47 protein-coding genes, 1 pseudogene and 1 riboswitch (2 of these 49 cut by a window edge) are annotated in these 57,671 nt (G+C 73.6%); of the genes and pseudogenes, 33 read left to right on the top strand and 15 right to left on the bottom strand.

All coding sequences use genetic code 11. From position 1 onward, the window contains the following. The 8 genes from AB0E98_RS08030 to AB0E98_RS07995 form a co-directional block, all read left to right on the top strand. Positions 1–173: the 3' portion of a winged helix-turn-helix transcriptional regulator gene (locus tag AB0E98_RS08030; RefSeq protein ID WP_361699777.1), read on the top strand. The gene continues 556 nt to the left of window position 1, outside the view; only the last 173 of its 729 coding nucleotides appear in the window; its start codon lies off the left edge, out of view; the stop codon is at positions 171–173. A gap of 50 nt (positions 174–223) precedes the next feature. Beyond that, the gene (locus tag AB0E98_RS08025) at positions 224–988 is read left to right on the top strand and encodes an SDR family NAD(P)-dependent oxidoreductase (RefSeq protein WP_361699775.1); all 765 of its coding nucleotides are present in this window, start codon (positions 224–226) and stop codon (positions 986–988) included. Positions 989–1,174: 186 nt separating this feature from the next. Then, the gene (locus AB0E98_RS08020; protein WP_361699773.1) at positions 1,175–2,161 is read left to right on the top strand and encodes a DUF1702 family protein; all 987 of its coding nucleotides are present in this window, start codon (positions 1,175–1,177) and stop codon (positions 2,159–2,161) included. A 97-nt stretch (positions 2,162–2,258) separates the two neighbouring features. Next, complete coding sequence (locus AB0E98_RS08015) at positions 2,259–4,172, top strand: CRTAC1 family protein (protein ID WP_361699771.1); 1,914 nt, start codon at positions 2,259–2,261, stop codon at positions 4,170–4,172. Between the two features lie 40 nt (positions 4,173–4,212). Continuing rightward, positions 4,213–5,199: an enediyne biosynthesis protein UnbU gene (locus tag AB0E98_RS08010; RefSeq protein ID WP_361699769.1), complete on the top strand. Its 987-nt coding sequence runs from the start codon at positions 4,213–4,215 to the stop codon at positions 5,197–5,199. Next, positions 5,196–11,456, top strand: coding sequence for an SDR family NAD(P)-dependent oxidoreductase (locus AB0E98_RS08005; protein ID WP_361699767.1), 6,261 nt, complete (start codon positions 5,196–5,198; stop codon positions 11,454–11,456). The genes AB0E98_RS08010 and AB0E98_RS08005 overlap by 4 nt, the downstream gene beginning before the upstream one ends. Beyond that, the gene (locus AB0E98_RS08000; protein ID WP_361699765.1) at positions 11,453–11,893 is read left to right on the top strand and encodes an acyl-CoA thioesterase; all 441 of its coding nucleotides are present in this window, start codon (positions 11,453–11,455) and stop codon (positions 11,891–11,893) included. Before AB0E98_RS08005 ends, AB0E98_RS08000 begins: the two co-directional genes overlap by 4 nt. Positions 11,894–11,909: 16 nt before the next feature. Then, complete coding sequence (locus tag AB0E98_RS07995; RefSeq protein ID WP_361699763.1) at positions 11,910–12,839, top strand: hypothetical protein; 930 nt, start codon at positions 11,910–11,912, stop codon at positions 12,837–12,839. Positions 12,840–12,978: 139 nt separating this feature from the next. Here the strand turns inward: AB0E98_RS07995 and AB0E98_RS07990 are convergent, their stop codons facing one another. Further along, positions 12,979–13,446: an NUDIX domain-containing protein gene (locus AB0E98_RS07990; protein WP_361699761.1), complete on the bottom strand. Its 468-nt coding sequence runs from the start codon at positions 13,444–13,446 to the stop codon at positions 12,979–12,981. A gap of 32 nt (positions 13,447–13,478) precedes the next feature. Between AB0E98_RS07990 and AB0E98_RS07985 the strand changes: the two are divergent. Then, positions 13,479–13,604 (top strand): annotated as a pseudogene (locus AB0E98_RS07985) (GntR family transcriptional regulator); the annotation flags it as partial. A 165-nt stretch (positions 13,605–13,769) separates the two neighbouring features. On the opposite strand, the gene AB0E98_RS07980 reads toward AB0E98_RS07985, so the two are convergent. The 6 genes from AB0E98_RS07980 to AB0E98_RS07955 all read right to left on the bottom strand — a co-directional run bounded on the left by AB0E98_RS07980 (position 13,770) and on the right by AB0E98_RS07955 (position 21,830). Further along, positions 13,770–14,774 (bottom strand): methyltransferase, encoded by a 1,005-nt coding sequence (locus AB0E98_RS07980; protein ID WP_361699759.1) that lies wholly within the window; start codon positions 14,772–14,774, stop codon positions 13,770–13,772. Positions 14,775–14,779: 5 nt separating this feature from the next. Next, entirely contained in the window at positions 14,780–16,906 is a 2,127-nt protein-coding gene (locus AB0E98_RS07975; protein ID WP_361699758.1) for a methyltransferase domain-containing protein, read from the bottom strand. 54 nt (positions 16,907–16,960) lie between these two features. Continuing rightward, the gene (locus tag AB0E98_RS07970) at positions 16,961–17,632 is read right to left on the bottom strand and encodes a DUF6073 family protein (RefSeq protein WP_361699756.1); all 672 of its coding nucleotides are present in this window, start codon (positions 17,630–17,632) and stop codon (positions 16,961–16,963) included. An 89-nt stretch (positions 17,633–17,721) separates the two neighbouring features. Further along, the gene (locus AB0E98_RS07965; protein ID WP_361699754.1) at positions 17,722–19,047 is read right to left on the bottom strand and encodes a HEAT repeat domain-containing protein; all 1,326 of its coding nucleotides are present in this window, start codon (positions 19,045–19,047) and stop codon (positions 17,722–17,724) included. A 92-nt stretch (positions 19,048–19,139) separates the two neighbouring features. Then, the gene (locus tag AB0E98_RS07960; RefSeq protein ID WP_361699752.1) at positions 19,140–20,486 is read right to left on the bottom strand and encodes a KR domain-containing protein; all 1,347 of its coding nucleotides are present in this window, start codon (positions 20,484–20,486) and stop codon (positions 19,140–19,142) included. A gap of 78 nt (positions 20,487–20,564) precedes the next feature. Further along, positions 20,565–21,830 carry an AarF/UbiB family protein gene (locus AB0E98_RS07955; RefSeq protein ID WP_361699750.1) on the bottom strand — a complete coding sequence of 422 codons (1,266 nt, stop codon included), beginning with the start codon at positions 21,828–21,830 and terminating at the stop codon, positions 20,565–20,567. A gap of 165 nt (positions 21,831–21,995) precedes the next feature. Here AB0E98_RS07955 and AB0E98_RS07950 point away from each other — a divergent pair, with 165 nt between their 5' ends. The 4 genes from AB0E98_RS07950 to AB0E98_RS07935 all read left to right on the top strand — a co-directional run bounded on the left by AB0E98_RS07950 (position 21,996) and on the right by AB0E98_RS07935 (position 26,117). Further along, positions 21,996–22,826 carry an SRPBCC domain-containing protein gene (locus AB0E98_RS07950; protein WP_361699748.1) on the top strand — a complete coding sequence of 277 codons (831 nt, stop codon included), beginning with the start codon at positions 21,996–21,998 and terminating at the stop codon, positions 22,824–22,826. Between the two features lie 2 nt (positions 22,827–22,828). Next, a complete protein-coding gene (locus tag AB0E98_RS07945; protein WP_361699746.1) occupies positions 22,829–23,707 on the top strand; it encodes an AraC family transcriptional regulator in 879 nt (292 codons plus the stop codon). Between the two features lie 157 nt (positions 23,708–23,864). Next, positions 23,865–25,901, top strand: coding sequence for an FG-GAP-like repeat-containing protein (locus AB0E98_RS07940; RefSeq protein WP_361699745.1), 2,037 nt, complete (start codon positions 23,865–23,867; stop codon positions 25,899–25,901). Positions 25,902–25,943: 42 nt separating this feature from the next. Then, a complete protein-coding gene (locus tag AB0E98_RS07935; protein ID WP_361699743.1) occupies positions 25,944–26,117 on the top strand; it encodes a hypothetical protein in 174 nt (57 codons plus the stop codon). On the opposite strand, the gene AB0E98_RS07930 is transcribed toward AB0E98_RS07935, so the two are convergent. After that, on the bottom strand, positions 26,114–26,356 hold the full coding sequence (locus AB0E98_RS07930) for a hypothetical protein (protein ID WP_361699741.1): 243 nt from the start codon (positions 26,354–26,356) through the stop codon (positions 26,114–26,116). The two genes, AB0E98_RS07935 and AB0E98_RS07930, sit on opposite strands and share 4 nt — an antisense overlap. A gap of 171 nt (positions 26,357–26,527) precedes the next feature. Between AB0E98_RS07930 and AB0E98_RS07925 the strand changes: the two genes are divergently transcribed. Continuing rightward, positions 26,528–27,601: a hypothetical protein gene (locus AB0E98_RS07925; RefSeq protein ID WP_361699739.1), complete on the top strand. Its 1,074-nt coding sequence runs from the start codon at positions 26,528–26,530 to the stop codon at positions 27,599–27,601. Between the two features lie 83 nt (positions 27,602–27,684). Here AB0E98_RS07925 and AB0E98_RS07920 read toward each other — a convergent pair whose 3' ends face one another. From AB0E98_RS07920 to gcvT, 4 genes are all read right to left on the bottom strand, one after another. Then, positions 27,685–29,067, bottom strand: a complete 1,383-nt coding sequence (locus tag AB0E98_RS07920; RefSeq protein WP_361699737.1) for an L-serine ammonia-lyase — start codon at positions 29,065–29,067, stop codon at positions 27,685–27,687. Between the two features lie 233 nt (positions 29,068–29,300). Next, positions 29,301–30,563 (bottom strand): serine hydroxymethyltransferase, encoded by a 1,263-nt coding sequence (gene glyA / locus AB0E98_RS07915; RefSeq protein WP_361699735.1) that lies wholly within the window; start codon positions 30,561–30,563, stop codon positions 29,301–29,303. Positions 30,564–30,596: 33 nt separating this feature from the next. Beyond that, positions 30,597–30,977: a glycine cleavage system protein GcvH gene (gene gcvH / locus AB0E98_RS07910; protein ID WP_361699733.1), complete on the bottom strand. Its 381-nt coding sequence runs from the start codon at positions 30,975–30,977 to the stop codon at positions 30,597–30,599. 78 nt (positions 30,978–31,055) lie between these two features. Then, the gene (gene gcvT / locus AB0E98_RS07905) at positions 31,056–32,171 is read right to left on the bottom strand and encodes a glycine cleavage system aminomethyltransferase GcvT (protein ID WP_361699731.1); all 1,116 of its coding nucleotides are present in this window, start codon (positions 32,169–32,171) and stop codon (positions 31,056–31,058) included. Positions 32,172–32,339: 168 nt separating this feature from the next. Beyond that, a riboswitch (glycine riboswitch) is annotated at positions 32,340–32,437 on the bottom strand. 177 nt (positions 32,438–32,614) lie between these two features. On the opposite strand from gcvT, the gene AB0E98_RS07900 reads away from it, so the two are divergent. The 11 genes from AB0E98_RS07900 (at position 32,615) to AB0E98_RS07850 (ending at position 45,074) form a co-directional block, all read left to right on the top strand. After that, a complete protein-coding gene (locus AB0E98_RS07900) occupies positions 32,615–33,220 on the top strand; it encodes an AAA family ATPase (protein ID WP_361699729.1) in 606 nt (201 codons plus the stop codon). 322 nt (positions 33,221–33,542) lie between these two features. Continuing rightward, entirely contained in the window at positions 33,543–34,277 is a 735-nt protein-coding gene (locus tag AB0E98_RS07895; RefSeq protein WP_361699727.1) for an enhanced serine sensitivity protein SseB, read from the top strand. A 72-nt stretch (positions 34,278–34,349) separates the two neighbouring features. Then, on the top strand, positions 34,350–35,150 hold the full coding sequence (locus AB0E98_RS07890; protein ID WP_361699725.1) for an enhanced serine sensitivity protein SseB C-terminal domain-containing protein: 801 nt from the start codon (positions 34,350–34,352) through the stop codon (positions 35,148–35,150). Positions 35,151–35,607: 457 nt separating this feature from the next. Continuing rightward, positions 35,608–36,606: an ABC transporter permease gene (locus AB0E98_RS07885; RefSeq protein WP_361699723.1), complete on the top strand. Its 999-nt coding sequence runs from the start codon at positions 35,608–35,610 to the stop codon at positions 36,604–36,606. 120 nt (positions 36,607–36,726) lie between these two features. After that, positions 36,727–38,505, top strand: a complete 1,779-nt coding sequence (locus AB0E98_RS07880) for an ABC transporter substrate-binding protein (RefSeq protein WP_361699721.1) — start codon at positions 36,727–36,729, stop codon at positions 38,503–38,505. A gap of 139 nt (positions 38,506–38,644) precedes the next feature. Further along, positions 38,645–39,643, top strand: coding sequence for an ABC transporter permease (locus tag AB0E98_RS07875; protein ID WP_361699719.1), 999 nt, complete (start codon positions 38,645–38,647; stop codon positions 39,641–39,643). Positions 39,644–39,654: 11 nt separating this feature from the next. Further along, positions 39,655–40,755: an ABC transporter ATP-binding protein gene (locus tag AB0E98_RS07870; protein WP_361700520.1), complete on the top strand. Its 1,101-nt coding sequence runs from the start codon at positions 39,655–39,657 to the stop codon at positions 40,753–40,755. A gap of 11 nt (positions 40,756–40,766) precedes the next feature. Next, positions 40,767–41,846, top strand: a complete 1,080-nt coding sequence (locus tag AB0E98_RS07865) for a dipeptide ABC transporter ATP-binding protein (RefSeq protein WP_361699717.1) — start codon at positions 40,767–40,769, stop codon at positions 41,844–41,846. Positions 41,847–41,984: 138 nt separating this feature from the next. After that, positions 41,985–43,442 (top strand): M1 family metallopeptidase, encoded by a 1,458-nt coding sequence (locus AB0E98_RS07860; RefSeq protein ID WP_361699715.1) that lies wholly within the window; start codon positions 41,985–41,987, stop codon positions 43,440–43,442. Between the two features lie 71 nt (positions 43,443–43,513). Beyond that, positions 43,514–44,182, top strand: coding sequence for a trimeric intracellular cation channel family protein (locus AB0E98_RS07855; RefSeq protein ID WP_361699713.1), 669 nt, complete (start codon positions 43,514–43,516; stop codon positions 44,180–44,182). 52 nt (positions 44,183–44,234) lie between these two features. Further along, positions 44,235–45,074: a thioesterase family protein gene (locus tag AB0E98_RS07850; RefSeq protein WP_361699711.1), complete on the top strand. Its 840-nt coding sequence runs from the start codon at positions 44,235–44,237 to the stop codon at positions 45,072–45,074. Positions 45,075–45,092: 18 nt separating this feature from the next. On the opposite strand, the gene AB0E98_RS07845 is transcribed toward AB0E98_RS07850, so the two are convergent. Next, positions 45,093–45,665, bottom strand: a complete 573-nt coding sequence (locus AB0E98_RS07845) for a TIGR03086 family metal-binding protein (protein WP_361699709.1) — start codon at positions 45,663–45,665, stop codon at positions 45,093–45,095. A 107-nt stretch (positions 45,666–45,772) separates the two neighbouring features. Between AB0E98_RS07845 and AB0E98_RS07840 the strand changes: the two genes are divergently transcribed. The 3 genes from AB0E98_RS07840 (at position 45,773) to mnmA (ending at position 49,236) form a co-directional block, all read left to right on the top strand. Then, positions 45,773–46,735 carry a YafY family protein gene (locus tag AB0E98_RS07840; RefSeq protein WP_361699707.1) on the top strand — a complete coding sequence of 321 codons (963 nt, stop codon included), beginning with the start codon at positions 45,773–45,775 and terminating at the stop codon, positions 46,733–46,735. A gap of 71 nt (positions 46,736–46,806) precedes the next feature. Next, entirely contained in the window at positions 46,807–47,976 is a 1,170-nt protein-coding gene (locus tag AB0E98_RS07835) for a cysteine desulfurase family protein (protein WP_361699705.1), read from the top strand. Between the two features lie 108 nt (positions 47,977–48,084). Continuing rightward, positions 48,085–49,236 (top strand): tRNA 2-thiouridine(34) synthase MnmA, encoded by a 1,152-nt coding sequence (gene mnmA / locus AB0E98_RS07830; protein ID WP_361699703.1) that lies wholly within the window; start codon positions 48,085–48,087, stop codon positions 49,234–49,236. A 31-nt stretch (positions 49,237–49,267) separates the two neighbouring features. On the opposite strand, the gene AB0E98_RS07825 is transcribed toward mnmA, so the two are convergent. After that, positions 49,268–49,867, bottom strand: a complete 600-nt coding sequence (locus tag AB0E98_RS07825) for a hypothetical protein (RefSeq protein ID WP_361699701.1) — start codon at positions 49,865–49,867, stop codon at positions 49,268–49,270. Between the two features lie 163 nt (positions 49,868–50,030). Continuing rightward, positions 50,031–50,468: a hypothetical protein gene (locus tag AB0E98_RS07820; protein ID WP_361699699.1), complete on the bottom strand. Its 438-nt coding sequence runs from the start codon at positions 50,466–50,468 to the stop codon at positions 50,031–50,033. Positions 50,469–50,747: 279 nt separating this feature from the next. Between AB0E98_RS07820 and AB0E98_RS07815 the strand changes: the two genes are divergently transcribed. The 5 genes from AB0E98_RS07815 to gatC all read left to right on the top strand — a co-directional run. Further along, positions 50,748–51,446: an SDR family oxidoreductase gene (locus AB0E98_RS07815; protein WP_361699697.1), complete on the top strand. Its 699-nt coding sequence runs from the start codon at positions 50,748–50,750 to the stop codon at positions 51,444–51,446. A 44-nt stretch (positions 51,447–51,490) separates the two neighbouring features. Then, positions 51,491–52,513 carry a methionine synthase gene (locus AB0E98_RS07810; protein ID WP_361699695.1) on the top strand — a complete coding sequence of 341 codons (1,023 nt, stop codon included), beginning with the start codon at positions 51,491–51,493 and terminating at the stop codon, positions 52,511–52,513. A gap of 8 nt (positions 52,514–52,521) precedes the next feature. Then, positions 52,522–54,777, top strand: coding sequence for an NAD-dependent DNA ligase LigA (gene ligA / locus AB0E98_RS07805; RefSeq protein WP_361699693.1), 2,256 nt, complete (start codon positions 52,522–52,524; stop codon positions 54,775–54,777). A 173-nt stretch (positions 54,778–54,950) separates the two neighbouring features. Further along, a complete protein-coding gene (locus tag AB0E98_RS07800) occupies positions 54,951–57,071 on the top strand; it encodes a bifunctional diguanylate cyclase/phosphodiesterase (RefSeq protein WP_361699691.1) in 2,121 nt (706 codons plus the stop codon). Between the two features lie 387 nt (positions 57,072–57,458). Next, on the top strand, positions 57,459–57,671 hold the 5' portion of the coding sequence (gene gatC / locus AB0E98_RS07795; protein ID WP_361699689.1) for an Asp-tRNA(Asn)/Glu-tRNA(Gln) amidotransferase subunit GatC. It continues 84 nt past the right edge of the window; only the first 213 of its 297 coding nucleotides appear in the window; it begins with the start codon at positions 57,459–57,461; its stop codon lies beyond the right edge, outside the window.

The raw sequence follows: 57,671 nt of genomic DNA, 5'->3' as shown, positions 1-57,671 counted from the left end.
ACACGCCGTTCGAGGCGCTGATCTCCGGCCGGCTGCGGATCGAGGGCGATCCGGCGGCCGCCCGGCGCTGCGTGGAGTTCATGGGGCTGCTGGACGCCGGCCGGCGTCCCGCCGCGACCACCCCGGCCGCTCCCACGGGGGAGCCGGTGGCGGCCGCCGTCCCGCCCGGCTGACGGACAGGGCGGCCGCCCGGCCGGTCGTCCCCGAGGAAGGGACCACCGTCGTGAGCGACGCACTGGCGGGCACCACCGCCCTGGTGACCGGCGCCTCCAGCGGCATCGGCGAGGCCACCGCCCTGGCCCTCGCCGCCGAGGGCGCCGGAGTGACACTCGTCGCCCGGCGCGGCGACCGCCTCCTGAAGGTCGCCGAGGCCGTCGAGGCGCTGGGTGGCCGGGCGTTCGTCGCCGAGGCCGACCTCGCCACGGAGGCCGGCGCGACGACGGCCGTCGAGGCGGCCCTCGCCGCCCACGGACGGCTGGACGTCGTCGTCAACGCCGCCGGGGTGCTGCTGCTCGGCCCCGTCGACGGAGCCCCCACCGAGGAGTGGCACCGCATGATCGGCGTCAACCTGCTGGGCACCGCCCTCGTCACCCGCGCCGCCCTGCCGCACCTGCTGCGCGCCGCCGCCGACGGGCCCCGGCGCGTCGCCGACGTCGTCAACGTCAGCTCCCTCGGCGGCCGCGTCGCCACCCCGAACACGGCCCTCTACAACGCCGCCAAATTCGGGGTGAACGGCTTCAGCGAGGCCCTGCGCCAGGAGGTCGCCCGCCGCCACGTCCGGGTCTGCGTCGTCGAGCCCGGCTTCGTCGCCACCGAACTCCCCACCCACTCCCGGCCCGAGGCGCTCGCCGCCCTCGCCGACGGCTTCGACCCCGGCACCCCGCTGCGCCCCGAGGACGTCGCCGGGACGATCGTCCACGTCGTCACCCGGCCCCGCCACATGGCGATCGGCGAGGTGCTGCTGCGCCCTGCCGAACAGCTTCAGTGATCGGCGGCCGGGGCGGGCGGGGCCGGGCGGGCTTTTCGGCCGAATCCCCGGAGCCTCGAACCGGATGTGTTGACCGTCACTTCCACAACTGATAGCTATACGCACTGTGTTCGAGTCCGGTCGCCGACCCGCGCCGGAGAACTCCCCGGCGGCGCACCACCCTTGAGGACAGGACGGGGGTCGCACATGCCCGGAAAGCCTTCAGCTCCGCCCCGCTCGCGCACCCGTGCCCGGCCCGGCCCCGCGGCCCCCCGCTGGGCCCGCCGGCTGCGGCTGCGCGAGGAGACCGCCGATTTCGCGGTCCGCGGCTTCCCCTGCGACAGACCCGAGAGCCGCCGCGTCCTGGAAGACCACGGACGTTCCTTCCTCACCGGCTTCAACGCGGCCCTGACGGCGGCCCCCGCCGCCGTCCAGGAGCGGCTGACGGCCCTCGACCCCGTCGAGCGCGGCTTCGCCTACGAGGGCGCGGGCATGGCCTGCGCCCTGCTCGACACCGTCGCCCTCACCCGGGGACGCCGCGTCCGCGCCCTGCTCAGAGGGCCCGGCCGGGACTACATCCACCTCGTCCACGTGGGCGCGGGCTGGGCCCTGGCCAAGGCGCCGCTGCCCGGGGCGCGCAGACTGCTCGGCCTCGACCCGCTGCTGGGCTGGCTGGCGCTGGACGGCCTCGGCTTCTCGCACGGCTACTTCGGCGGGCGCGCCGCGGTGGCCCGGCTCGCCCGCAAGAGCCCGCCCCGGCCCGGCGGCACCGTACGCCACCAGGGCCTCGGCCGGAGCCTGTGGTTCGTCGAGGCGGCCGACCCCGACCGCATCGCCGAGACCGTCGCCGCCTTCCCGGAGGACCGCCGCTCCCACCTGTGGAGCGGCGTGGGCCTGGCCGCCTGCTACGCCGGGGGAGCCACCGACCCCGAGCTGGACCGGCTGCGCGAGCGCTCCGGGCCGTACTGGCAGCACCTGGCCCAGGGCGCCGCCTTCGCCGCCGAGGCCCGCCGCCGGGGCGGCCACATCCCCGAGCACACCCACCGGGGAGTCCTCCGGCTCGTGGGCGTCGACGCGGTGACGGCCGCGGGCTGGACGCTCGACGCGGAACGGCGACTGCGCGGCGACGGCAGTCTCGGCGACTTCCTCGCCTGGCGGGCCCTGATCAGCGGGAGCGCGCTCGCCTCCCGGTGACACCCGGACCGCCCCGATGCCCGGACCGCCCCACGCCCGGACCGCCCCACGCCGCCCGAAGCGCCCCACGCCCGGCCCGGCCGACAACGGAGGGAACATGCCCCGCATCGAGTGGCGAGCGCTCGCCGCGCCCGTCGTCGCCGTGGTGATCGCGTCCTGTCTGGGCGTGGCGGCCGCCCGGCCCGGCACGTCCGGGGCCGAACGGCACCGGCTGGCCGAGCGCTTCCGCTTCTCCACCGAATACCTCAACGGCGACCCCGCCGGAGCCCGGACCGAGCGACAGGTGCAGCCCGCGCTGCGCCGGATCTCCGCGTGGATCTCGGCCGTCGGCGCGAGCGCCGCCGTCGGCGACATCGCCGGTACCGGCCGCGACGGCGACGTCTGCCTCGTCGACCCCCGCGACGACTCCGTGACCGTCCGCCCCCTGCCGGGCTCCGCCGGACGGTACGCCCCCTTCACCCTGACCCCGGACGGGCTGCCCTGGAACCCGCGCACCATGGCCCCCATGGGCTGTGTCACCGGAGACTTCGCCCAGAACGGGCTCACCGGCGTCCTCGTCTACTACTGGGGCCGCTCCCCGGTCCTGTTCCTGCGGAAGACCGGCACCGACGGCAACCCCGTGGCGCCGTCCGCCGCCGCCTTCCGCGCCACCGAACTCGTATCGCCCATGAGCGTGTGGAACACCACCACCGTCAACTTCACCGACGTCGACGGCGACGGCCACCCCGACGTGATCGTCGGCAACTACTTCCCGGACGGCGCCAAGGTCCTCGACACCGAGGCCGCCGACGACCCCCGGATGGCCATGCAGGACGGCATGTCCAACGCCCGCAACGCGGGCAGCACCCACGTCCTGCTGTGGCGCTCGGGCCGCGGCGGGCCGGACCCGGAGGCCCGCTTCCAGGACGAGCCCGACGCCCTGCCCCCGGGCGTCCGCCACGGCTGGGCCCTGGCGCTCGGCGCCCAGGACCTCGACGGCGACGGGCTGCCCGAGCTCTACATCGCCAACGACTTCGGCCCCGACCGGCTGCTGGTCAACCACTCCCGGCCGGGCCGGCCGTCCTTCGCCCTCGCCGAGGGCCGCCGGACCTTCACCACCCCCAAGTCCAAGGTCCTCGGCCACGACTCCTTCAAGGGCATGGGCGTCGCCTTCGCCGACCTCACCGGGCGCGGCGAACCCGACATCCTCGTCAGCAACATCACGCTCCCCTACGCCCTGGAGGAGAGCAACTTCGTCTTCACCCGCGACGGCCCGGTCTCCGACCTCGCCAAGGGCATCGCCCCGTACCACGACCGCAGCGAGGACCTGGGCCTCTCCCGCTCCGGCTGGTCCTGGGACGTCAAGACCGGCGACTTCGACCACAGCGGCACCCCCCAGATCCTCCAGGCCGTCGGCTTCGTCAAGGGCGGCACCAGCAAATGGCCCGAGCTCCAGGAACTCGCCATGGCCAACGACAGCCTGCTGCACTCCCCGCTGAGCTGGCCGCGCGTCAAACCCGGCGACGACCTCTCCGGCGACGCCGGCAACCGCTTCTGGGTGCGCGCCGCCGACGGCCGCTACACCGACCTGGCCAAGGCGACGGGGCTGGAGGAGAAGGTGCCCAGCCGCTCCTTCGCCCTCACCGACGCCGACGGCGACGGACGCCTCGACATCGTCGTGGCCAACCAGTGGGGCCGGTCCGTCTACCACCGCAACACCGGCCCCACCGCCGGGCCCTACCTGGCGCTGCGCCCGGTCGTGCCCGCCGCGGTGCCGGGCGGCACGGCCACCACCCCGGCGATCGGCGCCCACGTCACCGTCCGCACCGCCGACGGCCGGACCCTGACCCAGCAGCTCCAGCCGGCCAACGGGCACACCGGCGTCAACAGCTCCGAGCTGCTCTTCGGGCTGGGGGCCGGAGCCGACGCCGCACGACCGGTCGCCGTCGAGATCACCTGGCGCGACGCCGCGGGGCAGCACCGGACCACCCGGTCCCTGGCGCCCGGCGCCCACACCGTCGTCCTCTCTTGAAGACCCTCTCTTGAAGATCCTCTCCCGAAGAGGTGCCCCCGTGACGACCACCGCCCCCGCCTCCTCGACCACCCCCGCCACCGAGCCCCCCGGCCTCACCCCGGCGAAGCGCCGCAGCAAGGCCCTGCGCCGCTTCGCGCTCTCCATCACCGTCCTCAACATCGTCGGCCTGACCTGGCTGGGCTTCGAGCAGGCGTACGCGACCCCGTTCGTCGCCGTCGGCACCGCCTACGCCACCGAACTGCTGCTGGAGACCGTCGACGCGGCCGTACGCCGCCGACGGCCGCGCTATCTGGGCCCGTTCGGCCAGGTCCTGGACTTCATGCTGCCCGCGCACATCACAGGCCTCGCCTGCTCCATGCTGCTCTACGCCAACGACCGGCTCTGGCCCATCGCGTTCGCCGCCGCCGTCGGCATCGGCTCCAAGTACGTGGTGCGCGCCCGGGTGCGCGGCAAGTCGCAGCACGTCCTCAACCCGTCCAACAGCGGGATCGTCGCCACCCTGCTGATCTACGACTGGGTGGGCATCGCCCCGCCGTACGAGTTCACCGAGTACCCGCCCGGCGTGCTCCGCTGGATCATCCCGGTCGCCGTGCTGGGGGCCGGGACGATGCTCAACGCCAAGCTCACCCTGAAGACGCCGCTGCTGCTGGGCTGGGCCGGCGGCTTCGTCCTCCAGGCGCTCGTGCGCTCCGCGTTCACCGACGCCTGGCTCGTCGGCGCGCTCACGCCGATGACCGGGGTGGCCTTCATCCTCTACACCAACTACATGATCAGCGACCCGGGGACGACGCCGTTCGCGCCCCGCCGCCAGTTCGCCTTCGGGCTGGGGATCGCCGCCGCGTACGGGACGCTGATGGCCCTGCACATCACCTTCGGCCTCTTCTTCGCGCTGGCCGTGGTGTGCGTGGCGCGGTGGCTGGCGCTGGTGACGCTGCCGCTGACCCGGCCGCTGACGACACCCCTGCTGGAACGTTTCTCCGGTCTTCGTCCCGCTGGTCCTGCTGCTGTGCGGGAGGCTCCGTGAAGTGCCCCGTCGCCATCGTGGGGATGGCCTGCCGCTACCCCGACGCCGACGGCCCCGACGAGCTCTGGCGGACCGTGCTCGCGGGGCGCCGGGCGTTCCGCCGGATCCCGCCCGAGCGGCTGCGGACCGCCGACTACGCGCCCGGCGTCGCGGCGGACGGCACGGCGGACGGCGACGGCATCGACACCGAACGGGCGGCCGTGCTGGAGGGCTGGACCTTCGACCGGGAGGCCTTCCGGGTGCCCGGCGGCGCCTTCCGCGCCGCCGACCTCACCCACTGGCTCGCCCTCGACGTCGCCGCGGCCGCGCTGCGCGACGCGGGCCCGGCGGTCGGGGAAGGGATCGACCGGGACCGTGTGGGCGTCGTCATCGGCAACTCCCTCACCGGCGAGTTCTCCCGCACCGGGCTGCTGCGGCTGCGCTGGCCGTACGTCCGCCGCACGGTCGATACGGTCCTCGGCCGGCGCGGCCTGGCGGACGCCGAACGCCGGGAGCTGCTGCGCGAACTGGAGGAGCTCTACAAGAGCCCCTTCCCCGTCCCCGGCGACGAGTCCCTGGCTGGCGGCCTCGCCAACACCATCAGCGGCCGGATCTGCAACCACTTCGGCTTCCACGGCGCCGGCTACACCGTCGACGCCGCGTGCGCCTCGTCGCTGGTCTCCGTCGTCACCGCCTGCACGGCGCTCGCGGCTGGCGACCTCGACCTCGCCCTCGCCGGCGGCGTCGACCTCAGCCTCGACCCCTTCGAACTCGTCGGCTTCTCCCGTCTCGGCGCGCTCGCCCGGGGCTCGATGCGCGTCTACGACCGCAACCCGACCGGCTTCCTGCCCGGCGAGGGCTGCGGTGTCCTCGTCCTCGCCCGCGCCGGGGACGCCCGGCGCCTGGGCCTGCGCGCCTACGCCCTGATCGAGGGCTGGGGCCTGTCCTCGGACGGCCGGGGCGGCCTGACCCGCCCCGAACGCGCCGGCCAGGCCCTGGCCCTGCGCCGGGCCTACGAACGCGCCGGCTTCGCCCCGGCGACGGCCGGCCTGATCGAGGGCCACGGCACGGGGACGGCCGTCGGCGACGAGGTGGAACTCGCGGTGCTGGGGGCGGCCCTGGCCGCGGACGATGCCTCACGGGTGGCCCTCGGCAGCGTCAAGGCCAACATCGGCCACACGAAGGCGGCGGCGGGCGTGGCCGGGCTGATCAAGGCCGCCCTCGCCGTCCACCACGGCGTACTGCCGCCCACCACCGGCTGCGAGGACCCCCACCCGCTGCTCACGGCCCCGCTGCGGACCCTCGGCGAACCGGAGGACTGGCCGGACCGCGCGCTGCCCCGCCGGGCCTCCGTCAACTCCGTGGGCTTCGGGGGCGTCAACGCCCATGTCGTCCTGGAGGCCGCCGACTCGGCGCGGCACCCGTACGCGTACCCCCGGCCGCATGTGCCCGCACCGGGGTGGGAGGTCTTCCCGGTGGGCGGGGACGACGCCGGGGAGGTGGCCGGGCGGCTGCTGCGGCTGGCGGAGACGGCGGGTTCTCTGTCGGACGCGGAACTGACGGACGCGGCGGCGGCGTTGGCGGGGGCGTTGCCGGGAGACGCCGAACGGACCCGCGTGCGGGTGGCCGTCGTCGCCTCTTCCCCTGACGAGCTGGCCGACCGACTGAGGTCGGCGGCGCGCTCGCTCGGCGGGCGGCCGGGGGAGGGCTTCCACGGGGACGCGGCCGCAGGGGTGTTCACGGGCGTGGGCCCCACGGCCCGGCTCGGCCTGCTCTTCCCGGGGCAGGGCACGGCGGGCGGGCCCGTGGACACCGGGCCGCTGGGACGGATCGTCACGGTGGAGGACCTGTTCGCGGAGGTACCGCGGTCCGCCCTCGGGGCGACCGACACGTCCGTCGTCCAGCCCACCGTGGTCGCGGCCTCGCTGGCCGGGCTGCGCTATCTGGACCGCCTGGGCGTCCGCGCCCGGGCCGCGCTCGGCCACAGCCTCGGCGAACTCACCGCCCTGACCTGGGCCGGAGCCCTGCCACCGACCGCCGCCGTCCGGCTGGCCCGCGCCCGGGGCGACCTCATGGCCCGGTACGCCGAGGGCGGCGGCGGAATGCTCGCGGTGGCGGCGCCGGTGGAGACGGCGAAAGCCCTGCTGGCCGGCACGGACGCGGTGATCGCGGCGGTCAACGGCCCCGGCCGGCTGACCGTCGCGGGGCCCGCGCCCTCCCTGGCACGGGTACGGGCGGAGGCACGACGCCGGGGCGTCGCTGTCGTCCCCCTCGCGGTCTCGCACGCCTTCCACTCGGCGGCGATGCGGCCGGCGCTGCCGGAACTGGCGAAGTGCTTCGCGGAGGCGGGTTTCGACCGGCCCTCGGGCACGGTGGTCTCGTCGGTGACGGCCGTGGTGTCGTCGCCGGACACGGACCTGGCCGCGCTGCTGACGGAGCAGGTGACGGCGCCGGTTCGTTTCGGCGACGGCGTGCGGGAGTTGGCGCGCCACGTGGACGTACTCCTGGAGCTGGGCACGGGCGTCGTGTTGTCCGGGCTGGCCCGTGACAACACGACGGCGCCCGTCCTGTCGCTCGACGTCACGGGCGGGGCGGGGGCGCTGGCCGCGACGACGGCGGCGCTGTACGCCGCGTGCGGGGCGGATGTCCGTCCTTGGACGGCGGGCCGCTTCCACCGGGCGCTTGATCTGGCCCGGCCGCGGGTCTTTCTGACGAACCCGTGCGAGGTTCTCCCCGATCCCGCACCTTCCCGGCTCAGCCGATATGCGGCTCCGCCGCGTGGGGGGCTCCGCCCCCGGGCCCCCGGGGTGCGCGAGCCTGCGGCCGCGCCGGGACCAGCCGACGCGCCGCCGGGACGGCCGGGACGCGAAGCGGTGTGGCCCGCGCCCGGTGAGGCCGGGGCTCCGCTCCCGGGCGCCGGTGCGGCGGAGTCCTCGGGCGCGCCCGGCCCGGCAGGGCCGGCCTGGGGCCATGGCGCGTCCGAGGCGGCAGCCGCCGACGGAGGTGCCCCGGCCTCGTCGGCACGGGGCGACGCGGCCGGGCCCGCGCCCGGTGAGGCCGGGCCCCCGCTCCCGCGTGCCGGTGCGGCGGCGCCCTCGGGCGCGCCCGGCTCCGCCGGGTCGGCCCGGGCTCGCGGGGGTGCGGCTCCGGGCGGGTCCGGCACGGACGGTGCGTCGGGGGCGGCGTTCTCCGGCGCGGGTGCGTCGCCCTGGCCGGGCGCGGCCGACGGCGGCGACGTGGTCCCGGGCACACCCGGAGCGGCTGTGGGCATGCCGCCTTCCGGCAGCGGGTTCCTCCCCCCGGAGCCGGGAACGCCCGCGGATTCCGCTGCCGTTCCCCTCGGGGGTCCGGGGGCGGATCCCCCGGCCGTAGGAGGGGGTGGCCCCCTCGCCACCATCCGCACTCTGATCTCCACCGCCCTGGAACTCCCCCCGAACACCATCCGCGACGACGACCTCCTCCTCTCCGACCTCCACGTGAACTCCCTCCGCCTCGCCCAGATCGCCGCCGACGCCGCCCGCGCGCTCGGGAGGGAGGCGCCCGTCGACACCGGGGCGCTCGTCACGGCCAGCGTGGCCGGGCTCGCCGCGCACATCGCCGCGCTGCCGGCGTCGCGGGGCGAGGACGACGCGCCCGTCGCAGGCGTCGCCCCCTGGGTGCGAGCCTTCACCCACCGCCTCGTCCCCCGGGCCGGGGCCCCCGTGTCCGGTCAAGCGACCACCCACACCTGGACGCGCCACCTCCCCGACGACCACCCCCTCGCCGACGCCATCCGCGCCGCCTTCCCCGCCAGGGACGACGCGGACGCCTCCCCCGCCACCGTCGTCGTCCTCCCACCCGATCCCACGCCCGAGGAGTGCGTGGCCGCCCTCCACGCCGCCGCGGCGGCCGACGGCCCCGTACTCGTCCTCCACCACCGCGCCGTCGGCGACGTCGTCGCCCGCTCGGTCGTCGCCGAACGCCCCGGCAAGCCCCTCCTCGTCGTGGACGCGCCACCCCACCCCGACGGCATACAGCAGGCCGCCGCCGAGGCCGCGGACCGCGGCATCGCCGGCTACACCGAGATCGTCCTCGACGACACCGGACGCCCCCACGCGCCCGTCACCGAACTCCGGCCCCTGCCGGCGCCCGACGCCGCCGCGATTCCCCTCGGGCCCGGCGACGTCTGCCTGGTGACCGGCGGGGCCAAGGGCATCGGCGCCGAGTCGGCGCTGGCCCTCGCCCGGGCCACCGGAGCGCGCCTCGTCCTGCTGGGACGCAGCGCACCCGGCGACGACGCCGAAGTCGCCACATGGCTACGGCGGTTCGCCGACGAAAAAGTGACCGCGCTGTACTTCACGGCCGACGTCACCGCCCCCGCCGCCGTACGCCGCCGCGTCGCCGAGGCCGAGGCGCGCCTCGGTCCCGTCACGGCCGTCCTGCACTGCGCCGGGCGCAACGAACCCGGGCGGCTGGAGACCGTCACCCCCGAGCGGCTGCGCGCCGCCTGCGCGCCCAAGCGGGCCGGGCTGGACGCGGTCCTCGCCGCCGTGGACACCCGGCGGCTGCGGCTGCTCGTGGCCTTCGGCTCGGTGATCGCCCGGATCGGGCTGCCGGGTGAGGCCGACTACGCCCTGGCCAACGACCTGATGCGGCGCCGCGTCGAGGAGCTCGGCGAGGCCCTGCCGGACTGCCGCTGTCTGACCGTCGAGTGGTCGCAGTGGGAGGGCGCGGGCATGGCCCAGCGGCTCGGGGCCGTCGAGACGCTGCGCCGCCAGGGCGTCGCCCCGATCCCCGTGGCCGACGGCACGAGGATCCTGCTGTCGCTGCTCGGCACCCGGGACCTGCCGCCGTCGGTGCTGGTCGCCGGGCGGCTGCCCCGCGCCGGGACCCTGCGGTACGCCGACGAGTCGCTGCCGCTGCTGCGGTTCCTGGAACGGCCACTGGTGCACCAGCCGGGCGTGGAGGTGGTCGCCGACGCCCGCGTGGGCCTGGGCGGCGACCCGTACCTGGCCGACCACGCCCTCGACGGCGTGCCCCTGCTGCCGGCCGTGGTGGGGCTGGAGGCCATGGCCCAGGCGGCGGCCGCCGTCACCGGGCACGACACCGTCCTCACCGTCTCCGAGGCCGCCTTCGAACGGCCGGTCACCGTCCCGCCGGACGGCTCCCGCACCGTCCGCGTCGCGGCGCTCCGCCACGACGACGGCACGGTGGTCGCGGTGGTGCGCAGCGACGAGACGGGCTTCTCGGCCGACCACTTCCGCGCGGTGTACCGCATGGGCGACGCGGCGGCCGGCCCGCCAATGGCCCCCGGCCGCACGGACCCCACGCGCTCGCCCCACTACGGCGAACTGTTCTTCCACGGCCCGCGCTTCCGCCGCCTGGTGCGCTACCGGCGGCTCAGCGGCCGCCGCTGCGTGGCCGAGGTGGCGGCGGGCGGCGCGGGGGAGTGGTTCAGCGGTTTCCACAGCCCCCGGCTGCTGCTGGGGGACGCGGCGCTGCGCGACGCGTACGTGCATGTGCTCCAGGGCTGTGTGCCGCACCGGCGCGTGCTGCCGGTGGGCGTGGACGCCGTCCGGTTCCACGGCCCGGCACCCGTGGAAGGCGCCGTGGTGGTGCACGCGCACGAGACGGCGCACGACGCCGACGGCTACCGCTACGACCTGCGCGTGGAGGACGCCGCCGGGACGGTCCTGGAGACATGGCACGGCCTGCGGCTCAAGGACGTCGGGCCGCTGCCCCGGCCCGCCGACGCGCCCTGGCCCGCCGAACTCCTCGGCCCGTACCTCACCCGCAGCCTGGACCGCCTGCTGCCGGAGGCCCACGTGGACCTCGCGGCAGGGGACGGCCCGCTCACCGTCGCGGACGGCTTCCGCCACGCCGCCCACCTGGGCGACCGGGCCTTGGTCGCCGTCGCCGGCCGGCCCGTGGCCGTGGACTGGGCGCCCGTGCCCGACGCGCTCCCCGAGCGCTGGCGGGCCCTGCTGGGCCCCCGCGTGGCCGCCGTGGCCGAGGAGGCGGACCGGGCGACGGACGGGGAGCCGGGTCACGGCTACGCCCGCCTGCTGACGTGCCGTCAGGCGCTGCTCGCGCTCGGCGCCCGCCCGGACGCCCCCCTGCGCGTGGAGCGCGTCGCCGCCGACGGCTGGGTGCTGCTGCGCGCCGGCGACCTGGCCGTCGCCACCGTCGTCGTCCGCGTCGCCGGTCTGCCGTCCCCGGTCGCGGTGGCGGTCGGCAGCGCGCCGCCCGTCCGCGTACCGCCGTCCGTACGGATACGCGTCGCCGGGGGCCGCGCATGACGCCCGCGCGGCGCACCTACGTCCACCGCCACCACGTGCCGTTCGAGGAGACCAACCTCGCCGGCAACGTCTACTTCGCCCACTACGTGCGCTGGCAGGGCCACTGCCGCGAGCGCTTCCTGGCCGAGCACGCGCCGGGCACGGTCGCGGCCTTCGCCCACGGCCTTACGCTCGTCACGGTCTCCTGCGACATGGAGTACCTGCGCGAATGCCGGGCGCTGGACGAGATCGACGTCCACATGTCGCTGCGCCACCTCGCCGGCAACCGCATCGAGATGGCCTTCGACTACGTACGCGTCGGCACCCCGCCGGAACTGGTGGCCCGCGGCCACCAGACCGTCGCCTGCATGCGCCGCACCGGTGACGGCGGCGGCGTCATGGAGCCCGAGCCGGTGCCGGGGGAACTGCTCATCGCCCTCCAGCCCTTCAGCACCTGACCGAGAGGGACACGCCATGGCACGGACCCACGCGGCTGCCACGGCGGCCGCGGACCGGCGCACCGCCGCCTGCGCGGTCGCGGGCGTCGCGGCGGGCGTGCTGCTCGCCGTCGTCTGGTCGGCGCGACTCGTCGACGGGCTGGGGGCGGACGCGGCCGACGGCCTCCTGGGCCGGGACTCCTTGAAGGACGACATCCCCGGCAGCGGGGCCGGCGTCGTCTTCGCCTTCGTCGTGGGCCTGGCGGGCACGTTCACCGCCTGCAACGTGGCCGCGTTCGGCGCCCTCGCCCCCATGGCCGGCACCGGCGACACCCGGGGCGGCCGCCTCGTCGCCGCACTGCGGCCGCTGGCCCGGGTCACCGCCTCGGCGGTCGCCGTCGCGGCGGCGTACGGCGGGATCTGCGCCGCGATCGGCCCGGACGTGCCGCAGCTGTCGCAGGCCACCGGCGGTGGTGGCATCCCGCCGCGCGCCCTCCAGGCCCTGATCGCCTTCACGCTCATCGGCCTGACCATGGCCTGGCTCGGGTTCGCCGCCCTCGGGATGGCCCCGGACCCCCTCGCCCGCCGCGCCCGCGACCCCGAACGCCTGCGGCTCCTGCTGATCGGCGCCCTCATCGGCGGCTTCGTCATCGGCCGCCCCTACCCGCTCTTCCGCAAGGCGTTCGCCTACGCCGCCGACACCCACAACGCCCTCTACGGTGCCCTGCTGTTCGCCCTGATCGCGCTCGGCAACATGGCGGTCGTGGCCGTCCTCTTCCTCTTCCTCGCCCTGGCCGGCCGCGGTCGTGTCCCCCACTGGCTGAACGCCACCCCCACCCGCGCCGCCCGTTTCACGGGCACGGCCCTGCTGCTGTTCGGCACCTTCACCGTCGTCTACTGGGGCGTCCGCCTGCCGGCCCGCTACGACTTCTGGTGGTTCCCGACGATGCCCTGGAACGGCGGCTGAGGCAGCTGACAGGACAGCAGACTGATCCCCGCCCCGGTCTCGGTCGAGGTCGCGCTCGACGGTGACGGCCGGGGCGCGGTCCCGGAGGGTGCCCCGCAAGTCATCGGCCCAGGCCGACCGTGCCGGCTCTCGGACCTGTTCAGGCGGCGTGCAGCAGGCTGTGCCCGTCGTGGACGCGCACGTGGGGTGCGTCGTCGCTGAGCGCGTCGAGCAGGCGGATCGCGTAGGCCTCCGTCATCGTGGCGGTCACCTGCTCGGGAGTCAGCCACGACACGGCGGCGGACTCGTCGGAAGTACGCTCGGAGCCGCCGATCGGCCGGCAGCGGAAGACCAGGGCGACGATGCCGCGGGCCATGTTCTTGTAGACGCCCGTGAGTCGCTCCACGTCGACCTCTACGCCGGTCTCCTCCAGCACCTCCCGGCAGGCGCCGGCCTCCGGGGACTCCTGGATCTCCAGGACTCCACCAGGAAGCTCCCAGTTTCCGTTGTCGGCCCGCTGGATGGCGAGGACGCGGCCGTCGTCGCGCACCACTGCTCCTGCCACCGAGACGGAGTGGAGGGAGCTGGACCTGGAAGACTGGGCCGCTGTACTCATGCGGTTGAGCATAGGAGGACGGTCGGGCACATAAGGCCTCGCGCCCTGTCCGCAGGAAGTCCTCGGACCGTTTTCGTCGCACCCACCGCAGAGGCGGGAAGGCCGCCTACCTGGCCGAGGCCGAGGCCGAGCAGACGGGACAGAAGTCGAACGTCCAGGTGCTTTGCGTCTAATGCGTTGCGGACAGCTCCCCGAGAGGTCGGCGCTGTACGCGCCGACGACTTCCGGCACAGGCCGCGCCCGGTCCGCCGGACCGGTCCGCCGCAGTGAACTCCTCCGCAAGCTGCGCGAGGCCAACCGCCGGAGCCGCAGAGGCAGGCCGTAGTCGGCCCGGGTCAGCGGAGGAACTCCAGCAAGCTCAGCCCGCCCCCCGCCTCCGCTGTGCTCCCCAGCCGCAGCCCCGCCCGTTCCCCGAGCTCCCGGAAGTCGTCGAGGTCGCGCTCGCGGCCGCCGTAGACCAGGAGCATGAGGAGGTCCAGTTCCAGCAGCGGGCCCGCGGCGCCGTCGCGGAGGTGCTCGGCGATCAGGACGCGGCCGCCGGGGGGCAGGGCCTCCGCGCACCTCCGCAGCACCGCCGCCGCGTGCTCGTCCGGCCAGTCGTGGACCACGTTCACCAGCAGGATCACATCGGCGCCGGCCGGGAGCGCGTCGAAGAAGCTTCCCGATGTGAAGGCGCAGCGGCGTCCCTCGTCGGTGTCGCCCCAGCCGGCGCGGGCCGCCGTCACGGCCGGGGCGCGGTCGAGGAGGGTGCCCCGCAAGTGGGGGTGGGCGCGCAGGACTTCAACGAGGACGGTGCCCGTGCCACCGCCCGCGTCGAGGACGTGGCGGGCCGCCGACCAGTTGTACCCGGCGGCCACCGCCGGGGCGAGCGCTGCGGCGCGGGCCGCCATCGCCGTGTCGAACGAGGCCGTCAGCGCGGGATCCGCCGCCAGGTCCTCCCAGACGGGCCGCCCGTAGACCCGCTCGTACACGGGCCGGCCGGTGCGCAGCGCCTCCAGGATGTGGACGCAGGCGCGGTCGCCGCGCCCGATGGCGCCGTCGAGGTCCAGCCAGGGGCCCATGCTCATGGGGCGGCCGCCGGACTCCAGTAGCCGGGAGAGGGCGGTGGGGCCGAAGACGCCTGCCTTGGGCTCGGTGAAGACGCCGCGGGCCGTGAGCAGCCGAAGGACCCGGCACAGGGCGTCCGGTACGACGCCGGTGCGCCGGGCCAGCTCGGCGACCCCGAGCTCGCCGTCGGCGAGCAGGTCGGGGACGCCGAGGGTCGCCACGGCACGCAGGGCCCATGGGGTCATCGTGTCCTTCAGGGCCAGCAGACGGGCGAAGTCCTTGTCCATGGCCATGACGACTACGGCCGCAGCGCGTACAGGGCGTTGAACGGGCTGGCCGTCGGGATCCGCTCGACGCGCCCGAAGCCCGCCGCCTCCGCGAGCCCGTGGACCTCCGCCGGTGGCAGGCCCAGGGTGCCCAGCCCGGGGGCGCCGTCGGCCAGGGCGGTGGGCAGGCAGTAGAGGACGCTGGTGGCGTAGAGGACGGTGGCCTGGGGGCCGGTGTTGTCGGCGGGGTCGTCCGCCGACAGCGACTCCAGGACGAGCAGGACGCCGTGCTCCGGATCGAGCGCCGACCTTACCGTCCGCAGCAGTTCCTCGGGCGCTGCGGCGTCGTGCAGCACGTCGAACATGGTGACCAGCGTCAGCGGGCCGGTGCCCGCGAGTGCCCCGGCCGCGTCGGCCGTCTCGATCGTCACCCGGTCGGCCACGCCCGCCGCCCGGGCGGCCTCGCTCGCCCGGCGTGCGTTCGGTTCGTGGAGGTCGTATCCGGTGAATCCGCAGTTCTCGAAGCGACGGGCCAGGCGGACCAGCGCCAGGCCGCCGCCGCAGCCGATGTCCACCACCCGCCCGCCCTTCTCCAGCGCGGGCGCCAGCCCGGGGACGGCCGGGATCCACCGCTCGGTGAGCTCGGTGTCCAGCCAGGTCGCGCTCATCCGCTCCATGGCGGCGAAGAGCCGCTCGGAGTAGGCGCCCCGGTCGACGCCCTTGCCCGTGCGGAAGTCCTCGGCGACGTCCTCCACGGCGGCGGCCAGCGGCGGCAGCAGCTCGAAGCCGGGGGCGAGATGGACGGGCGAGTCCTCGAAGGCCAGGACGGCGGCGTGCGCCGGCGGCAGGGCGAAGCGGTCGTCGGCGCGGTCGTGGTCGAGGTAGCCGGCGCCGGACAGGCCGCGCAGCCACTCCAGCAGATGGCGCTCCGACAGGCCGGTGCGCCCGGCGAGTTCGGCCGCCGTGGCCGGCCCGCCCGTACCCAGCGCGGTGAACAGCCCCAGCCGTACGCCCAGCGCGACCAGCACCCCGGACATGGCCGCGCCGAGGTCGCCGACGACCCGGCCCAGGAAGTCCTGCACGGCCAGCGGGTCCAGGCCCGCCGGTACGTTCTCCGGTTGGCCGGCTTGGCCGGCGCCCATCGACCAGCCGTGCGGGCCCGCCGGCGGGCCCTGCGGGAGGAACAGCGCGCGGGCGCGGTCCGCCGCCGCCGTCCAGTAGCCGGTGAGGAGCCTGCGCTCGGTCACCGGGTCGGCGATGTCGAGGTTCTCCCAGCCGAAGTGGCACACCTGGAGCAGCGAGGACGTCAGGCCCGCCGGCTCGATCCACAGCCGGCCGCCGAGCGCCGCCGTCCACGCGGGCCGGCGCAGCTCGAACTCCAGATAGGGGAGGTAGGAGGGGAACTCCTGGGCTGCGTCCACCGCCCGGGTCACCCGCATCCGGACGGTGCCGCTGGCGTCCCCCATGATCAGGCCGAGTTCGCCGCCGGGTTCGAGGACTCCGGTGGAGCGCTGGAGCCAGTGCTGGACGCCCGCCGGGGAGGTGAGCTCCTGCCAGGCCCGGTAGGCGGGCACGGGCAGGGGGACCTGGACGTACGGGCCGACCCGGCGCCACGGCCAGCGCCAGGTGGTGCCGGTCCGCAGGTGGGCCGCGAGCTGGTCGAGGATGCCGGGCCAGCCCATGCCGTTCCAGGACCGCCAGTCGGAGGGCGGGTTGTCGGCCTCCTCGACGACGGTGACCGTCGTGCCACCACCCGTCGTGCCTGTCGCGACCCCCGCGCCCGGCGCGACCGTCCAGGTCACCGCCGTGGCCGGGCCCACGCCCACCCAGCGCCACAGCAGGCGCAGCGAGCCCGCCCGCCGCGCCCGTGGCGGGACGGCGCTCAGGGTGCGGCACCAGAAGAACTCGCCGTCCTCGAAGTCCAGCGTCGACTCCCGCCCGGCGACCGCCCACGGCCCCCGGCAGACCGCCAGCCAGCGCGCCACCCGGTCCGGGTCGGTGAGCGCGGCCCACACCGCCTCCGGCGGCTCGGGCAGGTCGACGGTGCTGACCAGCCGTTCCCACCGGTCCTGGGCGACGGGACGGGCGCTGCCGCCCAGCGGCGGGAAGGCGGCGGACTCGCGGGCGAGGCCGCGCGGGCGGGGGTCGTCGGGCGTCATGGGCACCTACCTTTCGAAAACGGTGGTGGTCGTGCGCCTACTTGCCGAACTCGGCTACTTGCCGAACTCCTTGTACTCGGGCCCGAAGCGCTCCCAGGGCAGATAGCCGCCCATGGTGAAGCGCAGGCTGGTGACGTACGCGACGGGCGAGTCGTCCATGCGCTCGACGTCGTGCAGCGGCAGCATCCGGTAGATCTGCCCCTTGCCGGGCGAGCCGGCGGGCGGGATCTGGCGGACGTCGTCGATCGTGAGGATGATCGGCTCCTTGTTGGCCAGCCGAAGGCCCAGTTTGGGCATGTCGAAGATGGCGCCCACGGCCATGCGGCACGCCTTGGCGGCCGGTCCCTCACCCGCGTACGGGTCGAAGGGGGTGCGGATCTGGCCGGTCGAGAGGCAGTCCGGGTTGAGGACGACCGTGATGTGGCCGAGCTCCTCGCAGGAGCCCTCCATCTTCATCTCGATGAGGTTGGTGTACACCTCGGCCTTCGACCACTCCTCGGACGTCGGCTGCGAGCGCACCACGCGGACGAAGCCGTCGAAGGGCACCGTGTACTCGCCGACGCCGGGGACGGCGAAGGTGTCGACCGAGGTGATGCCGAGGTTGTCGATGCCGGGAACCGGCGGGGTCCAGGGTTTCACGCTGGTACCGGAGTACAGATTGCGCACACCGTCCGTGGTGACCGGGCGGCCATAGACCACGGACGGCCGCTGCGTCGGAGCGGACATCTCTCCCCTTTCAGGGCGGTGGATTGCGGGGCGGCGGCTGACGGCGCGCGGCGGCGCTGTCAGGCGCGCGGCGGCGGCGTCAGGCGGCGTCAGGGCAGGGGCTGCCGTACGGTCCAGTCGCAGCAGGTCAGACCGGGCTCGTCGGGGACGCCGTCCTGGTCGGAGTCGATCTCGCCGTCGGCGGTCGAGTACACGTCGCGGGAGTTGAGGTCGATGACGCCGTCGTCGTCCCAGTCGTTGAGCTTGCCCTTGAACGTGCCGAGGATGAAGGCGTTGGTCATCGGGCCGACCTCGGGGTCGTGGAGCGTGGACAGCACGCCGTTGCCCGGGGTGAGCACCTCCTCCAGCGGCCTGCCCGCGATCCGGCCGAGGTTGACGTGCCCCCAGCCCTGGAAGCGGCCGCGGACGTAGCGGATCGCGTACTCGTCGTGGACCCGGAAGCGGGGCTCCAGGTGCCAGGTGCCGTAGCGGGCGAAGCCGATGTTCGCCTGGCGCACGCCCTGGGACGGGTCGTCGGCGCGGCCGGACTTGAAGAACGGCCGGGGCACCAGCGACTCGAAGAAGAAGTTGCCGCGGTCGCGGCGGCTGCGGTCGGTGAAGCCGCGGAAGAGGTAGTTGTCGACGTGCGGGGACCCGTCGGTGTGGAGGCCGGCGATGGTCTTGGCGATGACGAGCTGCTTCTCGCGGGTGGCGACGTTGGGGCAGGCGTGGGCCTGGCCGTAGACCCTCGCCAGGCCCTGGGGCGCCAGGGAGATCTTGCCCCAGTGCTGGTTGGAGTCGTCCAGCCGGACGTACAGGTCGCAGTGGATCAGCAGGAAGATCGTCTCGTCGAAGGTGCGGCCCGGTGTGTGGCGGCCCTCGCGGCCGTCGAAGGCCGGGTCGCCGGTCTGGAGTTCGCTGATGAACAGCCTCGACCACTCGGCGATCTCGGGGTCGGGGTCCTTCAGGAACGTCTGGAGCGTCGCCACGGCCCGCGCGCCGCCCAGCTTCTCCACGGCCCACAGCGCGTCCCAGCGCACCTGACGGTCGGTGTCGTCGCGGACGGCCTGGGCCAGCAGGTCGATGGCGTCCGCGTGGTCGCGGTCCGCGTACTCGAACAGGGCCTGCTCGCGCATCGCCGGGTCGGGGTGGTTCAGCGACTGCTCGCGCAGCTCGTCGTTGCTGCGGTTGTCCAGCCGGATCGCCACGCGGTCCAGCGCGTAGCCGAAGTCGCTCGCCCAGGCGGCCGGGTCGCCGGCGACGAAGCGCGGGTCGACGTTGCTGAGCGTCGTGCGGTAGGCGAAGTTGAGTGCGTCGCGCTGCTCGGTGCCGAGGTCCTCCAGGAGGACCGGGTCCCCGGGGCCCGCCCCGGCCCAGGGGCCGGGGTCGCCCTCGGCCAGTGCGGCCGGGGACTTGTTGCACAAGTCGATAGCCATGTGTGAGCTTCCTTCCGACAGGGCCGGTCGGGACCGGCAGAGGGAGAACTCGCTATCGGTAAGTTATGCGACCCCGGGTCGCTTGCCTTCTCTCAAGTTGGGCTGTTGCCCCGCTCGTTCGGCTCCCCGGGCTCCCCCGGCGGGAAGGTGCGGTCGTCGCCCGGCCCGGTGAGGACGACGGAGCCGGCCGCCCGCGCCCCCGCCGGCCGGCGCAGCAGCCGCAGCAGCGCGGCCATGCCGGGCGCCAGCGGCACGGGCGCCATGCCCATCCGGCGGGCCTGCGCCACGGCGCCCATCTCGTGCGCCTGGCCCGCCCCGCTCCACAGCGACCACTCGGCCACCACCGTCGCGCAGCGGGGCAGGGCCGCCGCCCGGCGCAGCGCCTCCCGCCGCAGCAGCTCGTTGGCCAGCCCGTAGCCCCCCAGCTGCCGGTGCGCCACCCGCGCGGTCACCGAGCCGAAGACGACCAGGTGCCGCAGCGCGCCGGGGTCGAGGGCGTCGAGCACGGTGCCGAGCCCCTCGGCCTTGGGGGCCGCGAGCGCGTCCAGGTCCCGGGCCCGGGCGAGGGCGACCGGCCCGCCGGAGATGACACCCGCGCAGTGCAGCACGGCCCGTACGGGCAGGGGCACCCGGCCCAGGGCCCGGGCGACCGCCCGGTGGTCGGTGACGTCGACGGTCAGTACGTCGGCGCCGGGCGGCGCGGCGCACAGCCGGCGCAGCAGCGCGGCCGGGCGGCGCGGCAGCTCCCCGGGGGCGGTGGTGTCGAGGAGCACGGGTCGGTAGCCCCGGACCGCCGACAGCACGGCGGCCGCCCGCAGGCCCAGGCCGCCCAGACCGCCGGTGACCAGCGCGGCGCCGCCGGGCAGGGCCGGGCCGTCCGGCGGCACCGGGAGCTCGGGCAGCCCGGCGGCGCGCCAGCCGGTACGGGTGGCGGTGCCGTTCCCGGCCACCCGGAGCTCGGCACCGGGGGCGGCGTCACGCACGAGGCGGGCGACATGGGTGAGGAATCCGGGACCGGCGTCCCGTACGGGCAGTTCGAGGGCGGCGACCCGTAGCCCCGGCGACTCCGGCCCGGGTGACTCCAGCGCCGCCGAGCGCAGCAGGCTCCCGCCCCCGGCGCCCCGGTGCAGCAGCACCAGCCGCCGCCCGCCGCCCGCGCCGGCGCGGGCGATCCCCTCCAGCAGCAGGGCGCTGTCCCCGGACCGGTGCGCGGTCCCGAGGACGACGGCGACGGCGGGCTCGGCGTCCCGGCGGGACGCGTGCCGCAGGGCGACGGCGAGCGGGTCGCGGGGATCCCCGGTCACGTCCCAGCGGAAGGCGGCGGCCGGCGCGGGCCCGCCGCCGCCCACGTGGACACCGCCGCCCACGTGGACGGGAACCGGCCGGAACGCCCGTACGGCCCGGGCGTCCTCCGTGGTCGGCGCACCTGAGCTGTCCATGGTCGGTCCTCCTCGTCCGCGCGCGGGCCGGCCGGGGAGCGTGCCCGCCCGGTGCGCCCGGTCCGGCGCCGCCCGGCGTCAGTACGTGTTGAGCGCGGTCAGCAGGGTCGGGATGGCCTCGCCCTGGAAGTCGACGTCCACGTCGAACTCGTTGATCATTCCCTCTAGCACCAGCAGCGACATCAGCGGGAAGACGAAGGCCGGGTCCGCCGCGATCCCGGAGCGCCGCTGGAGGTCGAACAGCCGGGTGGCGAAGGGCGCCAGCCGGAACTGCCCGGCCGTCCGCCCGGTCGTCTCCGCCACCAGCTCCTCGATCCCGGACCGGAAGCCGGACAGATCGCACCCCGGCGGGATGCGCTCGGCGCTGCGCAGCACCACGTCGGCGCACTCCGGGCCCCGCCCCAGGGACATGTTCATGAAGAACTCCGCGAACAGCCGGCGCACGGCGGGCTCCAGCTGCACGACGAAGCCCGCGTCCAGCAGGACCACCACGCCGTCGGGGTTGAGATACAGGTTCCCCGGGTGCATGTCGCAGTGGACGAGCCCGTCGATGAACAGCATCCGGTACACGCCCTGGAGGACGTTCCGGACGATCCGCCGGCGCTGCTCGCGGTCGAGCCGGCCGGCCTGGAAGCGGTCGAGCGGCTCGATCAGGTCCATCACCAGCGCTCCCGGCCCGGACGCCTCCGGGATGGGCGCGGGCAGCCGGAAGTACGGCAGCCGGGAGAGGTTGGCGCGCAGCGCCGCCAGCGAACGCGCCTCCCGCTCCAGGTCCAGCTGGCCGAGGACCGCGCCCCCGACCTCCTCCACGATCCGCCGCGCGGGCACCCTGCGCAGCGGCGGTAGCCGCTCCATCAGGTGGGCCCCGGCGCGCAGCAGCGCGAAGTCCGTGTGCATCCGGTGCTGGATGCCGGGTCTGCGGACCTTCACGGCCACACCGCGCCCGTCGGCCAGCTCGGCGCGGTAGACGCAGGCGATGCTGCCGCTGGCGGCGGGCGTCCAGTCGAAGGAGGCGAACGGCCAGGTCCGGGGGGTGCCGTACGCCCGGCCGAGGGCCTCCGCCGTCTGCGCCCGGGTCATCGGCGGCACCCGGTCGTGCAGCCGGCCCAGCGACCGGCAGATCCTGGGCGGCAGCAGGTCGTGACGGGTGCTGAGCAGCTGCCCGCCCTTGACGAACGTGGGCCCGAGCCCCGACAGCAGCCGCGCCGCCCTCCCGCCGATCACCTCCGGCAGCGCGCCCGGCCCCGCGCGCACGGCGTCGAGGGCGCCCCCGGCGGCGTGCCGGGTGGTGACGGCGGCGACGGTCGCGAGCCGGCCGGCGAGCGCGGCATGGCTGACCTCCATGGCCTCCTGGCCTCCTCCCGGCGTTCGAGCGATCGGCTGAACTTGCCTGGAAACGCGTCGAGTTGGAGCGTTGACACCGGACAGAGGCTACATAATATGGGAGCGATCCCTCCGGCGGTAGCACGGTATCGGGCGGTAGCACGGTATCGGCGAGAGGAGGAAGAGGTGTCGGACGCGGTACGGGTCACCGCCCGCCTCCCCGCACCACCGGCGCGGGTGTGGCCGGCGCTGACCGAACCGGCCCGGGTGGCACGGTGGTTCGGCGATCTCGCGGGCCCGCTGACCGTGGGCGAGGACAATCGCCTCGACTTCGACGACGGCGACTTCTTCACCCTGCGGCCCACCGCCCTCGTCCCCGGCCGCACGGTCGAGTTCGTCTGGCGCTTCCTGGGCGTGGGCAAGCGGCAGCGCGTCGTCTGGACCCTGGAGGCGGCCGGGCCCGGCGCCGCCCTGCTCACCGTCGCCGACCACGACGACACCCGCACCCCCGCCGAGGCGGGCCGGCTCCACGAGGGCTGGACGGACTTCCTCGCCCGCCTCGCCCGCCATCTGCGCACCGGCCGCGGCGCACGCTACGCCCTGCGCGACGACATCGACGGCGCGGTCGACCTCCCGGCCGGCCCGTACCGGCCCCTGGCCTACCCCACGCTGCTGGACTGGCTCCCCGTCGCCGAGGACGGCTTCCGTCCGGCATGGTTCTTCGTCGTCGACGACGAAGGACCGCGCAGATTCGCGCTGCGGGAATGGGAGCTGCGCGAGGACGAGGAGCTGACGTTCACCGTCGCGATCCCGGAGACCGCCGGGACCCCGGCGGCCAGGGTGAGCCTCGACCGCGCCGGAGCGGGCCTGCGGCTGTCCTTCGCCCACCGCGGCTGGACGGCCCTCGGCCTCCCGGACGGCCGGGCCCAGGAACTGCGCCGCCGCTTCACCGCCACCTGGGTCGCCTCCCTGGCGGCCGCCCGCGACCGGGCCCGCGCCGCCGCCGGGCCGGGCTGACCGTGCGCGCCGCCGCCGCGCCCCCGGCGTCCGCCCCGGCCGTCCGCCCGTCGCCCTCGGCGGGGCAACTCGCCTCCGTCGAGCGGGCGATCCGCAGGATGCGCGACCACCTGGGCGAGACCCAGTGCCTGACCGACCACGCCGAGGCCGGCCTGTTCAGCCCGTTCCACTTCCACCGCGTCTTCCGCGGCGTCACGTCCGTCACCCCGGCGCGCTTCCTGGCCGCGCTGCGGATGGCGGAGGCACAACGGATGATGATCCGGGGCAGCCCCAGGGTGACGGACGTGTGCACGGCCGTCGGCTATGCCAGCCTCGGCACGTTCACCACCCAGTTCACCCGCCTCGTCGGGATGTCCCCGAGCCGCTTCAAGGCGCTCGTCGACCGGCACGGCGACCGGGGCATCGGCGAGGTCGTGGACGCGAGCGGGCTGACCGGACCCGACGGCCCCACCGGCCCCGGCCAAGCGGCGGAGATCACCGGCCGGGCCACCGGCACGGCCCCCGCCGACGCCGTGCTCTTCACCGGCCTCTTCCCGCACGGCGTCCCCCAGGACCTCCCCGTGGCCTGCGCGGTGACCGCCGCCACGGCCACGGTCCGGCTGCGCCCGCCCGCCGACGCGGACCACCACGTTCTGGCCGTCTGCTTCGACCGCGCCACGCGCGTGGCCGACGCGCTCGACGACCCGGCGGGCGCCCGTCGCTCGGTCGCGACGACCCGGGCCCCCACCCACGGCTCGTTCCGCCTCCGCCTGCGCACCCCCGCCCTGAGCGACCCGCCCATCGTCCTGGCCCTCCCGCTGCTCCTCGCCCGTGACGCCACGGGCCCGGTCACGGCCCCGGTCGCCGCCGTGGTCGCGGCGGTCGCGACCGACCCCGGCTGAACTCCCCGTGACGGCACGGCGATCACCCGTCGACCAGAGGGAGTCGTGGGCTCCGGGCCCTTCCCCGGGCTCCGCCGTGGCTCCATGATGTGTGCGCCCGGCGGCTCATCCGCCGTGGCAGCTCGTCCGCCACGTCGCCCGGAGGGAGACGGCATCCATGGCACGGCACCTTCGCACCCGTCTGATTCGCACCCGTTTAAGACGATCCCTGGTGACGGCCGTGGTCACGGCCCTCTGCGCGGCGGTCGTCCCCCTGCTCGCCGCCTCCCCGGGCGCCGCCGCCGGCGCCGCGTCCTCCTGGACCAGGACCTGGGCCACGGCCATGGGCACCGCCGGCCCCGCCTCCCGCACCGGCGTGGCCGGGCGGCAGACGCTCCGCATGGTCGTCCACACCAGCATCGCCGGGTCCGCCGCCCGGATCCAGCTCGTGAACACCTTCAGCCGTGAGCCCGTGACCATCGGGCACGCCACCCTCGCCCGCCAGGACCGGGGAGCCGGCACGGCCGCCGCCCCCGTGACCCTCACCTTCGGCGGGGGCCGGCAGAGCACCGTCATCGGGCCGGGCGGGAGCGTCCTCAGCGACCCCGCCGCCTTCCGCGTCAAGGCCGACGAGAACCTCCTGGTCAGCGTGTACCTGCCGCAGGCCGTCCGCACCGCACCTTTCCACGCCTACACCCTGACGACCTCCTACGCCTCCGCCCCCGGCGACGCGGTGGACCACGCCGCCGACACCGGGGGCGGCGGCTTTCCCACCAGGTTCCCCTTCTGGGCGTTCCTCGGCGGCGTCGACGTCCGCGCGCCGCACAGCGGCGGGACCGTGGTCCTCCTCGGGGACTCGCAGACCGACGGCGGGCACACCACCCCCGACACCGACCGGCGCCTGCCCGACGACTACGCGCGCGCCCTCCAGGCCCGGCCCCGGCCCATGGGCGTCGTCAACGCCGGGATCTCCGCCAACCACCTGCTCCGCGGCACCGAGCCCGCCGAGTCGGGACAGAGCGCGCTGCTCCGCTTCGACCGCGACGTCCTGGCCCAGCCGAACGTGCGGTCCGTCGTCCTCTTCGAAGGCGTCAACGACATCATCTTCGCCGACGCGGGCGGCGCGGAACTCATCGCCGGGATACGGCGGCTCGCCACCCGCGCCCACGCCGCCGGGCTGACCTTCGCCGCCGCCACCATCCCGCCCTTCCGGGGCTACGAGAACGCTTGGACCCCTGCCAGGGAACGGGCCCGGCAGCAGGTCAACGCCTACCTCCGCACCACCCGCGACATCGACTCCGCCGTGGACTTCGACGAGGCGTCGCGCGATCCCCTGGACACCACCCGGCTCTTCGCCGCGTACTACAACCGGGGCGGCGACCGCCTCCACTTCGGCGACAACGGCAGCCAGGCCCTCTCCGACGCCCTGCTCCCCGCGCCCGTGCCCCCGCGCGTCACCCTCGACTTCACCCAGACCACGGCCGCGGACGTCACGGGCGACGGCATCCCCGACGTCATCGCCGCCGACCGGAGGAACGACCTGTACCTCTGGCCGGGCAACACCGACGTCGACGACGCCCGGCACGGCGACGGCACCTTCGCCGCCCGGCCCCGGCGGCTCACCGGGGGATGGGAGTTCACCCAGACCGTCGCGGCCGACTTCACGGGCGACGGGAGGACCGACCTGATCGCCAAGGACGCCTCGGACACCCTTCACCTCTGGACCGGCAACGGGGACGGCACGTTCAGCCGCCCCCGGACCCTCACCGGCGGCTGGCACTTCACCCAGACCACGGCCGGTGACGTCACCGGCGACGGCATCCCCGACCTCGTCGCCGTCGACAGCGGCGGGACGCTCCGCGTCTGGCCCGGCGAGGGGAACGGCACGTTCGGCCGCCCCCGGAAACTCATGGACGGCTGGCACGCCACCCGGACCCGCGCCGGCGACTTCACGGGGGACGGCAGGACCGACCTCGTCGCCGTCGACGGGAACGGCGCCCTCCTGCTCCGGGCCGGCAAGGGCGACGGCACCTTCGGCCGCCCCCGCAGGATCGCCGACGCCCGCCGGCTCTCGGAGATCACCCCGATCCCCTTCCGCGCCGGCGGCCTCGCCCACCTCATGGCCCGCGACGACCGGACGGGCATCCTCAAGGAGTGGCTCAACACCGGGAACGCCGCGCTCAGCCGCCCGCTCCGGCTCACCGGCACCTGGTGACGGCCAGGGCCCGTGCGTGTTCATGCGTTCGTTACGCCCAACGTGAAGACGCACTACCAGGGCAACCCGCTGTCCGGCCCGACGCCGGGGCACGTCTACCAGACCGAGCTGCGGGTCCACTGGAACGGCGACGCGGACGTGACCCTACGGCCCGGAGCTGAGGTACTGATCGCCGCCGCGGTCGCCGCGGACCGGGCCGTCGACAAGGGGCCCTAGTCGTCCTGGCCCGTGGCGTGCCGCATGTTCTCGTCGGACTGCCGGATCCGCTCCGGGGTCCAGTGCTCCTCGACCTCCGCCGGGTTCCCGGTGGAGTCGTGCACCACGGCCGTCGCGGGCCGGGACGGCGGCCCGGGGGCCGTCTCCCGGTCGCCGGGCCACAGGGCCGCCGTGACGGCCAGACCGAGCGCCACCGCGCCCACCGCCACGAGCGCCGCCTTCGCCTTCCGGGACACCATCGGGATCACCAGCTTCCTGTGCGGTGCGTTCCTGTCGCCACGGTAGCGACGGGTACCGGCCGTACGCCCGGTTCCGGCCAATGCCGTCCGAACCAGTTCTTCCCCTCCTCCCGCCTGCTCTACTCGCACGCGTCTTCGTGCTTCGAGCACTCGACGTAAAGGGGGAACGGGGTGAAGACGCGATTCGTGGCGGCCGTCGCCGGAGCGCTGGCGCTCGGACTGGGCGTCCCGGCGGGCGCCGCACAGGCGGACGAGACCGCGAAGCCGATGGACGCGAACACGGCGGCCACAGCGGTACAGCACAGTGCGACGGGGGACCCCTCGCAGGCTCCTTCGCGGGTGGCCGCCCACTGGACACCCGAACGGATCAGAGAGGCCCGGCCGGTGACCGGGCCGGCACCGGGCGGACGCCCGGCGGCACCGCAGTCGCATCGGCTCCCGGCCCGTACGGGCCAGGGATCGGCGCCCGTGGCGGGCGTCGCCGGGCAAGCCGGGGAGGCGGCGAAGGCGGCGGACGCGGCGAGAACGCTCGCCGACGTCTCCCGGTCCGAGGTGTGGACCGCCCACGGCAGCATGCCGGCCACCACCGTCGGCAAGCTCTACTTCGACACGCCCAAGGGCGGGAGCCAGTGCACGGCCTCCGTCGTCAACTCGCCCAACAAGAGCCTGATCTGGACGGCCGGGCACTGCGCCAGCGACGGCAACGGCCACTGGTACAGCAACTTCCGGTTCGTCCCGGACTACCACAACGACCGGGAGCCGCTCGGCTCGTGGACGTGGAAGTCCGTGACCACCCCGAAGGGCTACCTCAACGGCGGGAACAAGGACTACGACCTCGCCGTGATCACCCTCTGGCCGCAGAACGGCCGCAAGGTGGCCGACGTGACCGGTTCCCAGGGGTACAAGTTCAACTCCGGTTACACCTGGCACGCCCATGAGTTCGGCTACCCGTTCGACACCCACCCGGGCCGCTCCGGCATCACCGGCAAGGACCTGCGCTACTGCACGGGCACGACCTGGCGGCCGGGCATCTGGCCGTTCCAGCCCGGCCAGGAGGCCATCCACTGCGACCAGGGCCACGGCGCCAGCGGCGGCCCCTGGCTGGACGACCTCCAGCTCTCGCGCGGCTGGGGCTATCTGATCGGCAACGTCAGCTACCACGGCAGCGACAGCTCCGACGAGGAGCGCAGCCCGTACCTGGGCGACGCGGCCGTGAAGGCCTACGACGCGGAGAAGAACCGCTAGCGACGCACGTCGCCCCCGGTCCGGCGGACAGCCGGACCGGGGGCGACGGGTACACCCGAAAACGTACGAGCGTCAGGCGGTGATCAGCACTCGATGACGTTGACGGCGAGGCCGCCGCGCGCCGTCTCCTTGTACTTGACCTTCATGTCGGCGCCCGTCTCCTTCATGGTCTTGATGACCTTGTCGAGGGAGACGTGGTGGCGGCCGTCGCCGCGCAGCGCCATCCGGGCGGCGGTGACGGCCTTGGCCGCGGCCATGCCGTTGCGCTCGATGCAGGGGATCTGGACCAGACCGCCGACCGGGTCGCAGGTCAGGCCCAGGTTGTGCTCCATGCCGATCTCGGCGGCGTTCTCGACCTGCTCCGCGGTGCCGCCCAGGACCTCGGCGAGGCCACCGGAGGCCATGGAGCAGGCGGAGCCGACCTCGCCCTGGCAGCCGACCTCGGCGCCGGAGATCGAGGCGTTCTCCTTGAAGAGCATGCCGATGGCGCCGGCGGCGAGGAGGAAGCGGACGACGCCCTCCTCGTCCGCGCCCGGCACGAAGTTCATGTAGTAGTGGAGGACGGCCGGGATGATGCCCGCGGCGCCGTTGGTCGGGGCGGTGACGACCCGGCCGCCGGCCGCGTTCTCCTCGTTGACGGCCATGGCGTAGACCGTGATCCACTCCATGGCGCGGGCCTGGGCGTCGCCCTCGGCGCGCAGCTGGCGGGCGGTGCTGGCGGCGCGGCGGCGGACCTTGAGGCCGCCGGGGAGGATGCCCTCGCGGGACATGCCGCGCGTCACGCACGCCTGCATCACGCGCCAGATCTCCAGGAGGCCCTCGCGGATCTCCTCCTCCGTGCGCCAGGCCTTCTCGTTCTCCATCATCATCGCGGAGATCGACAGGCCGGACTCGCGGGACATCCGCAGCAGCTCGTCACCGGTGCGGAAGGGGTACTTCAGGACGGTGTCGTCGAGGACGATCCGGTCCGCGCCGACGGCGTCCTCGTCGACGACGAAGCCGCCGCCGACCGAGTAGTAGGTCTTCTCCAGCAGCGGGGCGCCGGCCTCGTCGTAGGCGAAGAGGGTCATGCCGTTGGCGTGGTACGGCAGGGCGCGGCGGCGGTGGAGGATCAGCTGGCTCGACTCGTCGAAGTCGATCTCGTGGGCCGAGCCGATCTCGGCGCCGAGGAGCTTGAGCCGCTTGGTGGTGCGGATGCGCTCCACCTCGTCGTCGGCGATCTCGACGTCGACGCTGCGGGGGGAGTGGCCCTCCAGGCCGAGCAGGACGGCCTTGGGGGTGCCATGGCCGTGGCCGGTGGCGCCGAGGGAGCCGTAGAGCTCCGCCCGTACCGAGGTGGTCTGGGCGAGCAGACCGTCCTTCTTCAGGCGCCCCACGAACATCCGGGCGGCGCGCATCGGGCCGACCGTGTGGGAGCTGGACGGGCCTATGCCGATCGAGAAGAGATCGAATACGGAGATGGCCACGGTGGCAGCTCCTCTATGAGTCGGGGGTGGTACGGGGTGGAACAGGGTGGTGCGACAGGAAGCGGAATACCGCATTCACCTATCAGTGTGCGGGATGCCGGGGGCTTCCCGCGGTGGCGCGGGTCACGCCGGGCTCGTACGGGGGCGCCGGGCCCGTCGCGGTACGGGGCACCGGCCCGCTCCTCGAGCGTGCCCGGTGCCCCGTACCGGCCGGTTAATCCCGCGCTTCGGTGCTACTTCAGCCCGGGGTACAGCGGGTGCTTGTCCGCGAGCGCCGTGACGCGGCCGCGCAGGGCCGCCGCGTCGAAGCCCGGCTTGAGGGCCTCGGCGATGATGTCCGCGACCTCGCGGAAGTCCTCGGCCGTGAAGCCGCGGGTGGCCAGGGCCGGGGTGCCGATCCGCAGGCCCGAGGTGATCATCGGGGGGCGCGGGTCGTTCGGGATGGCGTTGCGGTTGACCGTGATGCCGGCCTCGTGGAGGCGGTCCTCGGCCTGCTGGCCGTCCAGCTCGCTGTTGCGCAGGTCCACCAGGACCAGGTGGACGTCCGTGCCGCCGGAGAGGACGGAGACGCCCACCTCCTTGACGTCGTCCCGCATCAGGCGCTCGGCGAGGATCTTGGCGCCCTCAAGGGTGCGCTGCTGGCGCTCCTTGAACTCCTCCGTGGCCGCGACCTTGAAGGAGACGGCCTTGGCCGCGATCACGTGCTCCAGCGGGCCGCCCTGCTGACCGGGGAAGACCGCGGAGTTGATCTTCTTGGCGAGCTCGGCCGTGGAGAGGATCACACCACCGCGCGGACCGCCCAGGGTCTTGTGGGTGGTGGTGGTGACCACGTGGGCGTGCGGCACCGGGGAGGGGTGGAGCCCGGCGGCGACCAGGCCCGCGAAGTGGGCCATGTCGACCATCAGGTACGCGCCGACCTCGTCCGCGATCCGGCGGAAGGCGGCGAAGTCCAGCTGGCGCGGGTAGGCGGACCAGCCGGCGACGATCAGCTTGGGGCGGTGCTCCTTGGCGAGGCGCTCGACCTCCTCCATGTCCACCAGGTTGGTCTGCTCGTCGACGTGGTAGGCGACCACGTTGTAGAGCTTCCCGGAGAAGTTGATCTTCATCCCGTGGGTCAGGTGACCACCGTGGGCGAGGTTCAGGCCCAGGATGGTGTCGCCCGGGTTGAGCAGGGCGAACATCGCCGCGGCGTTGGCCTGCGCGCCGGAGTGCGGCTGCACGTTGGCGTGCTCGGCGCCGAAGAGCGCCTTGACGCGGTCGATGGCGATCTGCTCGACGACGTCGACGTGCTCGCAGCCGCCGTAGTAGCGGCGGCCCGGGTAGCCCTCGGCGTACTTGTTGGTCAGGACCGAGCCCTGGGCCTCCATGACCGCGACCGGAGCGAAGTTCTCCGAGGCGATCATCTCGAGGGTGGACTGCTGGCGGTGGAGTTCGGCGTCGACGGCGGCGGCGACGTCCGGGTCGAGCTCATGGAGGGAGCTGTTGAGAAGCGACATGAGTTCTTCCTGCGCGGGAGGGAGCGGGCGGGGTCAGCCTGCGGCGAAGGCCGTGTACTCGTCGGCCGACATCAGGTCGGCCGGCTCGTCCGTGATCTTCACCTTGAACAGCCAGCCGCCCTCGAAGGGGGCGGAGTTCACCAGCGCCGGGTCGTCCACGACATCCTGGTTGGCCGCGACGATCTCGCCCGTGACGGGGGCGAAGAGGTCGCTGACCGACTTGGTCGACTCCAGCTCACCACAGGACTCGCCCGCGGTGATGATGTCGCCGACGGCCGGGAGCTGGGCGAAGACGACATCGCCGAGCGCGTTGGCCGCGAACTCGGTGATTCCGACCGTCGCCACACCGTCGGCGTCGGCGGCCGACAGCCACTCGTGCTCCTTGGAGTAACGCAGCTGCTGGGGGTTGCTCATGGCTAGATTCTCCTGTACGCGCGTGGGTGCTTGTGCAAGGGGTCTTGACAGGTGAGATGAGGGGGGCTCAGTGAGGGTTCAGCGTTCCCGCTTGTAGAAGGGGAGTGCGACGACCTCGTACGGCTCCTGGCTGCCGCGAATGTCCACACATACCCCTTCCGTACCCGGCGTGGCGTGCGCCGCGTCGACGTAGGCGATCGCGATCGGCTTGCCGAGGGTGGGGGAGGGGGCGCCGGAGGTCACCTCGCCGACGACCGCGCCGCCGACGGTGACGGCGTAGCCGGCCCGCGGCACCCGGCGGCCGGTCGCGATCAGGCCGACGAGCTTGCGCGGCGGAGCCGTCTCGGCGTGCTCGGCGGCGGCCGTCAGCGCCTCGCGGCCCACGAAGTCGCCGGCCTTGTCGAACTTCACGACCCGGCCCAGCCCGGCGTCGAACGGCGTGGTGTCCGTGGTCAGCTCGTGCCCGTAGAGCGGCATGCCCGCCTCCAGGCGCAGCGTGTCCCGGCAGGAGAGCCCGCACGGCACCAGCCCGGCGTCCGCGCCCGCCTCGGTCAGGGCCTGCCACAGCTTCTCGGCGTCGGCGGGGGCGACGAACAGCTCGAAGCCGTCCTCGCCGGTGTAGCCGGTACGGGCGATCAGCGCGGGGACGCCCGCGACGGTGCCCGGCAGGCCCGCGTAGTACTTCAGGCCGTCCAGGTCGGCGTCGGTGACGGACTTCAGGATGGCGGGGGAGGCGGGGCCCTGGACCGCGATCAGCGCGTAGTTCTCGCGGTCGTCCCGGACGGTCGTCTCGAAGCCCGCCGCGCGCTCGGTGATCGCGTCGAGGACCACCTGGGCGTTGGAGGCGTTGGCGACGACCATGTACTCCTCGTCGCCGAGACGGTAGACGATCAGGTCGTCGAGGATGCCGCCGTCCTCGCGGCAGATCATCGTGTAACGGGCCCGGCCGACGGCCAGCGCGGAGATGTTGCCCACCAGGGCGTGGTCCAGGGCCTGTCCGGCCTGGGCGCCCGTGAGGGTGATCTCGCCCATGTGCGACAGGTCGAAGAGGCCCGCGCGGGTGCGCACGGCGATGTGCTCGTCGCGCTCGCTGCCGTAGCGCAGGGGCATGTCCCAGCCGGCGAAGTCGGTCATGGTCGCGCCGAGCGCGCGGTGCAGCGCGTCCAGGGCGGTACGGCGGGGGGCTTCGGTCATGATCGGGCTCCCGGGCAGGTGGGTCGCGGAGGAATGCCTGAATAGGCGGCCTCCCCATCTGTCATCGGAACCTGAGAGGTTCACCGGGAGCCCTCGCCTGTCGTCAAAGGCAACCCGGCTTGCACCTTGGGTGGGACCGCGCGGCCGCGGTCCGCTTTTCAGATCTGCCTCACCCGCGCGGTACGGGGCCTGAGAGATTCAAGGGAGGAACTTGCTCCTTCGGCGCCCGGGGCACATGGCACCCGGGACTCTCCCGCGCGGATTCGAGCGGCCAATATGCGATTACTTGCAGTTGAGTCGAGCTTGGCGCGCACATCATTGCACGTACGGGCGTGCGACGGACCGCCCGCCGCCCCTCAAATTGGATTACCTTTTCTTTACATCGCGTGGGGAGTCCGTGGGGAGGGGGCGGTCGTACGACCAGCCGAGAGGGGGCGATCGCCGTGCGTACGGGGGAGACGCGCGGGGCGTGCGAGACGGTGGGCGTGCGCGATCTGCGCGGGGGCGGGACGGGGGTCACGGAGCTCCGCTATCCGGCGGGCGACCTGCTCGTCGTCTCCGGACTGCCCGGCGGCGGCAAGTCCACGCTGATGCGGCGCGTCGTGCCCGCCGCCGTCCACCGCGTGGACTCCCAGGACGTGCGCGAGCGCTTCGAGCGCCGGTCGCTGCCGCTTCCGTACGCCGTGTACCGGCCCTTCGTCCGCGTCGCGCACTACGCCGCGCTGCGGCGGGCGCTGCGCTCGGGCGGCAGCGTCGTCGTGCACGACTGCGGGCAGTGGAGCTGGGTGCGCCGCTGGCTCGCGCGCGACGCGCGACGGCGGGGCGGGGGACTGCACCTGATGGTCCTGGCGGTCGACCCGCCCACCGCCCTCGCCGGCCAGCGCGCCCGCGGCCGCGGCGTCTCCGTCCGCTCCTTCGCCCGCCACCGCCGCGCGACGACCCGCCTCGTCACCGCCCTCACGGCGGGCGACCACCCGACCGGCACGACCTCGGCGGTCCTCCTCGACCGCGAGTCGGCGGACGCGCTGCGGTCCATCCACTTCGGCTGAGGCCTGCCCGGCACCGCCGGGCTCCCGGTGGGGTCCGCTCGCCGTCGCGGCGGGAGCGGATCCCCAGCCCCGCCCTTTCCCCGTTTCCCGGGGACAAGCCCCCGGCCCCCCCGAACGCCCGAGGGCTCCGCCCCGGGCCCGCCAAGTCCCCGGTTTCGGGAAGGGGCGGGTCCGGGGCACCCCTCCCGCCGCCGCGGCGAGCAGCCACCGCTGACGCGTCCGGCGGTGCCGGACAACCCCGCCCGTGGGGCGCCCCACCCCCTCGAAGCGCGGGCGCAGCCGTTAAGGTGCGGGATGCGTCCGACGAACGGGGTGGAAGACGATGACCTGGCCGGCCAATGAGCTCGAAGCGGTGCTCGCCGCTTCCGTCGGCGTGCCGGACGCCGGTGCGCGCATCGTCGAGGCGCTCGGCCGGAGCAGCGTGTGGGTTCCGCTGCCCAAGGGCGGGGGGCCCGACAGCCCCGACCTCGACCTGCCCGCCCTGGAGCTGGGCGGCGCCGCCTACGTCCCCGTGTTCAGCTCCCAGGAGCAGTTCACGGCCGTCGCCGGCGCGGGGATGTCCTTCGCCGTCGCCCCCGTCGTCGAGTTCGCCCGCGGCCTGCCCCCGCAGGTCGGCATCGTCGTCAACCCCGAGGGCACCGTCACCGTGCCCCTGCCGCCGCCCGCCGTCGCCGGGCTGTGCCGGGCCGGGCGCACGGCCCTGGACGGCGACGCCACCGGCGGTCGCGTACGGCTGTACGAGCCGGACTGGCAGGAGGAGCCGACCGCGTTCCTGGCCGCCGCCGGGCTGGAGTTCGCGGGCACCGGGGCCGTCCGTACCGCCCGCCGTGCCATGGCCGCCGTCGAGGGCGCCGGTCCCGCGCTGTTCGTCGGCGTCGAGCTGGGGCTCCCCGACCCGGGCAGCCGCTCCGCCGCCCTGGACGCCCTGGGCCGCGCGCTGGGCCGGGCGCCCGTGCCCTGGCCCGTACAGCTCGTCTTCCTGGACGTCGCCCAGGAAGACCCCGTGGGCGACTGGATACGGACCCGGATACGACCGTTCTACGACCGTGACCTGTGACAGCTCTCATGCCCGCTCCCGCGGGCTCGTAAGCTGGTAGCAGCAGACGGCCAAGAGAAGAGGCGGACCCAGGTGAGCGCGGGCGCGGAGAGCGGCGTGGAGCAGGTGCTGCGCCAGGTGGCGCCCGGCCGGTACGACACGTACGAGCAGCTGCTGCGGTCCCTCGCCGAGGGCCGGGTGTGGATGCTGCTGTGGCACGGTCAGGCCGGTTCGCCCGACGCCCAGTACGGGAACATGGAGGTCGACGGCCTCGGCTACGCCCCCTGTGTGACCTCCGCCCAGGAGCTCGCCGCCAGCGGCTGGAACCGCGCCCACGAGGTCGTCGCCGGCCGGGCCGTGGCCGCCTCCCTCTACCCCGACCGCTGGGGCCTGTGGCTCAACCCCCACGCCCCCGGCGGCGGCGTCGGCATCCCCTGGCTCGACCTCCGCCGGATCGTCGCCGGCCTGGACCGGCTGCCGGCCGGCCCGCTCCAGCTGAGCGAACCGGCGCTGGACATCCCGCAGTTCTACGCCCTGCTCGGGCAGAACGCCCACCGCACCCCCGTGGTCCGCGCGCTGCGCCGGGCCTGGGTACGGCCCGCCCTGGGCACGCCGTACCTGGCCATCGGCCTCGATCTGTACGACACCTCGCCCGCCGCCGTGGAGGCCGTGCGGCTGATGATGCAGCAGTCGATCGACGCGGTGCCCGACGGCCTGCCGGTGTCGACGGTGTCGATGGCGGACGAGTACGACCCCGTCGCGATGTGGATGCGGGCCAACGGCCGGCCGTTCTTCGCCCGCGAGGGCTACGGGGCCGCCGCCGCGCCGTCCGCGCCCGCCGCGGGCTACGGCTACCCTCCGCCGCAGCGGGGCTGGCAGGCCGGGGCGTACTGACGCCCGCTCACGGTCCACCCGCGTCCGTATTACGGAACCTCCCTTCGCACATCACGTTTGCGCATCCTTTGCGGGTGGGGGCTGGCGGGTGATCGCGGGAGCGATGAAGACTCCCGCCCAACAAGGACTTCGTTCCTGCGTACGACCTGTTCCGCCGTACGACCGCTCTGTGCGCACGTCCCGTACCACCCGCACTTCCGGTGCCTTCCGCACCGTCGTACTCCGGGTACCACCGCACGTCCCGCACTGCCGGCACCACTCGCACTGCCAGCACCTTTCGCACCTCCGCACCTCCCGCACCACTGCACTTCGCGTACCACCGCGATCCACGCGTACCACCGCGATCCGCTCGCACCGTCGCGGGGAGCGCGTCCTCGCACCAGTGATGTGAACCAGCCGCCCCGAGCGCGGCGGGCGTTGGGCCGGTCGCCGCCGGCCGAGAGGGGTCCACCAGACGATGACGGCACCACTGCACGACACGGGACCGGCCGACGCCGGCGCCGCCCCCGTCGCCGACGGCGCTCCGCCGAGGACCATCGAGGGGCGCTCGCCCTGGCGGATCGCCTGGACACGGCTCAAGCGCGACAAGTTCGCCCTGGCGGGCGGGGCCGTCGTCCTGCTGCTCGTCCTCGTGGCGATCCTGGCCCCGGTCATCGTGGGCCTGCTGGGGCATCCCCCGAACGAGTACCACGAGGAGCTGATCGACCCCCTCTCCAGCACCCCCAAGGGTTCCTGGGGCGGCATCGACTCCGACTTCCTCTTCGGCGCCGAGCCCGTCAACGGCCGGGACGTCTTCAGCCGGGTCGTCTACGGGGCCCGGGTCTCGCTGCTCGTGGCCTTCCTCTCGGCCGTCGTGGCGGTCGTGATCGGCACGGTATTCGGCATCGTCGCCGGCTACTTCGGCGGCTGGGTGGACGCGGTCGTCAGCCGGGTCATGGACCTCCTGCTGGCCTTCCCCCAGCTGCTCTTCATCATCGCGCTCGTCTCCGTCGTCCCCAACTCCCTCTGGGGGCTGACCGGTTCGGGGGTGCGGATGGCCGTGCTGATCGCGGTCATCGGGTTCTTCGGCTGGCCCTACGTCGGCCGGATCGTCCGCGGCCAGACGCTCTCGCTCAGAGAGCGGGAGTACGTCGAGGCCGCCCGCAGCCTGGGCGCGGGCCGGCTGTACATCCTCTTCCGGGAGCTGCTGCCCAACCTGGTGGCGCCGATCACCGTGTACGCCACGTTGATGATCCCCACCAACGTCCTGACGGAGGCGGCGCTGAGCTTCCTCGGCGCCGGCGTCAAGCCGCCGACCGCCTCCTGGGGGCAGATGCTCTCCAAGGCCGTCACCACCTACGAGAGCGACCCCATGTTCATGATCATCCCGGGTCTCGCCATCTTCGTCACCGTGCTGGCCTTCAACCTCTTCGGCGACGGCGTGCGGGACGCGCTGGACCCGAAGGGCTCGCGCTGACGCGCGGCCCGACTTCCTTCCTTCGTACCGACCCGCCCCTGTCGAACCGCCAGGAGGCCCCTCCCCGCACCCCCGCCGGCCCCTTCCGGGCGGCGACCGACCACGGAGGTCCGCTACATCGTGACAACCCAACGAACTTCGAGGCGCAGACTGGCCGCCGGGGCGGCGCTCGCGGTCGCGGCCCTGGTGACCACCACCGCCTGCGGCGGTGGCGGCGGCAAGAGCGAAGGCGGCGGCAAGGGCGGCAAGGCGGCGGGCTTCAACGCCGGTGTGAACAAGGTCGCCTCCGCCTCCGACAAGAAGGGCGGGGAGCTGAAGTTCATCGGCACCCAGGACGCCGACTCGTGGGACCCGCAGCGCGGTTACTACGGCTTCATGTGGGACTTCGCCCGCTACTACACCCGGACGCTCGTCAGCCCGAAGCCGGCTCCCGGCCTGGAGAGCGTGAACGTCGTCCCGGACATGGCCACGGACACCGGCCAGCTCTCGGCCGACAAGAAGACCTACACCTTCAAGCTGCGTTCCGGGCTGACGTGGGAGGACGGCCAGCCGGTCACCACGCAGCAGATCAAGTACGGCATCGAGCGCACCTGGGCGACCGACAAGATCTCCGGCGGTCCGCTGTGGCTGATGCAGGTCCTCGACCCCAACAAGGAGTACAAGGGCCCGTACAAGGACGAGAGCAAGGACAAGCTCGGTCTGAAGGCGATCGAGACGCCGGACGAGAAGACGATCGTCTTCCATCTGCCCAAGCCCAACGGCGACTTCCTCCAGATGCTGGCGATCCCCGCCGCGGCCCCGGTCCGCCCGGACAAGGACACCGCCGAGAAGTACGGGTCCCGGCCGTTCTCCAACGGCCCGTACAAATTCGTCTCCTACACTCCGAACAAAGGACTGGAACTGGTCCGCAACGACAAGTGGGACCAGAAGACCGACACGGTCCGCAAGGCGCTCCCGGACAAGATCACGGTCAAGCTCACCACCAACTCCGACGACATGGACAACAAGCTGCTCGCCGGTGAGTACGACCTCGACATCAACGCCACCGGCCTGGGCTCGGCCGGCCGGCAGAAGGCGATGAACTCGTACAAGGCCAACGTCGACAACCCGCAGACCGGCTTCATCCGCTACGCGGCCTTCCCGAAGACCGTCGCGCCGTTCGACAACGAGCACTGCCGCAAGGCCGTCATCTACGCCGCCGACCACACCTCGCTCCAGACCGCGCGCGGCGGCCCGCAGGGCGGCGGTGACATCGCGATCAGCATGCTCCCGCCGGTGGTCAAGGGCTTCGACCCGAACTACGACCCGCTCAATCTGAAGCAGGGCAAGCCCGACGAGGCCAAGGCCAAGGAGGAGCTGAAGGCCTGCGGCAAGCCCGAGGGCTTCAAGACCACGATCGCCGTGCGCAACAACAAGCCGCCGGAGGTCGCGACCGCCGAGTCGATGCAGGCGGCCCTGAAGAAGGTCGGCATCGACGCCCAGATCGACCAGTACGACGGCGCCCAGTCCACCGGCATCATCGGCGCCCCCAAGAACGTCAAGGACAAGAACTACGGAATCATCATCATGGGCTGGGGCGCGGACTTCCTCAGCGGCCAGGGCTTCCTCCAGCCCATCACCGACGGCCGCTTCATCCAGGAGAGCGGCAACCAGAACTACCCCGAGCTCAACGACCCCGAGATCAACAAGCTCTACGACCAGGCCGTCGCGGAGATCGACGTCGAGAAGGCGGGCAAGATCTACCAGGAGGCCAACAAGAAGGTCACCGAGGGCGCCTGGTACCTGCCCTTCGTCTACGACAGGACGATCACCTGGCGCAGCTCCCGGCTGACCAACGCCTACACGTCCGACGCCTACAACGGGCGCTACGACTACGCCTCCCTCGGCGTCGTCAAGTGACAGGCGCCGTCAAGTGACAGACCGCACGCTCCGCCGGCGCACCCGCCGCTAGGCCCGAAGGGCAGGTGAGGGCCGCGCGCGGCGGCCGGTGGACCCCCGGGCGATACGGGGGTCCACCGGCCGCCGCCGGCCGACCGCAGTGTTCGCTTACATCGTCAGGCGGCTGTTCGCCGTCATCGTGATGCTCCTCGTGGTCACCCTGGTGACCTTCGGCATCTTCTTCGCGATCCCCAAGCTCACCGGGGCCGACCCCGCCGCGCTCTACGTCGGCAAGCAGGCGGACCCGGAGACCATCGAGGGCATCCGGCAGAAACTCGGGCTGGCCGACCCGATCCTGGTGCAGTTCTGGCACTTCGTCACCGGCATCTTCGCCGGGCGGGACTACACCGGCGGCGGCACCACCGTCCACTGCGACGTGCCCTGCTTCGGCTACTCCTTCCGTACCGAGCAGGACATCTGGCCGGTGCTCCAGGACCGGGTGCCGGTGACGCTGTCGCTGGCCGCGGGCGCCTGTGTGCTGTGGCTCATCGGCGGCGTGACCACCGGTGTGGTCTCCGCCCTCAAGCGCGGCAGCCTCTGGGACCGCGCGGCCATGACCATCGCCCTGGGCGGCGTCTCGCTCCCCATCTACTTCACCGGCCTGGTCTCGCTCGCGGTCTTCTCCTACGGCCTGGGCTGGGTGGACGGCGACTACGCCGACCTGGCCGACGACCCGGCCGGCTGGTTCAGCGGGCTGATCCTGCCCTGGATCACCCTCGCCTTCCTCTACGCGGCCATGTACGCCCGGCTCACCCGCGCCACCATGCTGGAGATCCTGGGCGAGGACTACATCCGCACCGCCCGCGCCAAGGGGCTGCGGGAACCGGTGGTCATCGGCAAGCACGCCATGCGCTCCACGATGACCCCGATCCTCACCATCCTCGGCATGGACCTCGGCGCCCTCGTCGGCGGCGCGATCCTCACCGAGACCACCTTCAACCTGCCGGGCCTGGGCCAGGCGGCCGTGAAGGCCATCAGCGACCGCGACCTGCCGCTGATCCTCGGCGTGACGCTCATCGCGGCGACCGCCGTCGTCGTCGCCAACCTCGTGGTCGACCTCCTGTACGCCGTGATCGATCCCCGAGTGAGGCTCTCGTGACCACCGCACCCGTGCCCGGCGGCGGCGCCGTCGGCGAGCCCGTCGACGGCACGGCCCGGCCGACCGCCTTCCTGGACGTGCGTGACCTGCGCATCCACTTCCCCACCGACGACGGCCTGGTGAAGTCCGTCGACGGGCTCTCCTTCCAGCTGGAGAAGGGCCGCACCCTCGGCATCGTCGGCGAGTCCGGCTCCGGCAAGTCCGTCACCTCGCTGGGCATCATGGGCCTCCACACCGTCGGCCAGTACGGCCGCGGCAAGGCCCGGATCTCCGGCGAGATCTGGCTGGACGGCAAGGAGCTGATGAGCGCCGACCCCGACGAGGTACGGCGGCTGCGCGGCCGCGAGATGGCGATGATCTTTCAGGACCCGCTGTCGGCCATGCACCCCTACTTCACCGTCGGCGCCCAGATCGTGGAGGCCTACCGGGTCCACCACGCGGTGGACAAGAAGACCGCCCGCAAACGCGCGGTCGAGCTGCTGGACCGGGTCGGCATCCCCCAGCCCGACCGGCGCGTCGACGACTACCCCCACCAGTTCTCCGGCGGGATGCGCCAGCGCGCGATGATCGCGATGGCGCTGGTCAACAACCCCGAGCTGCTGATCGCCGACGAGCCCACCACCGCCCTGGACGTCACCGTGCAGGCCCAGATCCTGGACCTGATCCGCGACCTCCAGAAGGAGTTCGGCTCCGCCGTCGTCATCATCACCCACGACCTGGGCGTGGTCGCCGAGCTCGCCGACGACATCCTGGTGATGTACGGCGGCCGCTGCGTGGAACGCGGCCCGGCCGAACGGGTCTTCCGCACCCCCCAGCACCCCTACACCTGGGGCCTGCTGGGCTCGATGCCCCGGATCGACCGCGACCAGACCGAACGGCTGATCCCGGTCAAGGGCTCCCCGCCCAGCCTGATCAACGTGCCCTCCGGCTGCGCCTTCAACCCGCGCTGCCCCTACGCGGACGTCCCCAAGGGCGGAATCACCCGCACCGAACGGCCCGAACTGCGCCCGGTCCCCGGCGCGGAGGGCGGCCGGCCGCACCACTCCGCCTGCCATCTGGCACCCGAGGAGCGCACCCGCATCTGGACCGAAGAGATCGCGCCCAAGCTTTGAAGGACGAACAGATGACGATTCCCGCGCAGCCGGCGCCCCAGTCCACCGAGCCCCTGCTGAAGGTCGAGGGCCTGGTCAAGCACTTCCCGATCGTCAAGGGCCTGCTGCGCCGCCAGGCGGGCGCGGTGCGGGCCGTGGACGGCCTGTCCTTCGACGTGCGAGCGGGGGAGACCCTGGGCGTGGTGGGCGAGTCCGGCTGCGGCAAGTCGACCATGGGCCGGCTGATCACCCGGCTGCTCGAACCCACCGCCGGGAGGATCGAGTTCGAGGGCAAGGACATCACCCACCTCAACGTGGCGGGGATGCGGCCGATGCGCCGCGACGTCCAGATGATCTTCCAGGACCCGTACTCCTCGCTGAACCCCCGGCACACCGTCGGCACGATCGTCGGGGCGCCGTTCCGGCTCCAGGGCATCGCGCCCGAGGGCGGGGTGAAGCAGGAGGTCCAGCGGCTGCTGGAGCTGGTCGGCCTCAACCCCGAGCACTACAACCGCTATCCGCACGAGTTCTCCGGCGGCCAGCGCCAGCGCATCGGCATCGCGCGGGCGCTGGCGCTCAAGCCCCGGCTGGTCGTCGCCGACGAGCCGGTCTCCGCGCTGGACGTCTCCATCCAGGCCCAGGTGGTCAACCTCCTGGACGACCTCCAGGAGGAGCTCGGGCTGACCTACGTGATCATCGCCCACGACCTGTCGGTCATCCGGCACGTCTCGGACCGGATCGCGGTGATGTACCTCGGCAAGATCGTGGAGCTGGCCGACCGCGCCTCGCTCTACGGGACGCCCATGCACCCCTACACCAAGGCGCTGCTGTCGGCCGTGCCCGTGCCGGACCCGGGGCGGCGTGCCGAGCGGGTGGGGGCACCTCCCGGCGGTAGCGGGGGGAGGATTCGGCTCACGGGCGACGTGCCCTCGCCGATCTCCCCGCCCGCCGGCTGCCGCTTCCACACCCGGTGCTGGAAGGCGACGGAGGTGTGCGGGAGGGACGAGCCGCCGTTGCTGACGCTGCGGACCGGCCACCAGGTGGCCTGCCATCACCCGGAGAACGCGCCGGGGACACCCGAACCGGTGACGGAAGGTGCGGGCGCGGAGTGAGTCTGCCAAGCTGAATTTCATTGATCGTTTCGGCTGTTGATCGATACGAATTGGTAAAGACCTGAGCACGGCGAGGCGGGGGAGTGCAGAGTCGGCGTTTTCGCCGCGCATGCGCTCGTACGTTCGAAGGGACGGCTCATGGCACTCTCCCGCTCGCTCCGGGATCGCTCCATACGCTCGACGGGCCGCCGGGTCCCGGCCCGGCTCCTGGCCCTCGCCACGGCCACCGCCTCCGCCTGGGTGATGGCGGCCGCCCCCATGGCGTCGGCCCGGCCCGACTGGCCCCCGACCGCCGGCACCCCCGGCATCGGCGACACCTACTTCCCCGAACTGGGCAACGGCGGCTTCGACGCCCTCCACTACGACCTGGACGTCGGCTACGCACCGTCCAGCGGTCGCCTGGACGGCAGGACGACCGTCACCGCGCGGGCCACCCAGAGCCTCTCCTCCTTCGACCTGGACCTCCAGCAGCTCACGGTCTCCTCGGTCGAGGTCGACGGCCTCCCCGCCGCCTTCTCCCGGGTGGGCGACGAGATCCGGATCCGCCCGGCGCTCCCGCTGATCAAGGGTCACACCTTCACCACGACCGTCACCTACGGCGGGATACCCCAGCCGCTCAGCGGCCCCATCATCTTCGGCTCGAAGTACGGCTGGATGAAGACCAAGGACGGCGTCTTCGTGGCGTGCGAGCCCAACGCCGCCTCCACCTGGTTCCCCTCCAGCGACCACCCCTCCGACAAGGCCACCTTCGACATCCGCATCCGGGCCCCCAAGGGCCTGACCGCCGTCTCCAACGGCAGACTCCTCGCCACCCGCGACCGGGGCGACACCACGATCACCCACTGGCGGGAGAGCAAGCCGATGGCTCCCTACCTCGCCACCGCCACGATCGGGAAGTTCGACGTGCGCAAGGGCGTCACCCCCGGCGGCACCCCCGTCTACGTCGCCACCAACCCCAGCCTGCCCTCGGACAAGCTCGACTTCTACGGCATCACCTCCGAGGCCACCGACTACTGGTCCAAGCTCTTCGGCCCGTACCCCTTCGAGGAGACGGGCGCCATCGTCGACGACATGCCGCAGGCCGAGTTCTCGCTGGAGGTCCAGACGAAGCCCGTCTACTCCGCCGTGCGCGACGAGGCGACGGTCGTCCACGAGCTGGCCCACCAGTGGTTCGGCGACTCGCTGTCGGTCGAGCGGTGGAAGGACATCTGGCTCAACGAGGGCTTCGCCACCTACGCCGAGTGGCTGTGGGACGAGCACAAGGGCCGCAAGAGCGCCCACCAGTCCTTCCTGGAGGCGTACAAGGCGCACGGTGCCGACGACGCCTTCTGGAAGCTCGACGTGGCCGACCCCAAGCGCGACACGATGTTCTCGCGGTCCGTCTACTACCGGGGCGCGATGACGCTCCAGGTGCTGCGCGAGCGCATCGGCGACAAGGCGTTCTTCAAGCTGCTGCCGCTGTGGACCAAGCTCCACAAGGGCGGCAACGTCCGCACCGCCCAGTTCACCGGCCTGGCCGAGGCGGTCTCCCACCAGGACCTGAGCGACCTCTTCCGGACCTGGCTCTCCACGCCGCAGAAGCCGAAGCTGCCGTAGCCGCCGGGGGCGCGCCGGTCCGCATTCCGGGACGAGTCGGGAGCGCGGTCGCCGGCGCGTAAGAATGTCTGGTGCTCACCGATCTGTTCAGTCCCTCCGTCCAGCACTCGCTCGACCTCGCCGGGATCTTCGTCTTCGCCATGTCGGGCGCCCTGCTCGGCGTCCGCAAGAACTTCGACGTCTTCGGCATGGCGGTGCTGGCGGAGGTCACGGCGCTGGGCGGCGGGCTGTTCCGGGACCTGATCATCGGAGCCGTGCCGCCCGCCGCCTTCACCGACCTGGGGTACTTCCTCACCCCGCTGGTCGCCACCGCGATCGTCTTCTTCCTCCACCCGGAGGTGGAGCGGATCACCAAGGCGGTGAACGTCTTCGACGCCGCCGGGCTCGGGCTGTTCTGCGTCGCGGGCACGGTCAAGGCCTACGGCCACGGACTCGGCCTGACCTTCGCCGCCACCCTCGGCCTGGCCACGGCGGTCGGCGGCGGTGTGTTGCGCGACGTCCTGGCCCACGAGGTCCCCTCGCTGCTGCGCTGGGACCGCGACCTGTACGCCGTGCCCGCCATGGTCGGCTCCACCATGGCCGCGCTGCTCATCCGCTACGACGCGCTCAACGTCTCCACCAGCATGCTGTCCGCCGCCGTCGCGTTCATCCTGCGGCTGCTCGCGATGCGCTACCACTGGCGCGCCCCGCGCGCCTGGCACCGGCGCAGCGCGGCGGTCGAGGACCCCACCCAGGGGTAAACAGCGAGGCGTGAACCGTCGGACGTAACGTTTTCCCATTAGCGTTTCCCGCATGGCTCCGGCAACCATCGGCGACAGTGAGTTCGACCGGGACACCGCCATCTCGGCCAACGGTCCGGGCGGCGGCTACGACGTCCACCTCCACCCGGGCTGGACCGTCTTCGGCCCCCTCAACGGCGGCTACCTCCTCGCCCTGCTCGCCCGCGCCCTGCGCGACACCCTGTCCCACCCCGACCCGTTCACGGTCACCGCCCACTATCTGAGCGCCTCACGGCCCGGCCCCGCCGTCATCCGCGCCGAGCCGCTGCGGACGGGCCGCTCGCTCTCCACCGGCCAGGCCCGCCTCCTCCAGCGCGCCGAGGACGGCACCGAGACCGAGCGCGTCCGCGTCCTGGCCGCCTACGGGGACCTGGCCGCCCTCCCCGACGACGTCCGCACCATCGCGACGCCCCCGCCCCTGCCGCCGTACGAGCAGTGCCGCGGCCTCCTCGACCTCGGACCCGCCCCGGCGGTGCCCATCCCCGAACTGGTCCACCGCCTCGACTACCGCCTCGACCCGGCCACCATGGGCTGGATGACCGGCCGGCCGAGCGGCCGGGGCGAGATCCGCGCCTGGTACGGCCTCGCGGACGGCCGCGCCCCCGACCCGCTCTCACTGCTGCTGGCCGTCGACTCGCTGCCGCCCACCGCCTTCGAGTACGGCGTCACCGGAGTGGTGCCGACCGTCGAGCTGACCGCCCACATCCGCACGCGCCCCGCCCCCGGCCCGCTGCGGATCGTCAAGACCAGCCGCAATCTCGCGGGCGGCTACATGGAGGAGGACGCGGAGGTCTGGGACAGCCGGGACCGGCTCGTCGCCCAGTCGCGCCAGCTGGCCCGTCCGTCGCTCTGAGCACCCGTCACCGCCTGCTCACACCTCCCGGCCCAGCCACGCCGCCAGCCGCGCGTAGGCGTCCGCGCCCTCGGGGGCCTGACGCACCGGCCCGAACGGCACGGGAGCGCCGCGCCGCTCCGCCGGGAGCACCCGGCGCGCCCACTCCAGGGCGTACTCGGCGAGCTCCTGGTCCAGCGGCAGCGGGTGGCCGAGGGCGGCGGACAGGTCCCAGGCATGGCCGACCGCCTCCAGCACGCAGCCCGAGGAGAGGTACGCCCGGCCCGGCAGCTCGCCCCACGGCACGGACACCGGCGCGTCCAGCTTCGCGTCGTCGGCCCACACCTCGTCGAAGCGCGCGCGGGCCTCGCCGTACGCCCGGAGCCAGCCGTCGTCCGCCACGTCCTCGGCGGCCTCCAGCGTCACGTCCGCGCCGGTACGGCCGAGCTCGGCGGCGGCGCGCACACCGCCCACGAGGTGCGCCAGCAGACCGCGCACGTCGAACCCGTCGCAGGGCGTGGGGTCGCCGAGCGCCTCGGGCTTCACCCGGGCCGTCAGGGCCGCGACCTGGTCGGTGGCACGGGCGTGGAGGGGGCGGGGGTCGAGGTCCATGGGTCGCTCCTTGCGGACGGGGTGATCGGTCGAACAGGAGCACCCTCCCGTCATAACCTGACACCCGCCGTCAAGTTTTCCTCGCCTCCTGCGAGATTCTTGATCACGTGAAATCCGACCGGCTGCTGTCGATACTCCTGCTGCTCCAGAACCGGGACCGGGTGCCCGCCGCCGAGCTCGCCCGGCGCCTGGAGGTGTCCGTCCGCACCATCTACCGCGACGTCGAATCCCTCTCCGCCGCCGGTGTGCCCGTCTACGCCGAACGCGGCCGCCACGGCGGCATCGCCCTGCTCCCCGGCTACCGCACCGACGTCACCGGCCTCACCGCCGACGAGGCCCGCGCCCTGTTCGTCCTGGCCGGCCCGAGCGCCCACGCCGACCTCGGCCTCGACGGCGCCCTGGGCTCCGCCCTGCGCAAGGTCATGGCCGCCCTGCCCGCCCCCCACCGCCCCGCCGCCGAGGCCATCAGCCGCCGTATCCACATCGACCCCGTCCGCTGGGCGGCCCCCACCCACGCCGTCGACCTCGGCGACCTGCGCACCGCCGTCTTCACCGACCTCCGGCTGCGCCTGCGCTACCGCCACGGCGGCACGGCCGAACCGAGCACGTACACCGTCGACCCCTACGGCCTCGTCGCCAAGGCCGGCGTCTGGTACCTCGTCGCCGACCACCGCGGCCGCCCCCGCCTCTACCGCGCCGACCGGGTGCTGAGGGCGACCCTCACCGACGAGCCGGTACGCCGGCGGGCCGGCCAGGAGCTGACGGACGTCTGGGAGGAGCTGCGCCGCGAGGTCGAGGGCCGGCCCGCGGAGCTCCTGGTGACGGCCCGGGTGCGCCGCTCCCGCCTCGCCACGCTCCTGCGCCTCCGCGGCCGGCAGCTCACCGGGCCCCCGTCCGAGGGCGACCCCGCGACCGTGGAATTCGCCTTCACCGGCCCGGAGGACGTGCGATCCCTGCTGGCCTACGGCCCGGACCTGGAGGTGGTCTCGCCGGAGTCGGCGCGGCGGGAGCTGGCGGCGGCCGCCCGGGCCGTGGTGGAGCTGTACGACCCGGTACGACCCGGCGCATAATCGGATGCCGCCTCCGGGGCCGGAACGCCCCGCCACGGTCCCGGACCGGGCCTCGTAGAATCGTGCGCACCATGGCCTACCTCGACCACGCCGCCACCACCCCGATGCTCCCGGAGGCGGTGACGGCGATGACCGCCCAGCTGCCCCTCGCCGGCAACGCGTCCTCGCTGCACGCCGCGGGCCGCCGCGCCCGCCGCACGGTCGAGGAAGCGCGCGAATCGCTCGCCGCCTCGCTCGGCGCGCGCCCCAGCGAAGTGGTCTTCACCGCGGGCGGCACCGAAGCCGACAACCTCGCCGTCAAGGGCCTCTTCTGGGCACGCCGCGCCGCCGACCCGGCCCGTACGCGCGTCCTGGCCAGCCCCGTCGAGCACCACGCGGTGCTCGACGCGGTCCACTGGCTCGCCGAGCACGAGGGCGCGACGGTCGAATACCTGCCGGTCGACTCCTACGGCCGGGTCCACGCCGACGCCCTCCGCGAGGCCATCGCCCGGAACCCCGACGACGTGGCCCTCGCCACGGTGATGTGGGCCAACAACGAGATCGGCACGGTGATGCCGGTCCGCGAACTGGCCGACGCGGCTTCGGAATTCAACGTTCCGCTGCATGCCGACGCCGTACAGGCCGTCGGCCAGCTCGACGTGGACTTCGCCGCCTCCGGGCTCGCCGCGATGACCATCAGCGGCCACAAGATCGGCGGCCCGTACGGGATCGGCGCCCTGCTGCTGGGCCGCCGGTACGCGCCCGTACCGCTGCTGCACGGCGGCGGCCAGGAGCGGCACGTGCGCTCCGGAACCCTCGACGTCCCGGCGATCGCCGCCTTCGCGGTGGCGGGCCGGCTGGCCGCCGAGCGGCGCGCGGACTTCGCCCGGGAGATCGGGGCGCTGCGGGACGAGCTGATCGAGGGCGTCCGGGCGGCCGTCCCCGACGCGGTCCTCGGCGGCGACCCCGACCCGGCGGGCCGGCTGCCCGCCAACGCCCACTTCTCCTTCCCGGGCTGCGAGGGCGACTCCCTGCTCCTTCTCCTCGACGCTCAGGGCATCGAATGCTCGACCGGCTCCGCCTGCACGGCCGGCGTCGCCCAGCCCAGCCACGTCGTCCTGGCCACGGGAACGGACCCCGCCCTGGCCCGCGGCACCCTCCGCTTCTCCCTGGGCCACACGTCGACGCGCGAGGACGTCACGGCGGTCGTCGAGGCGATCGGCCCGGTGGTGGAACGGGCGCGGTCGGCGGGGCTGAGCTAGGGGGGCTGAATCCAGCCCGTCCGGCGCTTGAGGACCGGGGGTCCGGGGGCGGAGCCCCCGAAAGCCCGGCCACCCGCCCGGTTGGGCACCCCGTACCCTGGGAGGGCTATGACTGACTTCCCGGGTGCCCCAGACCTCAGCGCCCCCCGCAAGGGGCTCCGCGTGCTCGCCGCCATGTCCGGCGGCGTCGACTCCGCCGTCGCCGCGGCCCGCGCCGTCGAAGCCGGCCACGACGTGACCGGTGTGCACCTCGCGCTCTCCGCGAACCCGCAGTCCTTCCGCACCGGCGCGCGCGGCTGCTGCACCATCGAGGACTCCCGCGACGCCCGCCGCGCCGCCGACGTGATCGGCATCCCCTTCTACTGCTGGGATCTGGCCGAGCGCTTCCGCGAGGACGTCGTCGAGGACTTCGTCGCCGAGTACGAGGCCGGGCGCACGCCCAACCCCTGCCTGCGCTGCAACGAGAAGATCAAGTTCGCCGCGCTGCTGGACAAGGCCCTCGCGCTGGGCTTCGACGCCGTCTGCACCGGCCACTACGCCACGGTCGTGCTCAACGGGGACGGCACCCGCGAGCTCCACCGCGCCAGCGACATGGCCAAGGACCAGTCCTACGTCCTGGGCGTCCTGGACGAGCGCCAGCTCGCCCACGCGATGTTCCCGCTGGGCGACACGATCACCACCAAGGACGAGATCCGCGCCGAGGCGGAGCGCCGGGGCCTGGCCGTGGCGAAGAAGCCCGACAGCCACGACATCTGCTTCATCGCCGACGGCGACACCCAGGGCTTCCTGGCGAAGCGGCTGGGCCGGGCCGAGGGCGACATCGTCGACGAGGCCGGCAACACGATCGGCTCCCACGAGGGCGCCTACGGCTTCACCATCGGCCAGCGCAAGGGCCTGCGGATAGGCCGCCCGGCCCCGGACGGCAAGCCGCGCTACGTCCTGGACATCTCCCCGGTGAACAACACCGTGACGGTGGGCCCGGTGGAGGCCCTGGACGTCTCGGCCCTCACCGCCATCAAGCCCCGCTGGTGCGGCGTCGCCCCGGCCGGACCCGGTACGTACACGGCCCAGCTGCGCGCCCACGGCGGCGAGACCGAGGTGACGGCCGAGCTCGTCGGCGACGAGCTCCGCGTCCGCTTCACCGAGCCGGTCCGCGGCGTGGCCCCCGGCCAGGCGATCGTCCTCTACGACGACACGCGCGTCGTCGGCTCGGCGACGATCGCGACGACGGAGCGGGCGCACGCGGGAGCGGCGGGCTGAGCACCGCCCCCGCGCGCTCCCGCGCGGGGGATCAGCGCTCGATCGTCCGCGTCACGTTGGTGACCTCGCACCTGCCGCCGCTGCTCGGCGAGCCCGCCTTCGGCACGTACGGGGTGGAGACGTCGAGCGTGCTGGTCTTGCCCGGCATCACGTACGGGATGGACGGGAAGCGCGTGGTGATCTTGCCCTCCGGGTCGGTGAACTTCACGGTCAGGCGGTAGGTGTACTTGAGGGTCGCGCTGCCGTTGGTGGCGCTGAGCTTCGCCGTGATGCCGAGGCGGTCGGTGTAGGCGCAGTCCATGATCTTGATGTCGCGCATGGCGTCGTCGCCGCTGCCGCCCCGGCCGCTGCCGGCTGCGCCGAGCACGGACGAGCCGCCGGAGGACGAGGAGTCGCCGGCGCCACCACCGGTGGTCGTGCCACCGGTGGTGGTACCGCCGCTTGTCGTCCCGCCGCCGCTGAAACCGCCGCCGGTCGACGTGCCGCCGCTCGTGCCCCCGCTCGTGCTGGAGCCGCTGCTGTGGTGGCTGGATCCGCCGCCGCAGCTCGCGCCGTGGTGGCCCCGGGCGCCCGTGAGGGCGACGACGACGATTCCGAAGACGGCCGTCGCGCGGACATGACGAAGCTTCATGCTGGAACTCCCCCGATGAAGTGACGAGATGTGCTGATCATTGACAAGCGCACGTCACGCTAACGGGGTGTTTACACATGGCCAAATCCCAACAGGTCACCGGCTGTTTCTGTGACACGACCGCGACAGAACGGCTTCCGGAAGAGGGACGGGCGGGATATTTTCAGCCGGTTCCGCGCACGACCTTGGCGATCTCGCACTTCGCGCCCTTCGTGGGGGCTCCCGCCTTCGGGCTGTAGGGGGCGGTGATGTCGTGGTTGTCCGTGCGACCGGGGCGGACGAACAGGAGCGAGAAGTCCTGGGATTCGAGCGCGGAGCCGTCCGGGGCCGTGAACTTCACGGTGACGGTGTAGCTGTAAGTGGCCGTCGCGCTGGGGTTCATGGCGCTCAGCTTGGCCGAGATGCCCTGCTTTTCGACGTATGCGCAGTCGGAGATGGTGACGTCCTTCGTGCCGTCACCGGAGCCGTCGGTGGTGGCCGCGGCGGCGGCCGCGGAGCCCGAGCCGGAGGAGCCGCTCTTCCCGCTCGAGTCGCTGCCGCAGCCGCTCGCTCCGGTCAGGGCGATGATCACGAATCCGGATATGGCGGCGGTGCGGGACATGCGAATCTTCACTATGACTGCTTTCAGTGAAATGACGGAAAACGGCGCGGGGATTACGCCGCCGGTGAGTCCGCGTCACGCTAGGCATGCCATTACCGCTTTTGCGATACCGCCGGTAACACTGTGATCGGTTCGCGACCCATAAGATTCCGAATCCATATAGGAGACATAGGAAATCAGCCCGTAGCGTCCGGCTCGCCCGAAGACGGCACACAAAGGGACAGACGCGGCCTTACGGGGCCGGTGTCCGCCCCCGGCGCGGTGGGGCAAGCTGGGGGCATGGCAACACATGTGATCACCGGCTCCGGATCGGGCATCGGCGAGGCGGTCGCCCGGCGGCTCCACGAACGCGGCGACGAACTCTGGCTCGTCGCGCGTGACGCGGGCCGGGCCAAGGAGCTCGCCGCGCGCTTCCCCGGCGCCCACACCCTCGTCGCCGACCTCGGCAACCCCGACCGGCTCTCCTGGGCGCTCGGCCACCAGACCCTGCCCGAACGCGTCGACTCCCTGCTGCACATCGCGGGCGTCGCCGACCTCGGGGACATCGGCGAGCTGACCCCCAAGACCTGGAACCGGACGCTCGCCGTCAACCTCGTCGCGCCCGCCGAGCTGACGCGGCTGCTGCTGCCGCAGCTCCGCGTCTCGCAGGGGCACGTCGTCTTCGTCAACTCCGGCGCCGGGCTGCGCGCGAACCCCGGCTGGGGCGCGTACGCGGCCAGCAAGCACGGCCTGAAGGCGCTCGCGGACTCCCTGCGGGCCGAGGAGCACACCCACGGCGTCCGCGTCACCAGCGTCTACCCGGGCCGCGTGGCCACCGCCATGCAGGTGAAGGTGCACCAGCAGGAGGGCAAGGAGTACGAGGCGGGCAAGTGGATCAGCCCGGAGTCGGTCACGGCGACGATCCTGCTCGCCCTGGACCTCCCGCGCGACGCGGAGGTCAACGACCTGTCGGTCCGCCCGGGGTACTCGGGCGGCTGAGGACCGGTCCCATCGGGGCGGCCCCTTTCTCGTACCCTTCCTGAGTGAGCGAGAAGAGCAACGTCAGGAGCTGGGGCGCGGGGGCTGCCACCGGCGTCGGTTCGATGCCCGGGGGAGACGCGCGCGAGGCCGCGAAGACCGTCACCGGGTCGCTGGAAACGCTGCCGTACCTCCCGGAGCTGCCCGCGCGCGGGCCCGGGGCGGACATGATCGGCCGCACCGCCGGGATGCTGGTCGAGGTCTTCGCCCATCTGGAGCCCAGCGGCTGGCGCGTCGCCGACCGGCCCGGCCGCGACACCCGCCGCGCGCGCTCCTGGCTCGGCGAGGACCTGGACGCGCTAGAGGAGTTCACCCAGGGCCACGAGGACGCCCTCAAGGTCTCCGCCGTCGGCCCCTGGACCCTCGCCGCCTCCCTCCAGCTGCGCGGCGGCGAGGCCGCCCTCGCCGACCCCGGCGCCTGCCGCGACCTCACCGGCTCCCTGGCCGAGGGCCTGCGCAACCACCTCGCCGAGGTACGCCGCCGGGTGCCCGGCGCCCGGCTCGTGCTCCAGCTGGACGAGCCCTCCCTGCCCGCCGTGCTGCGCGGACACATCCGCACGGCCAGCGGCTACCGCACCCACCGGGCCGTCGACCGGGCCGTCGTCGAGGGGGCGCTGCGGGACATGGCGGCGGTCGCGACGGAGGCCGGCGCCGAGCTCGTCGTCCACTCGTGCGCCCCCGGCGTGCCGTTCGCGCTGCTGCGCCGCGCCGGAGTCACCGGCGTCTCGTTCGATTTCTCGCTCCTCACCGAGCGTGAGGACGATGCGATCGGTGAGGTGGTGGAAGCGGGCACGACCCTCTTCACGGGCGTGGTGCCCGGCGTGGACGGCCCATTGTCCGACCCTGCCGGTAGCGTCATGGGTGTCAGGACGCTGTGGCGCAGGCTGGGGCTGGCACCGGGCACTCTTTCGGAGTCCGTGGTCGTCACCCCGTCGTGCGGGCTCGCGGGCGCTTCGCCCATGTATGCCCGGGCGGCCCTCGCCCACTGCGTCCGGGCGGCGAAATCACTCGCGGACAACCCTGAGTGACGGCGCTCATGGATCAACGGGAGGACGAGACGGTGGCTGTCGAACGGCGAGGCGAAGAGCTCGAGAAGCTCGCGGCGCAGGCGGCGGTGCCCGCCGAGGCGCGGGAGAAGCACGCCCTGCTGGCCGAGCAGGTCGAGGAGCACCGCTTCCGGTATTACGTGAAGGACGCCCCCGTCGTCAGCGACGCCGAGTTCGACAAGCTGCTGCGGTCGCTGGAGGCCCTGGAGGAGGAGCATCCGCCGCTGCGCACCCCGGACTCGCCCACCCAGAAGGTCGCCGGGGCGTACGAGACGGAGTTCACCGCCGTCGAGCACCGCGAGCGCATGCTCTCCCTCGACAACGCCTTCGACGACGAGGAACTGGCCGCCTGGGCCGAGCGCATCGCCAAGGACCTCGGCGAGGGCTCCGGCCACCACTTCCTCTGCGAGCTCAAGGTCGACGGCCTCGCCGTCAACCTCACCTACGAGCACGGCCGTCTCACCCGCGCCGCCACCCGCGGCGACGGCCGCACCGGCGAGGACATCACACCGAACGTCCGCACCATCACCGAGGTCCCCGACCGGCTCAAGGGCGACCGGATCCCCGCCCTCGTCGAGGTGCGCGGCGAGGTCTACTTCCCGATGGAGAAGTTCGAGGAGCTCAACGCCCGCCTGGTGGAGGCGGGCAAGGCCCCCTTCGCCAACCCGCGTAACGCGGCGGCCGGTTCGCTGCGCCAGAAGGACCCGCGCGTCACCGCCACCCGCCCGCTGCACATGGTGGTGCACGGCGTCGGCGCCCGCGAGGGCTTCGACATCGACTGCCAGTCGCACGCCTATGAGCTGCTGCGGGAGTGGGGCCTGCCCACCGCCGCGCACGCCGAGGTCTTCGGCTCGCTCGACGAGGTGCGGAAGTTCATCGCGCACTACGGGCAGCCCAAGGTCCGCCACTCCATGGAGCACGAGATCGACGGCGTCGTCGTCAAGCTCGACGAGATCCCCCTCCAGGGCCGGCTGGGCTCCACCGCGCGCGCCCCGCGCTGGGCCATCGCCTGGAAGTACCCGCCGGAGGAGGTCAACACCAAGCTCCTCGACATCCGCGTCGGCGTCGGCCGCACCGGCCGGGTGACCCCGCAGGCTGTCTTCGAGCCCGTCACCGTGGCCGGCTCCGAGGTCGAGTTCGCGACCCTCCACAACCAGGAGGTCGTCAAGGCCAAGGGCGTCCTCATCGGCGACACCGTCGTCATCCGCAAGGCCGGCGATGTGATCCCCGAGGTCCTCGGCCCCGTCGTGGACCTGCGCGACGGCACCGAACGGGAGTTCGTGATGCCCGCCGAGTGCCCGGAGTGCGGCACCGGGCTGCGCCCGATGAAGGAGGGCGACATCGACCTCCGGTGCCCCAACGCCCGCTCCTGCCCGGGCCAGATCCGCGAGCGGCTGTACTACCTCGTAGGCCGCGAGTGCCTCGACATCGAGAACTTCGGCTACGTGGCCGCCTCGGCCCTCACCCAGCCCCTGGAGCCCGCCACCCCGCCCATGCTCAACGAGGGCGACCTCTTCGATCTGACGATCGAGGAACTGCTGCCCATCAAGTCGTATGTGCGGGATCAGGACAGCGGTCTGCCCAAGATCGACCCCAAGACGGGCCAGGAGAAGGTCGTCACCTTCTTCGCCAACCAGAAGGGCGAGCCGAAGAAGAACGCCCTGGCCATGCTGGAGAACATCCAGGCGGCCAAGCAGCGCCCGCTGGCCCGGGTCGTCAACGGCCTGTCCATCCGCCATGTGGGCCCCGTCGCCGCGACGGCGCTGGCCCGCGAGTTCCGCTCCGTCGACCGGATCGCCGAGGCCACGGAGGAGGAGCTCGCCGCCGTCGACGGCGTCTCGGACACCATCGCCACCGCCGTCCGGGAGTGGTTCGCCGAGGACTGGCACCGCGAGATCATCGAGAAGTGGCGGACCGCCGGGGTCCGGATGGAGGAGGAGGCCGGCGAGGCGGAAGGCCCACGTCCGCTCGCCGGGCTGACCGTCGTCGTCACCGGCACCCTCACGGGCTTCACCCGGGACGCCGCCAAGGAGGCCCTCCAGAGCCGGGGCGCGAAGGTGACCGGGTCGGTATCGAAGAAGACGGACTTCGTGGTCGTCGGTGACAACCCTGGTTCGAAATACGACAAGGCGATGCAGCTGAAGGTCCCGGTCCTCGAAGAGGACGGTTTCACCGTCCTGCTGGAGGAAGGCCCCGAGGCGGCGCGCGAGGCGGCCGTGCCCCAGGAGGCCACCCCAGCGGAGTAATGCCCGCATAGGCAGTGGGCATTACCCCTACAGCGCATACCAGATGGCTACAGAACGCCGGATCGCATTCGGGCAACCGCTGCCGATCGCTGCCCGCCGTAGCCTTCTGCGGCCTACTGTTGAGATGTGCGCCTGCCGTGGCGCGGGCACCGCCGGCTGTGAGAGGGACGGGCATGAAACCCACCACCGACAGCGCCGAACCGGCATCGCGGCCGCGGCGGCTCTCCCCGCCCGGCCTGCCGACGGTCTGCGTGGCCCTGGCCGCGCTCGGGCTCACCGTCGGCGTACTGCGGGCCGTCGCCTCGGGCCGGGCCCTCTTCCCGGGCCAGACCGTCGGCTGGTCGCTCGCGACCCTCACCGCGCTCATCGTCGCCCATCTCGTCGCCCTCGGCCGGGACCGCTGGTGGGGCGGCACCGGATCCGGTGCCGCCCTCACCCTGGCCGTACTGCTCCTCTACGGCTGGCTCCCGGCCGTACTGATCAGCATCGCGGTCGTCACCCTGGTGGCCACCGCCCGCCGCCACCGATGGCGGCAGGCCTTACTCCACGGCGCGGTCGACATCCTCGGCATCGCGGCCGCCGGGCTGGGCCTCGCCGCCTGCGGGATCACCGCCGGCGTCGAGAGCCCCTGGCTGCCCGACACCTGGCGGCTCTCCGACGCCCCCAGGATCGCCCTCGCCGCCTTCCTCTACCTCGCCGTCACCCGCGCGCTGCTCTGGTGGTCCATGGCCCCGCGCGCCGCGCTGACCAGCATCGCCCGCACCGCCCTGATGCGGCAGGCCCTCGTCGGCATCGCCCTGCTCGGCATCGCCCCGCTGATCGCGGTCGTCGCCGACCACTCGCCCGTCCTCCTGCCCCTCTTCGCGGTCCCCCTCATCGCCCTCGACTCCACCCTCTGGATCGCCCGCGCCCGCGCCGAGGAACAACTGCGCGACCCCCTCACCGGCCTGCCCAACCGTCAGTGGCTGCTGGAACGCACCTGGAGCGCCCTGGACGAGGCCGAACGGGCCGGGGCCCGCGCCGCACTCGTCCTGATCGACCTCGATCGCTTCCGGTCGGTCAATGACACCCTCGGCCATCTCGCCGGCGACCGGCTGCTCCTCCAGATCGCCGAACGGCTCCGGCTCGCCCTGCCCCGGGACGCGGAGGCCGCCCGCCTCGGCGGCGACGAGTTCGCCGTGCTGCTGCCCACCGCCGACTCCCTCACCAGCGCCCAGCGGGTCGCCCGTACGCTCGTCGCTGACCTCGGCTCCCCCCTCGACCTGGACGGGCTCACCCTCGTCCTGGAGGCCAGCGCCGGCGTCGCCGTCTACCCCGACCACGCCCTGGACGCGGAGGGGCTGCTCCGCCGGGCCGACGTGGCGATGTACCAGGCAAAGCGCGACCGCAGCGGCGTCGAGGTCTACGAGGCCCGCCGCGACGGCAACACCCCCGACCGCCTCGGCCTCCTCGGCGACCTGCGCCGCGCGCTGGACGCCGGCGAGGTCGAGCTCCACTACCAGCCCAAGGTCGGCTTCGACGGCCATGTCGAGGGCCTGGAGGCCCTGGTCCGCTGGGTCCACCCGGAGCGGGGCCGGGTCTCCCCGGACGAGTTCATCGCGATCGCGGAATCGTCGGGCCTGATGCCCCGGCTCACGGAGTACGTCCTGGAGACCGCCCTCGGCCAGGTCGCGAAGTGGCGGGCCATGGGGCTGGAGGTCCCCGTCGCGGTCAACGTCTCCCCGCGCGACGTCCACACCCCGGGCTTCGCGGGCTCCGTCGCCGCCCGCCTCGCCCGGCACGGCGTGCCCCCCGGAGCGCTCCAGCTGGAGATAACGGAGCACGTGCTGCTGGAGGACCCGCAGCGCGCGGCCGACACGCTGGCCGGGCTCACCGGCCACGGCGTGAAGATGTCCCTCGACGACTTCGGCACGGGCTACTCCTCCCTCGTCCACCTGCGGCGCCTCCCGGTCAGCGAGCTGAAGATCGACCGTTCCTTCGGCGCCCGGCTCGCCATCGACAACGAGGACGCCGAGATCGTCCGCTGCACGCTCGACCTCGCCCATTCGCTGGGCCTCCTCGTCGTCGCCGAGGGCGTCGAGGACGACGAGACCTGGGAACGGCTGCGCGACCTCGGCTGCGACGCGGTCCAGGGCTGGCTCGTCGCGGCGGCGATGCCGCCGGACGAGACCACGGCCTGGCTCCGCCTCCGCGAATCCGGCGTCCGCCGCGAGGAGCCACTGACCACGGCCCCGACGCCGTCCCCGTCCCCGACACCGACGCCGGCACCGGCGGAGGAGGACGCGGTGACCTGACGGGCGGGGTGCCCCCGGCTTCCGGCCGGCCCGGCCCCCGCCGGGCTCCCCGGCGGGGGCACCCCGCCGTCGCGGCGGGAAGGAACCCCAGCCCCGCCCCTTCACCGTTTCACCGTTTCCCGGGGGCAAGCCCCCGGAGCCGCTCGCCCTCCTGGGGGCCGGGGCGGCAGCCCCGGGAAACGGTGAAAGGGCGGGACCGGGGCCCCACACCCGCCGCGACGGCGACCAGCCACCACGTACCGATCCGGCGGTGCCGAACCGCCCAGCGCCACCCGAAAGCACGACCCGGCCCAGCGCCAAGCGAAACCGTTTCGCGGGCACACTCCCCCGCGCCATAGGATTGGGGCGAAAACCACACGCCCGATAACCACCCTTGAGGATCGCTGCATGCCTGGCATCACGCGCGAGGAGGTCGCCCACCTCGCCCGGCTGTCGCGTCTGGAGCTGAAGGACGAAGAGCTCGACCACTTCGCCGAACAGCTCGACGTGATCATTGGCGCGGTCGCCCGCGTTTCCGATGTGGCCGACGAGGACGTACCGCCGACCTCCCACCCGCTGCCCCTGACCAACGTCATGCGTGCGGACGAAGTCCGCCCGTCG

This window comes from Streptomyces sp. NPDC037389 (assembly GCF_040636475.1).
Taxonomy (GTDB): Bacteria; Actinomycetota; Actinomycetes; order Streptomycetales; family Streptomycetaceae; genus Streptomyces; species Streptomyces hesseae.
Note: the sequence above shows the minus strand (reverse complement) of the source record. Positions and strands in the feature narration are given on the sequence as shown.

Excerpts from the sequence above, each read along its gene's own strand:
- AB0E98_RS08020 (WP_361699773.1), top strand. The coding sequence starts at position 1,175 with ATGCCCGGAAAGCCTTCAGCTCCGCCCCGCTCGCGCACCCGTGCCCGG.
- AB0E98_RS08015 (WP_361699771.1), top strand. The coding sequence starts at position 2,259 with ATGCCCCGCATCGAGTGGCGAGCGCTCGCCGCGCCCGTCGTCGCCGTG.
- AB0E98_RS08000 (WP_361699765.1), top strand. The coding sequence starts at position 11,453 with ATGACGCCCGCGCGGCGCACCTACGTCCACCGCCACCACGTGCCGTTC.
- AB0E98_RS07995 (WP_361699763.1), top strand. The coding sequence starts at position 11,910 with ATGGCACGGACCCACGCGGCTGCCACGGCGGCCGCGGACCGGCGCACC.
- AB0E98_RS07990 (WP_361699761.1), bottom strand. The coding sequence starts at position 13,446 with ATGCTCAACCGCATGAGTACAGCGGCCCAGTCTTCCAGGTCCAGCTCC.
- AB0E98_RS07980 (WP_361699759.1), bottom strand. The coding sequence starts at position 14,774 with ATGGCCATGGACAAGGACTTCGCCCGTCTGCTGGCCCTGAAGGACACG.
- AB0E98_RS07975 (WP_361699758.1), bottom strand. The coding sequence starts at position 16,906 with ATGACGCCCGACGACCCCCGCCCGCGCGGCCTCGCCCGCGAGTCCGCC.
- AB0E98_RS07970 (WP_361699756.1), bottom strand. The coding sequence starts at position 17,632 with ATGTCCGCTCCGACGCAGCGGCCGTCCGTGGTCTATGGCCGCCCGGTC.
- AB0E98_RS07965 (WP_361699754.1), bottom strand. The coding sequence starts at position 19,047 with ATGGCTATCGACTTGTGCAACAAGTCCCCGGCCGCACTGGCCGAGGGC.
- AB0E98_RS07960 (WP_361699752.1), bottom strand. The coding sequence starts at position 20,486 with ATGGACAGCTCAGGTGCGCCGACCACGGAGGACGCCCGGGCCGTACGG.
- AB0E98_RS07955 (WP_361699750.1), bottom strand. The coding sequence starts at position 21,830 with ATGGAGGTCAGCCATGCCGCGCTCGCCGGCCGGCTCGCGACCGTCGCC.
- AB0E98_RS07940 (WP_361699745.1), top strand. The coding sequence starts at position 23,865 with ATGGCACGGCACCTTCGCACCCGTCTGATTCGCACCCGTTTAAGACGA.
- AB0E98_RS07930 (WP_361699741.1), bottom strand. The coding sequence starts at position 26,356 with ATGGTGTCCCGGAAGGCGAAGGCGGCGCTCGTGGCGGTGGGCGCGGTG.
- glyA (WP_361699735.1), bottom strand. The coding sequence starts at position 30,563 with ATGTCGCTTCTCAACAGCTCCCTCCATGAGCTCGACCCGGACGTCGCC.
- gcvH (WP_361699733.1), bottom strand. The coding sequence starts at position 30,977 with ATGAGCAACCCCCAGCAGCTGCGTTACTCCAAGGAGCACGAGTGGCTG.
- gcvT (WP_361699731.1), bottom strand. The coding sequence starts at position 32,171 with ATGACCGAAGCCCCCCGCCGTACCGCCCTGGACGCGCTGCACCGCGCG.
- AB0E98_RS07895 (WP_361699727.1), top strand. The coding sequence starts at position 33,543 with ATGACCTGGCCGGCCAATGAGCTCGAAGCGGTGCTCGCCGCTTCCGTC.
- AB0E98_RS07885 (WP_361699723.1), top strand. The coding sequence starts at position 35,608 with ATGACGGCACCACTGCACGACACGGGACCGGCCGACGCCGGCGCCGCC.
- AB0E98_RS07865 (WP_361699717.1), top strand. The coding sequence starts at position 40,767 with ATGACGATTCCCGCGCAGCCGGCGCCCCAGTCCACCGAGCCCCTGCTG.
- AB0E98_RS07860 (WP_361699715.1), top strand. The coding sequence starts at position 41,985 with ATGGCACTCTCCCGCTCGCTCCGGGATCGCTCCATACGCTCGACGGGC.
- AB0E98_RS07850 (WP_361699711.1), top strand. The coding sequence starts at position 44,235 with ATGGCTCCGGCAACCATCGGCGACAGTGAGTTCGACCGGGACACCGCC.
- AB0E98_RS07845 (WP_361699709.1), bottom strand. The coding sequence starts at position 45,665 with ATGGACCTCGACCCCCGCCCCCTCCACGCCCGTGCCACCGACCAGGTC.
- AB0E98_RS07835 (WP_361699705.1), top strand. The coding sequence starts at position 46,807 with ATGGCCTACCTCGACCACGCCGCCACCACCCCGATGCTCCCGGAGGCG.
- mnmA (WP_361699703.1), top strand. The coding sequence starts at position 48,085 with ATGACTGACTTCCCGGGTGCCCCAGACCTCAGCGCCCCCCGCAAGGGG.
- AB0E98_RS07825 (WP_361699701.1), bottom strand. The coding sequence starts at position 49,867 with ATGAAGCTTCGTCATGTCCGCGCGACGGCCGTCTTCGGAATCGTCGTC.
- AB0E98_RS07820 (WP_361699699.1), bottom strand. The coding sequence starts at position 50,468 with ATGTCCCGCACCGCCGCCATATCCGGATTCGTGATCATCGCCCTGACC.
- AB0E98_RS07815 (WP_361699697.1), top strand. The coding sequence starts at position 50,748 with ATGGCAACACATGTGATCACCGGCTCCGGATCGGGCATCGGCGAGGCG.
- ligA (WP_361699693.1), top strand. The coding sequence starts at position 52,522 with ATGGATCAACGGGAGGACGAGACGGTGGCTGTCGAACGGCGAGGCGAA.
- AB0E98_RS07800 (WP_361699691.1), top strand. The coding sequence starts at position 54,951 with ATGAAACCCACCACCGACAGCGCCGAACCGGCATCGCGGCCGCGGCGG.